Annotated in this window: 58 protein-coding genes, 1 tRNA gene and 1 riboswitch (1 of these 60 only partly in view); of the genes, 41 read left to right on the top strand and 18 right to left on the bottom strand. The window is 50.0% G+C overall.

The features are described 5' to 3' along the window. The 9 genes from ACPLJI_RS03275 to ACPLJI_RS03235 form a co-directional block, all read left to right on the top strand. Nucleotides 1–53, top strand: partial view of a GNAT family N-acetyltransferase gene (locus ACPLJI_RS03275; protein WP_255503692.1) — the 3' portion only. Its footprint begins 433 nt before the window's first position; only the last 53 of its 486 coding nucleotides appear in the window; its start codon lies off the left edge, out of view; the stop codon is at nucleotides 51–53. 128 nt (nucleotides 54–181) lie between these two features. After that, complete coding sequence (locus ACPLJI_RS03270; protein ID WP_147671768.1) at nucleotides 182–1,258, top strand: hypothetical protein; 1,077 nt, start codon at nucleotides 182–184, stop codon at nucleotides 1,256–1,258. A 20-nt stretch (nucleotides 1,259–1,278) separates the two neighbouring features. Further along, a complete protein-coding gene (locus ACPLJI_RS03265) occupies nucleotides 1,279–1,734 on the top strand; it encodes a DUF1890 domain-containing protein (protein ID WP_147671769.1) in 456 nt (151 codons plus the stop codon). Further along, on the top strand, nucleotides 1,734–2,039 hold the full coding sequence (locus ACPLJI_RS03260; protein WP_424730328.1) for a DUF1894 domain-containing protein: 306 nt from the start codon (nucleotides 1,734–1,736) through the stop codon (nucleotides 2,037–2,039). Before ACPLJI_RS03265 ends, ACPLJI_RS03260 begins: the two co-directional genes overlap by 1 nt. Beyond that, nucleotides 2,020–2,979, top strand: coding sequence for a methionine synthase (locus ACPLJI_RS03255; protein ID WP_424730329.1), 960 nt, complete (start codon nucleotides 2,020–2,022; stop codon nucleotides 2,977–2,979). The genes ACPLJI_RS03260 and ACPLJI_RS03255 overlap by 20 nt, the downstream gene beginning before the upstream one ends. A gap of 11 nt (nucleotides 2,980–2,990) precedes the next feature. Next, on the top strand, nucleotides 2,991–3,662 hold the full coding sequence (locus ACPLJI_RS03250; protein WP_424730330.1) for a thymidylate synthase: 672 nt from the start codon (nucleotides 2,991–2,993) through the stop codon (nucleotides 3,660–3,662). Beyond that, the gene (gene mch / locus ACPLJI_RS03245) at nucleotides 3,655–4,617 is read left to right on the top strand and encodes a methenyltetrahydromethanopterin cyclohydrolase (RefSeq protein WP_424730331.1); all 963 of its coding nucleotides are present in this window, start codon (nucleotides 3,655–3,657) and stop codon (nucleotides 4,615–4,617) included. Before ACPLJI_RS03250 ends, mch begins: the two co-directional genes overlap by 8 nt. Before the next feature lie 32 nt (nucleotides 4,618–4,649). Further along, a complete protein-coding gene (locus ACPLJI_RS03240; RefSeq protein WP_424730332.1) occupies nucleotides 4,650–5,780 on the top strand; it encodes a DUF362 domain-containing protein in 1,131 nt (376 codons plus the stop codon). A 66-nt stretch (nucleotides 5,781–5,846) separates the two neighbouring features. Then, a complete protein-coding gene (locus ACPLJI_RS03235) occupies nucleotides 5,847–6,260 on the top strand; it encodes a secondary thiamine-phosphate synthase enzyme YjbQ (RefSeq protein WP_424730333.1) in 414 nt (137 codons plus the stop codon). 167 nt (nucleotides 6,261–6,427) lie between these two features. On the opposite strand, the gene pheT is transcribed toward ACPLJI_RS03235, so the two are convergent. Further along, nucleotides 6,428–8,083, bottom strand: a complete 1,656-nt coding sequence (pheT, locus tag ACPLJI_RS03230) for a phenylalanine--tRNA ligase subunit beta (RefSeq protein WP_424730334.1) — start codon at nucleotides 8,081–8,083, stop codon at nucleotides 6,428–6,430. 123 nt (nucleotides 8,084–8,206) lie between these two features. Here pheT and ACPLJI_RS03225 point away from each other — a divergent pair, with 123 nt between their 5' ends. Beyond that, nucleotides 8,207–9,100, top strand: a complete 894-nt coding sequence (locus tag ACPLJI_RS03225; RefSeq protein ID WP_424730335.1) for a hypothetical protein — start codon at nucleotides 8,207–8,209, stop codon at nucleotides 9,098–9,100. Nucleotides 9,101–9,127: 27 nt separating this feature from the next. On the opposite strand, the gene ACPLJI_RS03220 is transcribed toward ACPLJI_RS03225, so the two are convergent. Continuing rightward, on the bottom strand, nucleotides 9,128–9,487 hold the full coding sequence (locus ACPLJI_RS03220; RefSeq protein WP_374891605.1) for a hypothetical protein: 360 nt from the start codon (nucleotides 9,485–9,487) through the stop codon (nucleotides 9,128–9,130). A gap of 141 nt (nucleotides 9,488–9,628) precedes the next feature. Here ACPLJI_RS03220 and ACPLJI_RS03215 point away from each other — a divergent pair, with 141 nt between their 5' ends. The 4 genes from ACPLJI_RS03215 (at nucleotide 9,629) to ACPLJI_RS03200 (ending at nucleotide 14,750) form a co-directional block, all read left to right on the top strand. After that, a complete protein-coding gene (locus ACPLJI_RS03215; RefSeq protein WP_424730336.1) occupies nucleotides 9,629–12,259 on the top strand; it encodes a valine--tRNA ligase in 2,631 nt (876 codons plus the stop codon). A 20-nt stretch (nucleotides 12,260–12,279) separates the two neighbouring features. After that, complete coding sequence (gene aroA, locus ACPLJI_RS03210) at nucleotides 12,280–13,545, top strand: 3-phosphoshikimate 1-carboxyvinyltransferase (protein WP_424730337.1); 1,266 nt, start codon at nucleotides 12,280–12,282, stop codon at nucleotides 13,543–13,545. An 82-nt stretch (nucleotides 13,546–13,627) separates the two neighbouring features. Next, entirely contained in the window at nucleotides 13,628–14,083 is a 456-nt protein-coding gene (locus tag ACPLJI_RS03205; RefSeq protein ID WP_013295975.1) for a GTP-binding protein, read from the top strand. Nucleotides 14,084–14,126: 43 nt separating this feature from the next. Next, entirely contained in the window at nucleotides 14,127–14,750 is a 624-nt protein-coding gene (locus ACPLJI_RS03200) for an endonuclease III domain-containing protein (RefSeq protein WP_424730370.1), read from the top strand. A 159-nt stretch (nucleotides 14,751–14,909) separates the two neighbouring features. Here the strand turns inward: ACPLJI_RS03200 and ACPLJI_RS03195 are convergent, their stop codons facing one another. Further along, the gene (locus ACPLJI_RS03195; protein ID WP_374891602.1) at nucleotides 14,910–17,087 is read right to left on the bottom strand and encodes an OB-fold nucleic acid binding domain-containing protein; all 2,178 of its coding nucleotides are present in this window, start codon (nucleotides 17,085–17,087) and stop codon (nucleotides 14,910–14,912) included. 106 nt (nucleotides 17,088–17,193) lie between these two features. Here ACPLJI_RS03195 and ACPLJI_RS03190 point away from each other — a divergent pair, with 106 nt between their 5' ends. The 4 genes from ACPLJI_RS03190 (at nucleotide 17,194) to ACPLJI_RS03175 (ending at nucleotide 20,556) form a co-directional block, all read left to right on the top strand. After that, nucleotides 17,194–17,520 carry a hypothetical protein gene (locus tag ACPLJI_RS03190; RefSeq protein ID WP_424741130.1) on the top strand — a complete coding sequence of 109 codons (327 nt, stop codon included), beginning with the start codon at nucleotides 17,194–17,196 and terminating at the stop codon, nucleotides 17,518–17,520. Nucleotides 17,521–17,533: 13 nt separating this feature from the next. Beyond that, on the top strand, nucleotides 17,534–17,956 hold the full coding sequence (locus ACPLJI_RS03185; RefSeq protein ID WP_424730339.1) for a prenyltransferase/squalene oxidase repeat-containing protein: 423 nt from the start codon (nucleotides 17,534–17,536) through the stop codon (nucleotides 17,954–17,956). Between the two features lie 104 nt (nucleotides 17,957–18,060). After that, nucleotides 18,061–19,218, top strand: coding sequence for an MFS transporter (locus ACPLJI_RS03180; protein ID WP_424730341.1), 1,158 nt, complete (start codon nucleotides 18,061–18,063; stop codon nucleotides 19,216–19,218). Between the two features lie 37 nt (nucleotides 19,219–19,255). Then, nucleotides 19,256–19,318: riboswitch (Fluoride riboswitch) on the top strand. A 38-nt stretch (nucleotides 19,319–19,356) separates the two neighbouring features. Continuing rightward, entirely contained in the window at nucleotides 19,357–20,556 is a 1,200-nt protein-coding gene (locus tag ACPLJI_RS03175; RefSeq protein ID WP_424730343.1) for a cation:proton antiporter, read from the top strand. A 97-nt stretch (nucleotides 20,557–20,653) separates the two neighbouring features. Here ACPLJI_RS03175 and ACPLJI_RS03170 read toward each other — a convergent pair whose 3' ends face one another. The 6 genes from ACPLJI_RS03170 to ACPLJI_RS03145 all read right to left on the bottom strand — a co-directional run bounded on the left by ACPLJI_RS03170 (nucleotide 20,654) and on the right by ACPLJI_RS03145 (nucleotide 26,852). Continuing rightward, nucleotides 20,654–21,124 (bottom strand): hypothetical protein, encoded by a 471-nt coding sequence (locus tag ACPLJI_RS03170; RefSeq protein ID WP_424741129.1) that lies wholly within the window; start codon nucleotides 21,122–21,124, stop codon nucleotides 20,654–20,656. Nucleotides 21,125–21,345: 221 nt separating this feature from the next. After that, nucleotides 21,346–21,705, bottom strand: a complete 360-nt coding sequence (locus ACPLJI_RS03165) for a VOC family protein (protein WP_424741128.1) — start codon at nucleotides 21,703–21,705, stop codon at nucleotides 21,346–21,348. A gap of 123 nt (nucleotides 21,706–21,828) precedes the next feature. Beyond that, complete coding sequence (locus tag ACPLJI_RS03160; RefSeq protein WP_424730346.1) at nucleotides 21,829–22,203, bottom strand: desulfoferrodoxin; 375 nt, start codon at nucleotides 22,201–22,203, stop codon at nucleotides 21,829–21,831. 12 nt (nucleotides 22,204–22,215) lie between these two features. Further along, the gene (gene rbr, locus ACPLJI_RS03155) at nucleotides 22,216–22,800 is read right to left on the bottom strand and encodes a rubrerythrin (protein ID WP_424730347.1); all 585 of its coding nucleotides are present in this window, start codon (nucleotides 22,798–22,800) and stop codon (nucleotides 22,216–22,218) included. Between the two features lie 73 nt (nucleotides 22,801–22,873). Then, nucleotides 22,874–24,817, bottom strand: coding sequence for a heavy metal translocating P-type ATPase (locus ACPLJI_RS03150; protein ID WP_424730348.1), 1,944 nt, complete (start codon nucleotides 24,815–24,817; stop codon nucleotides 22,874–22,876). A gap of 1 nt (nucleotide 24,818) precedes the next feature. After that, nucleotides 24,819–26,852, bottom strand: coding sequence for a thioredoxin domain-containing protein (locus ACPLJI_RS03145; RefSeq protein ID WP_424730349.1), 2,034 nt, complete (start codon nucleotides 26,850–26,852; stop codon nucleotides 24,819–24,821). Between the two features lie 133 nt (nucleotides 26,853–26,985). On the opposite strand from ACPLJI_RS03145, the gene ACPLJI_RS03140 reads away from it, so the two are divergent. From ACPLJI_RS03140 to ACPLJI_RS03130, 3 genes are all read left to right on the top strand, one after another. After that, nucleotides 26,986–27,915, top strand: coding sequence for a DUF2121 family protein (locus ACPLJI_RS03140; protein WP_424730350.1), 930 nt, complete (start codon nucleotides 26,986–26,988; stop codon nucleotides 27,913–27,915). Between the two features lie 94 nt (nucleotides 27,916–28,009). After that, complete coding sequence (locus ACPLJI_RS03135) at nucleotides 28,010–28,777, top strand: MBL fold metallo-hydrolase (RefSeq protein WP_424741127.1); 768 nt, start codon at nucleotides 28,010–28,012, stop codon at nucleotides 28,775–28,777. 90 nt (nucleotides 28,778–28,867) lie between these two features. Then, nucleotides 28,868–28,940, top strand: a tRNA-Thr gene (locus ACPLJI_RS03130). On the opposite strand, the gene ACPLJI_RS03125 is transcribed toward ACPLJI_RS03130, so the two are convergent. From ACPLJI_RS03125 to ACPLJI_RS03115, 3 genes are read right to left on the bottom strand one after another with little or no spacing between them, the layout of a single operon-like run. Continuing rightward, nucleotides 28,922–30,139 (bottom strand): threonine/serine ThrE exporter family protein, encoded by a 1,218-nt coding sequence (locus ACPLJI_RS03125; RefSeq protein ID WP_424730351.1) that lies wholly within the window; start codon nucleotides 30,137–30,139, stop codon nucleotides 28,922–28,924. The genes ACPLJI_RS03130 and ACPLJI_RS03125 overlap by 19 nt on opposite strands. Further along, nucleotides 30,129–31,241: a chorismate synthase gene (gene aroC / locus ACPLJI_RS03120; RefSeq protein WP_424730352.1), complete on the bottom strand. Its 1,113-nt coding sequence runs from the start codon at nucleotides 31,239–31,241 to the stop codon at nucleotides 30,129–30,131. The genes ACPLJI_RS03125 and aroC overlap by 11 nt, the downstream gene beginning before the upstream one ends. 34 nt (nucleotides 31,242–31,275) lie before the next feature. After that, on the bottom strand, nucleotides 31,276–31,938 hold the full coding sequence (locus ACPLJI_RS03115; RefSeq protein ID WP_374891597.1) for a TIGR00266 family protein: 663 nt from the start codon (nucleotides 31,936–31,938) through the stop codon (nucleotides 31,276–31,278). Between the two features lie 247 nt (nucleotides 31,939–32,185). Between ACPLJI_RS03115 and ACPLJI_RS03110 the strand changes: the two genes are divergently transcribed. The 5 genes from ACPLJI_RS03110 (at nucleotide 32,186) to ACPLJI_RS03090 (ending at nucleotide 37,249) form a co-directional block, all read left to right on the top strand. Next, nucleotides 32,186–32,872 carry an endonuclease III domain-containing protein gene (locus tag ACPLJI_RS03110; RefSeq protein WP_424730353.1) on the top strand — a complete coding sequence of 229 codons (687 nt, stop codon included), beginning with the start codon at nucleotides 32,186–32,188 and terminating at the stop codon, nucleotides 32,870–32,872. Beyond that, complete coding sequence (locus ACPLJI_RS03105) at nucleotides 32,865–33,683, top strand: 4Fe-4S binding protein (RefSeq protein WP_424730354.1); 819 nt, start codon at nucleotides 32,865–32,867, stop codon at nucleotides 33,681–33,683. Before ACPLJI_RS03110 ends, ACPLJI_RS03105 begins: the two co-directional genes overlap by 8 nt. A 117-nt stretch (nucleotides 33,684–33,800) precedes the next feature. Beyond that, nucleotides 33,801–34,769: a porphobilinogen synthase gene (gene hemB / locus ACPLJI_RS03100; RefSeq protein WP_424730355.1), complete on the top strand. Its 969-nt coding sequence runs from the start codon at nucleotides 33,801–33,803 to the stop codon at nucleotides 34,767–34,769. Continuing rightward, complete coding sequence (locus ACPLJI_RS03095) at nucleotides 34,769–35,683, top strand: triphosphoribosyl-dephospho-CoA synthase (protein ID WP_424730356.1); 915 nt, start codon at nucleotides 34,769–34,771, stop codon at nucleotides 35,681–35,683. The genes hemB and ACPLJI_RS03095 overlap by 1 nt, the downstream gene beginning before the upstream one ends. A 33-nt stretch (nucleotides 35,684–35,716) precedes the next feature. Continuing rightward, entirely contained in the window at nucleotides 35,717–37,249 is a 1,533-nt protein-coding gene (locus ACPLJI_RS03090) for a phenylalanine--tRNA ligase subunit alpha (protein WP_424730357.1), read from the top strand. A 32-nt stretch (nucleotides 37,250–37,281) separates the two neighbouring features. Here ACPLJI_RS03090 and ACPLJI_RS03085 read toward each other — a convergent pair whose 3' ends face one another. Beyond that, the gene (locus ACPLJI_RS03085) at nucleotides 37,282–37,758 is read right to left on the bottom strand and encodes a hypothetical protein (RefSeq protein ID WP_013295952.1); all 477 of its coding nucleotides are present in this window, start codon (nucleotides 37,756–37,758) and stop codon (nucleotides 37,282–37,284) included. Nucleotides 37,759–37,892: 134 nt separating this feature from the next. Then, nucleotides 37,893–38,297: a CBS domain-containing protein gene (locus ACPLJI_RS03080; RefSeq protein ID WP_013295951.1), complete on the bottom strand. Its 405-nt coding sequence runs from the start codon at nucleotides 38,295–38,297 to the stop codon at nucleotides 37,893–37,895. Between the two features lie 284 nt (nucleotides 38,298–38,581). On the opposite strand from ACPLJI_RS03080, the gene nikR reads away from it, so the two are divergent. The 9 genes from nikR to ACPLJI_RS03035 all read left to right on the top strand — a co-directional run bounded on the left by nikR (nucleotide 38,582) and on the right by ACPLJI_RS03035 (nucleotide 46,244). After that, complete coding sequence (nikR, locus tag ACPLJI_RS03075; RefSeq protein WP_013295950.1) at nucleotides 38,582–39,004, top strand: nickel-responsive transcriptional regulator NikR; 423 nt, start codon at nucleotides 38,582–38,584, stop codon at nucleotides 39,002–39,004. Between the two features lie 11 nt (nucleotides 39,005–39,015). Further along, nucleotides 39,016–39,765, top strand: coding sequence for a methyltransferase domain-containing protein (locus ACPLJI_RS03070; RefSeq protein ID WP_424730358.1), 750 nt, complete (start codon nucleotides 39,016–39,018; stop codon nucleotides 39,763–39,765). Then, entirely contained in the window at nucleotides 39,731–40,267 is a 537-nt protein-coding gene (gene hycI, locus ACPLJI_RS03065) for a hydrogenase maturation peptidase HycI (RefSeq protein WP_424730359.1), read from the top strand. Before ACPLJI_RS03070 ends, hycI begins: the two co-directional genes overlap by 35 nt. 80 nt (nucleotides 40,268–40,347) lie before the next feature. Continuing rightward, nucleotides 40,348–41,424, top strand: a complete 1,077-nt coding sequence (locus ACPLJI_RS03060) for an ATP-grasp domain-containing protein (protein WP_424730360.1) — start codon at nucleotides 40,348–40,350, stop codon at nucleotides 41,422–41,424. Beyond that, nucleotides 41,421–42,479 (top strand): glycosyltransferase family 4 protein, encoded by a 1,059-nt coding sequence (locus ACPLJI_RS03055; protein ID WP_424730361.1) that lies wholly within the window; start codon nucleotides 41,421–41,423, stop codon nucleotides 42,477–42,479. Before ACPLJI_RS03060 ends, ACPLJI_RS03055 begins: the two co-directional genes overlap by 4 nt. Before the next feature lie 78 nt (nucleotides 42,480–42,557). Continuing rightward, the gene (locus ACPLJI_RS03050) at nucleotides 42,558–43,967 is read left to right on the top strand and encodes a Mur ligase family protein (protein WP_424730362.1); all 1,410 of its coding nucleotides are present in this window, start codon (nucleotides 42,558–42,560) and stop codon (nucleotides 43,965–43,967) included. Nucleotides 43,968–44,171: 204 nt separating this feature from the next. After that, nucleotides 44,172–44,609, top strand: a complete 438-nt coding sequence (locus tag ACPLJI_RS03045) for a hypothetical protein (RefSeq protein ID WP_013295944.1) — start codon at nucleotides 44,172–44,174, stop codon at nucleotides 44,607–44,609. A gap of 75 nt (nucleotides 44,610–44,684) precedes the next feature. Next, nucleotides 44,685–45,869 carry a hypothetical protein gene (locus ACPLJI_RS03040; protein ID WP_424730371.1) on the top strand — a complete coding sequence of 395 codons (1,185 nt, stop codon included), beginning with the start codon at nucleotides 44,685–44,687 and terminating at the stop codon, nucleotides 45,867–45,869. Nucleotides 45,870–45,890: 21 nt separating this feature from the next. Beyond that, the gene (locus tag ACPLJI_RS03035) at nucleotides 45,891–46,244 is read left to right on the top strand and encodes a DUF356 domain-containing protein (RefSeq protein ID WP_424730363.1); all 354 of its coding nucleotides are present in this window, start codon (nucleotides 45,891–45,893) and stop codon (nucleotides 46,242–46,244) included. Between the two features lie 27 nt (nucleotides 46,245–46,271). Here the strand turns inward: ACPLJI_RS03035 and ACPLJI_RS03030 are convergent, their stop codons facing one another. Beyond that, nucleotides 46,272–46,745, bottom strand: a complete 474-nt coding sequence (locus ACPLJI_RS03030) for a multiprotein bridging factor aMBF1 (RefSeq protein ID WP_424730364.1) — start codon at nucleotides 46,743–46,745, stop codon at nucleotides 46,272–46,274. A gap of 106 nt (nucleotides 46,746–46,851) precedes the next feature. Between ACPLJI_RS03030 and ACPLJI_RS03025 the strand changes: the two genes are divergently transcribed. Then, the gene (locus ACPLJI_RS03025; protein WP_013295940.1) at nucleotides 46,852–48,084 is read left to right on the top strand and encodes a proteasome-activating nucleotidase; all 1,233 of its coding nucleotides are present in this window, start codon (nucleotides 46,852–46,854) and stop codon (nucleotides 48,082–48,084) included. Nucleotides 48,085–48,234: 150 nt separating this feature from the next. On the opposite strand, the gene ACPLJI_RS03020 is transcribed toward ACPLJI_RS03025, so the two are convergent. Further along, complete coding sequence (locus tag ACPLJI_RS03020) at nucleotides 48,235–48,960, bottom strand: UPF0280 family protein (RefSeq protein ID WP_424730365.1); 726 nt, start codon at nucleotides 48,958–48,960, stop codon at nucleotides 48,235–48,237. Nucleotides 48,961–49,095: 135 nt separating this feature from the next. Between ACPLJI_RS03020 and ACPLJI_RS03015 the strand changes: the two genes are divergently transcribed. From ACPLJI_RS03015 to cgi121, 5 genes are all read left to right on the top strand, one after another. Beyond that, entirely contained in the window at nucleotides 49,096–49,830 is a 735-nt protein-coding gene (locus ACPLJI_RS03015; RefSeq protein WP_424730366.1) for a PH domain-containing protein, read from the top strand. Beyond that, nucleotides 49,823–50,953 carry a geranylgeranyl reductase family protein gene (locus ACPLJI_RS03010; protein WP_424730367.1) on the top strand — a complete coding sequence of 377 codons (1,131 nt, stop codon included), beginning with the start codon at nucleotides 49,823–49,825 and terminating at the stop codon, nucleotides 50,951–50,953. Before ACPLJI_RS03015 ends, ACPLJI_RS03010 begins: the two co-directional genes overlap by 8 nt. Further along, nucleotides 50,944–51,954, top strand: coding sequence for a TIGR01177 family methyltransferase (locus ACPLJI_RS03005; RefSeq protein ID WP_424741126.1), 1,011 nt, complete (start codon nucleotides 50,944–50,946; stop codon nucleotides 51,952–51,954). Before ACPLJI_RS03010 ends, ACPLJI_RS03005 begins: the two co-directional genes overlap by 10 nt. Before the next feature lie 173 nt (nucleotides 51,955–52,127). Next, nucleotides 52,128–53,624, top strand: a complete 1,497-nt coding sequence (locus ACPLJI_RS03000) for a 2-isopropylmalate synthase (protein WP_424730170.1) — start codon at nucleotides 52,128–52,130, stop codon at nucleotides 53,622–53,624. Then, nucleotides 53,625–54,095, top strand: coding sequence for a KEOPS complex subunit Cgi121 (gene cgi121 / locus ACPLJI_RS02995; protein ID WP_424730169.1), 471 nt, complete (start codon nucleotides 53,625–53,627; stop codon nucleotides 54,093–54,095). Nucleotides 54,096–54,126: 31 nt separating this feature from the next. On the opposite strand, the gene ACPLJI_RS02990 is transcribed toward cgi121, so the two are convergent. After that, the gene (locus tag ACPLJI_RS02990; RefSeq protein WP_424730168.1) at nucleotides 54,127–55,116 is read right to left on the bottom strand and encodes a DegT/DnrJ/EryC1/StrS family aminotransferase; all 990 of its coding nucleotides are present in this window, start codon (nucleotides 55,114–55,116) and stop codon (nucleotides 54,127–54,129) included. A 4-nt stretch (nucleotides 55,117–55,120) separates the two neighbouring features. Then, nucleotides 55,121–56,284, bottom strand: a complete 1,164-nt coding sequence (locus ACPLJI_RS02985) for an Nre family DNA repair protein (protein ID WP_424730167.1) — start codon at nucleotides 56,282–56,284, stop codon at nucleotides 55,121–55,123. Nucleotides 56,285–56,985 lie beyond the last annotated feature (701 nt).

The following is a 56,985-nucleotide window of genomic DNA, read 5'->3' as shown; positions in this document are numbered from 1 at the left end:
CAGATTACAATGGTCCCGGTGAAGACATGGTGGTATTCAGAAGGCTGATCTGATGCTGGAAGACCGCAGGGAATACATCACTCTTATCCCAGCATGGTTGCTATGGGTCCGGAAAAACTTTTTAAGATGACCCCCAAATAAGGATGTATCTGATAATCTGATAAATTTCTGGAGGATTAAATTGGCCCTCATAGCACAGAATCACCTTCAGTTCATAGTCGAGGTCGGCATCATAATGTATGCGGCCATGATATTCCTGCTGAACCTGGCACCCCTTTCCCTCAGCATGATACTGTTCCTCTGCCTGGTGCTGGGGATAGGATTCAATATAATATTTGGCCTTGATGTTGTGGCGCTCTTCATGTCCTTCGGGCAGAGTGAATTCACACACCCATTTGGTCCCATAGCACTCCTTGTTACCATATCATCACTTGCAGCCCTTGCAATCATGGAGGAGTCCGGGGTTGATGTAAGGGGACTCAGGGGATTCGTTTATATCCTTATGGCGGGTATCACTGTTTTTGGGGGTCTCATGCACAGATCATTCCTTCTACTATGGCTCCTGGGACTGCTGATAGGTTTTTTCCTCATATCAAAGTCCATGAGGCAGAAGTCCATCATAACAGTTAAGAGGGTTCTGGGTTTTGCTTTCATTGCGGTCGCAGGATTTGGGGGGCTGGAGTTACTCTCAAGGATACTCCAGATGCCTGTTTTAAGCCCCCTTCTCCGTATAGAGAGGCTTGAGACCTTTTCACTTCCAAGCCTCAAACTTGTACTCAAGAACACCACCCTCCTTGGACATAACCCCATGTCATCCTACTGGGGTGAACTCTCAAGCGGATTTGCAGATGGCTACATTTCACTGCCACTCCAGCTTATACTCTTCTTTGGCCTCCCCTTCCCGGTCTTCTACGGCATACTGGTCAACAAGAAGGATGTGATAGATTACATGGTGCCTGGAATATTTGGATGGGCATATGACTTTGGTTACATTACAATGCTCTTCCTTTTAATCTGGTGTGCCGGCATCATCATCATGGGCCTTCGGATGCTCCACATGTACCGTGATATGAGGGAAAATGGCTCAAAAACATACCTTGGAAGGGAGGTCCTCCTCACAGGTGCACTTGCAGCCTTCATGTCCCAGGCCCTCATAGGACTATTCATAATAAACAGGACAATAAACGGGACAGCGCTCATGACATTCATATTTCTCAGCTCACTCATATTCGCCACCATATTCGGGGTGAAGGAATAAGTATTCAGGGAGTGTATAGGATGAAGAAAGCTTTGATGGTACTCGGATGCCCGGAGTCCCCGGTGCAGGTTCCCATAGCAATTTACACATCACACATACTCAGGAAGAAGGGGTTCAGTGTCACCATAACAGCAAATCCCGCTGCAATAAGGCTTGTGCAGGTTGCGGATCCAGAGGGTGTATACACTGGTGAACTCACCGACCTTGACTCCTGCCTCAATGAACTATCTGAAGGGGACTATGAATTCCTTGTAGGCTTTGTACCCAATGATGCTGCTGCTGCATACCTTGCAACCTTTGCAGGGATACTTAATACAGAAACACTGGCAGTTGTATTTGAAAGAGATGCAGATACCCTTGAAAAACTGGTTGATGCGGTGATGGAAGGTACAGAAGCCGGCATAATAGCCGCAAGGGCACACCACAACCCCGCCCCACTGAGGGTGAGGATAGACAGATTCCTGGAGGAGATCTGATGTCATTCTGCATAGAGACCTACCTGCAGCAGTCCGACGACTATGAAATCCACATGACCCGTTCAGGGTTCAGGGAATGCGCAGCCTTCATTGAGAAAAAGGCAAAAATGGTTGTCCATATAAGGCCAGGCGAGAAGATACTGGGTGCAAGGATAATAGGCATACCCCCGGTACCTCTGGGTATAGATAGGGAGCGTTCAACCGTGATGATACCCTACACAAAGCCCTGCTATGGAACAGCTGTCATAGAGATACCCGTCGATGAAGATGAAATAGAGAGAATAATTGAAGTTGCAGAGCACTGACGGTGATAGAGTGATCACAACGGTGGTTGGAAGCTACCCCGCAACCCCCCGGGGACCTGAAACATTAAGGGAGCGAATCTCAAGTTTTATTGGATCCTATGATGCCTGCAGACCTGCCATAGAGACCGCCGTGAGGGACCAGGTAAGGGCGGGGGTTGACATCATCTCAGATGGACAGGTGAGGGGGGACATGGTGGGCCACTTTGCAGAGGCAATGGGTGGCATGACGGTAAAGGATGGAGTATCAATCATATTTTCAAGAATAACAGCTCCCGCAGGGTCTATAGGGTCCGATGACCTCAGATATGCAATGGGAATCCTCAGGAAACTTAAAGATAATGAATCAGGGGGTGTTAAGGGGATAATCACAGGACCATCCACCATGGTGCACGCCTCAAGGATAGAGGGATTCTACAGCCCCCAGAAGAGGGAGAAGGCAATTATGGATATGGCAGATGCCCTTAAAGTCGAGGCGGAACACCTCCAGGATGCAGGGGCAGTCATGATACAGATAGATGAACCATTCCTATCAACGGGTATGGTGGATATGGGGGCAGCAAGAAGGGCTGTTAAACGCATTTCAGGGGCCCTTGATGTTGATGTCTCACTCCATGTCTGCGGTGACATCAGAGGGGTTATTGGGGAACTCCTCACATTTCCCGTTGAGATGCTGGACCTTGAGTTTGCAGGAAGACCATCAAATCTTGAAGTGCTGGCAGATAAATGGAGGGGTGATAAAAAACTGGGATTCGGCTGCGTTGACACATCAACGGAGGCGATTGAGTCCACTGATACCATAAAAGACCTTATTAAAAGGGGTGCTGATATAGTCGGGGAGGATAACCTCTACATAGACCCTGACTGTGGAATGAGGAAACTTCCAAGGGAGGTGGCATTCGCCAAACTCAGAAACATGGTGAAGGCTGCATCAGAGTTTTAGGGGGTTCAAAAATGGCCTATGAGATAAGCGTCGAGGAAATTGCAGAGGGCTGGCTTAAACTGGTTGAGAAGATAATGCGTGATGGAAGAGAGATAAGGGATGAAAGGGGGTCCCTGACAAGGGAGGTCATGAACACGGTTGTGACAATAAAGAACCCCCTCGGCAGGTCAGGCGACTTTTACCACCTCCCGGGCAGATCACTCATCAACATCAGGGTCCCTGAGGGGTACTTCTGGAGTGGAGAGAAACTCTCGAAGTACTCAGAACAGTTCCTCTCAGATGACAGGAAGGGATTCATATACACCTACGGGAACCGTCTGAGGGCACACTTCGGCGTGGACCAGGTGGATAAGTCAGTGGAGAGGCTGAAAAACTGTAAAGAGTCCAGAAGGGCAACCATGATCACATGGGACCCTAAAACGGATACTGGGAGTGATGAGGTTCCATGCATGATCCTCGTGGACTTCAAGGTGAGGGATGGGAGGCTCTTCACCACCGCACTCTGGCGCAGCCACGACATCTACGGCGCATGGTTCCCCAACGCCGTTGGCCTGGCCTACCTTGCAGATCACGTTGCATCAGAGGTGGGGGTTGATGTTGGACATATAACCATCCACTCCATTAGCGCTCATATATATGAGGTTAACTTCAAAGAAGCAAAAGAGGTGATTGAAAATGGTTAGTGTGAACATTGAGGCAAAGAAAATAGTCGACCGGATGATCGAAGGCGCAGATGACCTTAAAATAAGCGTTGATAAACTTGAAAATGGCTCAACAGTCATAGACTGTGGTGTTAACGTTGATGGTAGCATAAAGGCGGGTGAACTCTACACCGCGGTGTGCCTCGGAGGCCTTGCAGATGTGGGCATATCAATACCCGGTGATCTATCAGAGAGGTTCGCCCTTCCATCAGTCAAGATAAAGACAGACTTCCCGGCAATCTCAACACTGGGCGCCCAGAAGGCAGGCTGGTCAGTCAGTGTCGGTGACTTCTTTGCACTTGGTTCAGGACCTGCAAGGGCACTGGCACTTAAACCGGCAGAGACCTATGAGGAGATAGGCTACCAGGACGCGGCTGACATTGCAGTGCTCACCCTTGAAGCAGATAAACTCCCCGCGGAGGACGTCACAGACAGGATTGCAGAGGACTGTGATGTTTCACCTGAGAACGTTTACGTACTCGTGGCCCCAACCTCATCCCTTGTTGGTTCAATACAGATCTCAGGCCGTGTGGTGGAGAACGGTACCTACAAGATGCTTGAGGCACTCCACTTTGATGTTAACAAGGTCAAATACGCCGCAGGTATCGCCCCAATAGCCCCAGTGGACCCTGACAGCCTGAAGGCAATGGGTAAAACCAATGACGCAGTCCTCTTTGGAGGCAGAACCTACTACTACATAAAATCAGAGGAGGGTGATGACCTGAAATCCCTTGCAGAGAAACTGCCATCATCAGCCTCTGAGGGCTACGGTAAACCATTCTACGACGTCTTCAAGGAGGCGGACTACGACTTCTACAAGATAGACAAGGGAATGTTCGCACCAGCAGAGGTCGTCATAAATGACCTGAGAACCGGTGATGTCTTCAGGGCAGGGTTCGTCAATGAAGAACTCCTGATGAAGTCCTTTGGACTTTAATTTCTTTCTTAACTTTTTTGGAGCAGCAGTTCATGCCATCGGTATCAGTAACTCGTTGCCAGTCCTATGACCCTGAGGAGGTCAGGGATGGTGTTAGAGAGTGCCTGGATCACCTTGGGGGTGTTAAAAAATTCGCATCGCCCGGTGACAGGGTCCTTCTAAAACCCAACATGCTAATGGCAGCCCCTCCTGACAGACACGTCACAACACATCCTGCGGTTATCGAGGCGGTTGCAGAGCTCTTCATAGACACTGGAGCAGAGGTAAAGGTTGGGGACAGTCCAGGCGGATCCTTCAGGAATATAGAGAGTTTCTGGAGGGCCACAGGGATACTTGACGTGGCAGAGAGGCTTGATATTGAACTCATAAACTTTGAGGCGGCAGGGTCCTACATAATGGGAGGGGAGGGCTACCCCATCTCAAGGCCAGTTGTGGATAGCGACACCGTTGTAAACCTCCCGAAGCTCAAGACCCACTCCATGACCATCTTCACATGTGCTGTCAAGAACATGTATGGTGCTGTACCAGGTTTCAGGAAGGCGGATTATCACAGGGAACACCCGAGGCCATCTGAGTTCGCTGAGAAACTCCTTGAGATCTACCTGCTTACGGATCCTGCACTCACCCTGGTGGATGGGGTGGTGGGGATGGAGGGCAATGGTCCCTCGGGAGGTGATCCAAGACACCTTGGGCTTTTCCTGGCATCGGAGGATGCGCTGGCACTTGACATTTACATACCTCTGCTCCTGGGTATGGACCCCTTCAGGTTACCTGTGAATGAGGCTGCACGGAGGAGGAACCTTGCGCCTGAACCCTCAGATATAGAAATTCTGGGATTGGAATCTGAATCTGTGGATGATTTCAGGTGGCCCTCCAACATATACTACACCCTTGATCTTCTTCCATCGGGTCTTGCACGGGCACTCATGAAACTCTGGTGGTCAAGGCCGGCCATAGACCCTGAAAGGTGCAGGAACTGTAATGTATGTGTTGAAAGCTGTCCTGCCGATGCCCTGAGGTCCGGGGCGCTGGTACCGGAGTTTGACTACTCAAGCTGCATCAACTGCCTCTGTTGCATGGAGGTGTGCCCACACAGGGCTTTCTACCAGGATAAAAGCCTCCTCTACAGGCTTACCAGTCTGTTCTCAGGTGTGCTCAAATAGTTTTTTCTGTGAGTGCATGGCCAAAACTTTTATTTTTATAGGACCATAACTAAAACCGGTGTTTCCATGGAATTCTATACAGAGGAGATTCCACTCAGGACCTCCATGCGGGTTGAACTCATTGATATAACCTCCATGGTTTCAGGGGTCCTCGAGTCATCCGGGATAAATGAAGGGATACTGAACGTCTTTTCAAGGCATTCCACATCGGCGATATTCATAAATGAAAATGAGACGCGGCTTCTGGGAGACATAGAGTCAATGCTCACAGCTATGGTGCCTTCAGGCGGGTCATATGGCCATAATGTAATAGATAACAATGCTGATTCCCACCTGAGGGCCGTGCTCCTGGGTGGGAGTCAGACCATCCCGGTGGTGAATGGGAAGATGGACCTGGGTACATGGCAGAGCATATTCTTTGCTGAACTTGACGGACCAAGAAACAGGAGGCTAAGGGTTTCGGTTGCTGGTAGGTCCTGAGGGTTGGTTATTAGGGGTTTCAGGGTTTTGGTTGCTGGTAGGTCCTGAGGGTTGGTTGTTAGGGTTTTCAGGGTCCCGGTGTAAACCCTTAACCCGCTTATTTATTTTTCCTTCTTGAGGATCACGAAACAGCAATGATGGGATTCGGCCAGGGGAGCTCATAAAATTCACTTTTCCTCAAATTCAATTTCAAGGGCAATTACAGGGTACTCCAGGTTGAAGTTTGTCACAACCTCAGGGTGAACCTCACCGAAGAACCCTCTTATTCCTGATGACTCCCCCTCAGATTCAATGGACGCACACCTCCCCCTTATGAATGATGGGTGGTCGAGGGGTTCCACCCTGAACTCATATCCAAGGTTCTCAACCACTGCAGCCGCAATTGACTTGATCTCGGTGAAACCCGCGCTTGAGTGGGTGACTGCACATGCAAGCTTCTTCACGGTACGCGTACGGGTCTCGGCTTCAGGGTCAATGTATACCACATCGCCAACCTCAAATATTCTCTGGGGGAGGTCCTCATGCCTGTTATCCTCAAGGAATTCAAGGAGAGCATTCAGAAGGCTCTTGCGGATCATTGTCCGATCCTGTGAAATCGGCTGGGCAACCTGCACCCTCTCATCCTCCTGGAGCCTCATCCTCCGGTAGTGGCTTTCCTCACTCGTCAGCATGAGGCTCATCACCTCCTGGAACCCCAGACCAACCATAACCTCCCTTATGAATTTATCGGCCCTGTTCCAGTTATCCTCCTCTGCAATGGTTGCAACCTCAGGGATAAGGGGTTCGATCCTCCCTATGCAGTACTGGGTTGCTATGTTCTCAACAAGGTCAACCTCGTGGAGAATGTCCACCCTGTAGGCCGGGATAACCGCAAGGACCTCATCATGGGAGACGATGGATGCATCCATACGGGCCCTCATGAGGAGCCCTTTAATCTCAGCAGCGTCAAATTCAATGCCTGTTATGCGTGAAGCTGTTGATACAGAGACAATCATCTCCTTCGGTGTAAGGTCCGGGAGCCTTAACTCAGATTCAGGGCACCTTACCTTCACGGACCTTATAACACCACCAGACTCTGCAAAGGAGGTGCATATGATATTCAGGGCCTGGTTAACGGCCCTCTCATCGGTGCCTGTAACATCAACGAGTACCCTCTCTGTGTCAGGAGTTAACTTGGTGAGTTCCCCGTTTATTATGGGTGGAAGGGAGAGTACATCCCCATTCTTATCGGTTATGAGGGGATACCTTTCATGGTTCCTCAGGAGATGTGCATAGGCCACTCCCTTGGGGTGCTCCTCCAGTATCTCCCTGGGTGTCATTTCACATACGCTCTCAAGGGGGGTGAAGCTGACACCATCAGGTTCAACTGCACTGTAGACGAAGGGCGGCTCAACACGGTCAAGGTCATGTATACCAATGGCCACCTTCCTCCGGTCCCTTCCGATAACCCAATGCAGGTCCTCCTGGAACTCCATCACCTGTTTAAGCTTCTTATCTGTGAATCTCACATTTTCAATGACAGCCATTCCAAGGTGGGGCCTCACACCGAGGACAGACTCATCAACGGTCACCTCAATGTCTGATTCAGGAACATCATAACGGGGCATGCCTGTTTCAATGCCCAGAAATCCCCTGAGACTCCTTGCAACACCCTCAACCGAGAGGAGGTCAGGGCGGTTCGGGAAGAATTCAACCTTAATACCCTCATCGTCAAAGTCCTCAATGTCACTTCCCATCATCGGCAGAACTTCAATGAGCCTTTCCCTATCAATGTCAATGCCCAGTTCCTTCAGGTCATCGTAATCCAACGTTATAACAGGCATGGTGATCTCTCCGGTAAATGTGATGGTTCAAATTATCATGGGTATCCAATAAATAATTAACCCGCCCCTATCACAACATTCATATATTCCAGGAAACAGATAAATAGAAAGGGGGTGTTACTGTTGAGGCACATTTTTTGCTGTATTTTCTTTGTAATCGCGATTCTCACGGGTGCGGCATCAGCTGCAGCTACGGATCAGACGTCCGCAGATAATGGCTGGAGTACCTGGGGGTCATCAGGGGTCCATACCCATGAGGCTGACTCTGAATGCTGCTCGGTGGTGGTTAATGTTAATGAGAGTGATGCGGTCTTCGCATACAGGCGGGATTCCACCTACGCCGCCACCCTCAGGATTCAGAAGACGGTCTGGAACGGCAGGGAAACCCTGAAGGAATACAAGACCGTCAACGGATACTTCTTCCACACCATAATCTCAGAGGGTGGCTGGATGATGGGGGCCGGAGGACCCGATATAGTCTGGATAAACCGGGCCCTTGAGTCCATAGGGGGAGACATCATCCGGCGTGGCAACGTGACATCCTATGATATGAGGAGGGCCCACAGCCTCGTGAGGAAACTCGGCCTCGGCCACTTTGTTATAAGGGGCCCGGGGGGTCAGGCAGGGGTTTCGATTTACAGGAGAGGCTACTCAAGGCTCTCGGTATTCAGACTGAGGAGCGGGGAGTACATAAGTGTGCCCAACAGTCCCTCGTATTACAGGAGAGGCTACTATTCCCGCTGGAGTGCAGATCCCCTTAAGGCAGCGGTTTATGCTGCCGGGACGGACCGCTGGGGATACAACAGGCGAAACATACTTCTCTATGAGACCCTGAGCATGAAGAACTCCACACTTCTGAGGGTGCACGCAACCTTCGATGGAGGCAGGCTCCTTGGAAGAAACCGGGGAAGGCCCGATAACATAATATTCCTTGGAAAATATTTTTCTGCATCATCACTCCCACGGATACCCACCACAAAATTCCTGGGGTCTCTGACACTGGGGAGAACCAGATAATATATTTAAAGGGAAAAATGAAACCTTCTAGAGGGCAGAGAAGACCATTATGAAGAAAACTGATTCCACAGTGAAGTGGAGGGCCCTGTGATACAGCCACCCATGGTCTATCCCGCTCAACTGATGATAGAGATCCACAACAAGGTGTATGAGGGCTGCAAGGAACCCTATCTTAAATGAGAGGAACACCGCGGACAGCACTATGAAGTGGAAGAGGGCCTCCAGACCCTCATGGACCAGCCAAAGCTGTATACTGGATGATACGGTCTCCTTGATGATCCCGGCAAGAAGTATGTAGAAATCAAAGAAGACATTCCACAGTATCCTCGTGTGTATCTCATCACTTATTGCAAGGAAGAGTGCTATGTAGAACCAGATCAACTCCATTGGCATTCACCATATGAGAACTTGCTCTCCTTTTATTTCTCCACAAAGTTAGAGTATTCAAACATCTTTATAAAGATTGGGTAGTGAATATTATCATATAACTTTCCAGCACTTCACAGCTTCTATCAGGGAGAGAATAAGATGACCGATAACCAGATCCCAAAGGATTACAACCATAAAAACGAGGTTAAATGGCAGAAAAAATGGCAGGAAGATGACATATACCGCTTCATAGGGTCAGGAACAAAGCCCAGCTACATCATAGACACACCACCACCATACCCCACAGGATCCATACACATGGGCCACGTACTCAACTGGGTTTACATGGACATAATAGCAAGGTTCAGGAGAATGAGGGGATTCGATGTCCTCTTCCCCCAGGGCTGGGACTGTCACGGTCTTCCAACAGAGGTCAAGGTTGAGGAGACCCACAACATAAAGAAGAGTGATGTGTCCCGTGAGGAATTCAGACGGCTCTGTGTGGAACTCACACAGGAAAACATAAGGATGATGAAGGAGCAGATGCAGCGCCTCGGCTTCAGCCAGGACTGGAGCCACGAATTCGTGACCATGACTCCAGAGTACATGAGGAGAACCCAGCTCTCATTCCTGCGCATGTACGAGGAGGGCCTCATATACCAGGGCGTGCACCCGGTCAACTGGTGCCCCAGGTGTGAGACTGCGATAGCCTTTGCAGAGGTCGAATACGTTGAGAACGAGACGAACCTCAACTATGTGAGGTTTCCTGTTGAGGATGGTGAGGACATAGAGATAGCCACAACAAGGCCGGAGCTCATGGCAGCCTGCGTGGCGGTGGCTGTGCACCCCGATGATGAGAGGTTCAGTGAATTTGAGGGTAAAGAGATAGAGGTACCCCTCTTCGGCCAGAGGGTTAAACTGATAAAGGACCCTGATGTTGACCCTGAATTCGGTACCGGTGCTGTTATGATATGTACCTTCGGGGATAAGACAGACGTTACCTGGGTCAACCGCCATAACCTAGACGTTATAGAGGCGATAGATGAAAGGGGATACATGACCGAAGCCGCGGGTAAATATAAGGGTCTTACCATAAGGGAGTGCAAGGAACAGATAGTTGAGGACCTTGAAAGGGAGGGATTCCTCCTGAGAAAGGAGCCGGTGAAGCAGAACGTGGGTACCTGCTGGAGGTGCAAGACACCTATAGAGATCCTGGTCAAGAAGCAGTGGTTTGTCGCGGTAAAGAAACTCATACCTGATGTTAGAAGGGCCGCTGAGGAAATGGAATGGGTACCCGAACACATGAAGACGAGGCTCCTCAACTGGACAGGATCCATGGACTGGGACTGGTGCATATCAAGGCAGAGGATATTCGCAACACCCATACCCGTGTGGTACTGCAGGGAATGTGGAAGGGTTCACGTTGCAGAGGAGGATATGCTGCCGGTTGACCCAACAAGGGACGATCCAGGCATAAAATGTGAATGCGGAAGCACAGAATTCATTGGCGAGGAGGACGTCCTTGACACCTGGATGGACAGCTCAATATCCCCGCTCTCGGTTGCAGGATGGCCAGATGAATCCTACAGGGACCTCTTCCCAGCAAATCTGAGACCACAGGGACACGACATAATCCGTACCTGGGCATTCTACACGATACTGAGATGCATGGCACTCACCGGTGAGAAACCCTTCAGTGAGATAGTGATAAACGGGATGGTGTTCGGGGAGGACGGACACAAGATGAGCAAGTCCCGGGGGAATGTTATAGCACCGGAGGAGGTCCTTGAGGACTACGGGGCCGATGCACTGAGGCTCTGGGCCGCAGGGAGCGTGCCCGGTTCAGACGTTCCATTTGCCTGGAAGGACGTGAAGTACGGCTACAAGTTCCTGAGGAAATTCTGGAATGCATTCAGATTCATAAGCATCCACCTGGGAGATGAGGGGGAGGCGGAATTCAGGCCTCTTGATCGCTGGATACTCTCCAGGCTCATGAACCTGGTGAGGGACGTTACAGAGAGCCTGGAGGAGTACAACTTCGCCGCGGCGGTGGGGAGGATCCAGAAGTTCGTCTGGCATGACTTCTGTGATGAGTACATAGAGGCCGTTAAGTACCGCCTGTACTCAGAAGCGGATGATGCCTCAAGGACGGCAGCCCGGACCACCCTCAGGATGGTCCTTGAGACATGCATCAGGCTCCTTGCCCCGGTGACACCCCACTTCACAGAGGAGGTTCACCAGCACATAGGTGAGGGATCAATACATGTGAAAGGCTGGCCAGAGTACCGGCCTGAACTGGTTGACCCGGAAATCGAGAGGATGGGTGACCTTGCAGTTGAGGTTATAGGTGAAATCAGGAGGTTCAAGTCATCATCAAAGATGCCCCTCAACGCACCCCTCCGATCAGCCACCATATACACTGATGAGGATTCAGCGGCAATGATAGAACCATTCCTCGAGGACATAGCAGGGACGATGAATATATCTGAGGTGAACCTTGAGACGGGTGAACCTGAAATAACCGAGAGGGTCGTGGAACTTGAACCGAGAATGGACAGGATAGGACCCGAGTTCAGGGGAGACGCACCTGCCATAATCTCACATCTCCAGGGATCTGACCCCCAGGATGTCTACGATGAACTTCAGGAAAATGGGGAAATAGAAGTCGCGGGAAAAAGACTCACAGCTGAACACATCACCTTCAAGAAGGAGGTTGTGGGAACAGCAGGTGAAAGGGTCGATGTGCTCAACATGGATGAACCTGAGATCATAATAGAAATAGTGCGCTGATCCCCTCTCGAGGTGTTTCAATGGAACTTAAAGTTGAGGTGTCATCTGAACTTTCAGGGACGGTCAAGGCGCCCCCATCCAAGAGTTACACCCACAGGGCAGTCATAGTGGCGGCGCTTGCAGATGGCATATCAGAGATCAGGGACCCCCTTGTGGCGGAGGACACCCTCTCCTCGGTGGGGGCATGCCGGGCATTCGGGGTTGAAATAGAGGGCAGTGAGGAATGGTCCGTCACCGGAAGCGGGGGTGAACTTGAAACACCCGAAGATGTTGTATACCTTGGAAACTCAGGGACAACGCTGCGCATCATGACCTCGGTGGCAGGCCTTGCAGAGAATTACACCGTACTCACCGGTGATGAGTCCCTCAGATCAAGACCCATGCAGCCCCTCCTTGATGCCCTCAGACCACTCGGTGTTGAGGCAGTATCCTCAAGGATGAACGGTCTCCCACCTGTTATAATAAGGGGAGGGTTCAGGGGCGGCGAGACATCAATAGATGGGAGTCTCAGTTCACAGTTCATATCATCAATCCTCATGGCAGCACCCCTCTCAGAGGGCGTTAACCTCAGGGTTGAGGGGGATTTCATATCAAGACCCTATGTTGACATGACCCTTGATGTGATGGAGAAATTCTCTGTCCAGGTGGAATACTCTGATGGTGTATTCTCTGTTGAACCATCCAGCTACAGGGGAAGGAAGTACACGGTTGAGGGTGACTACTCCTCTGCATCCTACCTTGCAGGTGCAGCTGCGGTTGCAGGCGGCAGTGTCAGAATCGAGAATCTATTCAGGGATTCCAGGCAGGGCGACCGTATAATACTTGATATAATCAGGGAGATGGGGGCCGATGTTGTGGTGGGAGATGACCATGTGGTTGTATCATCCACCGGGGAACTTTCAGGTGTCAGGGTGGACCTCCATGACGCCCCGGACCTCCTCCCCACGGTTGCTGTCCTGGGGGCCCTTGCAGATGGGCGAACCGAGATAAGGGGAGTTGAACATGCAAGGTACAAGGAAACAGACAGGATAAGGACCTGCGCCACTGAACTTGGAAGACTGGGAGTGGATGTTAAGGAGCTGAAGGATGGTATGGTCATTGAGGGTGGTGTGAGGGGTGGTGTGGTCTCATCCCATGGCGACCACAGACTTGCAATGGCATTCACCCTCATAGGTCTGAGGGAGGGTATAACGGTAATGGATGGTGAGGTCTTCAGTGTTTCGTTCCCTGATTTTCCAGAGAGGATGAGGTCAATTGGGTGCAGGATAGACCTCCCGCAGCATTAAATATATAAAATATGGTACATAAAATAGGGACACAGCATTCAGACATTATACTTAACTATAAATTGAGTGTGAGTTGATTATAATGAAAAATAAGGAGACAAAGGTTGTAATCTTCGGGGATTATGATACCGGTAAAACAACCACCCTTGAGCAGCTCTGTGATAAGATAACAAAGGTTGAGTACAAGGGCACAACACTGGCACTGGATTATGGTAACTGCATTGTTAACGGTGAGAAGATACACCTCTTTGCAACACCTGGCCATGAGAGGTTCAAGTTCATGCTTGAGATCATATCCAATGGCCTTGATGCGGCCATAATAGTGGTGGATAATTCAAGGGGAGTAACCCTGGCTGAGAAGGAGATAATGGCAGAGCTTGAGGAGAAGAACATCCCATACGTTGTGTTCTCAAATAAACAGGACCTTGATGATTCTGAACTTGAGATTGACAGGGACGTGGATGTTCTGCCCACCATTGCAACCGAGGGTGAAGGGCTGATGGACGGTCTTCAGCTTCTGCTCCAGAAACTTAACTGATTCCTTTTTTCCGGTGGTACCCATCAGGGATATTGACAGGATAATGGAGGGTCTTAGGAGCCTCTACTCCCTGAGAGTCTTTGAGGACAGGGATCCTTACCGTGTCCTCATAAGGACCATACTCTCCCAGAGGACCAGGGACGAGAACACCGATGAGGCAACCGCCAGACTGTTCTCTGAGTACCCCTCCATGGAAGACGTTGCATATGCACCGGTTGAGAAACTGGAGCAGCTTGTAAGGAAGGCAGGCTTCTATCACGTCAAGGCACGGAGGATCAGGGAGGTTTCGCGGATCATCCTTGAGGAATACGGGGGCAGGGTCCCTGATGACATTGATGAACTCCTTAAACTCCCGGGTGTTGGGAGGAAGACCGCAAACTGTGTGCTTGTATATGCGTTCAATAAGCCAGCGGTCCCTGTTGATACACATGTCCACAGGATATCAAACAGAATAGGTCTCGTGAACACCAGGACACCTGAGGAGACAGAGAGGGCCCTTATGGAGGTCATACCGAGGAAATACTGGATAGAACTCAATGACCTCATGGTCCAGTTCGGACAGGACATCTGCCGGCCGGTGGGTCCGAGGCATGAGGAGTGTCCCATTGCAGATGAATGTGAATACTATAAGAGCCTTATGGATGAAAGGGAAAACCCTGATGTTTAGGATTTAAAATCATTCTTATAGCATTCACGAAGAAAATAATGGTGAAATCGGGATTTAAACTTCCGGTTCCAAAATTAAGGTTTGATGCTGGTTTTTGATGTGAGTTTGCTTTTTCAGAGGATTATGGGAAAGTCTATAATTTTTAAAATTAATTTAATTTTATTCCCTGAGGGATGCCACCTTCTCTGCAAAGGCCGATAGAACCTTCTTTGAAAGGCCCTCAATGTACTTGAGTGACCCTGCGCATTCATGTCCGCCCCCATCGATCACTGCCTCGGGAATCTCCTCTGCCAGTTCCCAGACTATCTCGTTGAGGTTGAACCCGAATTTCTCATTCACAGCATCGGTTGCCCTTATAACCCCGAAGTCCGGTCCATAGGCAAGGGTGATTATCGGTGTCTCCTCGCCGTGCTTCTGGACCATGTAGTCATGGACGAAGCCACAGGTCTTGCCGGGGGCAGGGAACGTGAATCTGTGTGAGTACTTCTCAACGTCAAGGACATTGAAGAGTATACCATTGGGGAGCCGCGTGGATTTGAGGTTGGGTATCGCGGCCCTGAGCTGGGTATCAACCTTCCTCTCGTATTCCCTGTAGAGGGCGTCCACCAGTTTTTTGTGCTTATCAAGATTTCCAAGGCCAAGGATGGTGTCTATTATACCCCTTCCATTCATGAATCGGAGGTAGAACGCCTCAAAGTCAACACAGGCGGCTATTTTTTCAAGCTCCTCCCGTTCATAGCCTCGCTCCCCTGCGAGTTCAATGTAACATTCGGCTTCAGGGGAGTTTGCATGGTCCCCCACAGCAGCAATACCTGGAAGGTGGAGGATCCTCTCGGTGATCTCAGGATTTATCATCTTGGCTATCTCAACTGACAGGGCCCCTGCGGTTATCTGGGAGTCCCCACCCACCAGGTAGGGGTTCACGTGCACGTCAACGTATTCATCAACCTCCACCCTTCCATCAGTGACCTCACCTGGGTAGTGGTGGTCCACGACAACTATTTCGATGTCATAGATCTTTGCCTTCATGAGGGCGAGTATGTCCTCCTCTGTTGACCCGTTGTCAAGGAGCACAAGGAGGGGGAGTTTCTGTCCGTGCCTTTCCAGGTCCTCAAGTGCATAGGAGAGGTCCTTCACCACGTCCTCCAGTTCATAGAACGGGGCCTTACTTGGGGCCCTCTTGAAGTAGTGCCACTCTGCATCTGTGCTTGGATTAAGTTCCCTCAGCAGGGGCACGACGGCCTTTTCTATGGCCACACCTGCACATATACCATCGGCGTCTGCATGGTGCCTTACCAGTATGGATCTTCCATCGTATATGGCCCTTCTTATGGCCTTGGCTGCTTCAATGAGTTTCGGCCTCAGTTTTTCAAGGGTTTCGCTTTCTATGAGCAGGTCCTTCCTTTCCGGTTCGGCTCTTCTGTCAATTGCCTCATCGATGAGTCTCCTTGCCTCAGCGGCATCCTTTCCTATGAGGCGTTCAATGGACTCTGATTCTATCTGTATCTTACCTGTGTGCTGGTTGACCTCACCTATAACCTCAACTATGTGTCCCATCTGGATGTGGGGGTAGACCCTTATGCCTGGCTCATCGAAGGCCGCTGCCCAGGTTGTCCCTGTCTCATCTGAGATTGTGAATATTGTTGGTCCTGAGGTCTGCTGTATCTGTATGACCTCACCCACTATCCTTACTGTTTTACCAAGACTCTTGGTGTCTATATCAGCTATCCTTGTCCTCGGGAGGTCCTTTTTTAATTTTATGATCTCGTATGGTCCCTTTATACTGGCGGGTATCATGTCAACCTCGCCCTTGTAGGGCTTTACATGGGATACCCTGACGAATATTTCGTCACCGATTCTGTGGTCAGGGAAGAGGCCCCTCATGAGTCCCCAGACATGGCTGTTGAGGCTCACGAAGACACCATATTTTTCTATCCTCGTTATCTTTCCACGGTATACGCTTCCAACCTCAAGGTCGTCGATGGTGCATGCCGGGTGGAGGACGTATACGTGTTCCTTCTTCTGGCAGTCAGGGCAGTACTCGTCCCTGCCACTTATCCTCTTTCCACATGAGGGGCATATGTTCACCTCACCCTTTCCTCCACAGTTGGGGCAGGGTTCCCTCACCTCGACCTCACCCTTTCCCCTGCATACCTCGCAGGGCACATCATGGGCCTCCTCAAGGTCGAACCTCTGCCTTGCAGTGTTTGATACACCCTTGAAGTGGTCCTTAATATCCTCCGTTGATTGGTAGCCTGTCCCATGGCATGCGCTGCATATTTTGTAACTTTTAACACGGTAACCCTTACCCTTACATTCACTACATGACTGGATCATGGTATTCCTCATAGAAACGATTTATTTAATGATAAATAACGGGAACTTATTATATAATGGCGGCGTTCATTATTTATATTTGATTGTTGTGGAGCCGGGGGATAAGATGTCAGGGACGTCACCCATAGTTGAGGGAATCATTAACTTTTTTGACATGAGGAGACACCCATCAGGGGGTTACACACTTTATGAGGGGCTTCCTGACTCTAAAAATACGTATTACGCCATAAAGTCCCTGGAGGTCATTGATTCTCTCCCTGATGATGTTGCGAGAACCCTTGACTGGCTTGAGGAGCTTCACTCGAGGGGTAGCTTCGCTGCCCAGGGACTTTTCTACAGGTGCAGTTTGCTGGCTGATTATGGCAGGGAATTCAGGGTAAAGGATAGATTTCTCGATCTTCTAAGAAGGTCCTACAGAAAAATCAAAGCTTGAAATAACGTATTACATGGATTCGGTTCTCCGCCTCCATGGTGAATACCTTGAGGGGGTCCCTGAATGGGTTCTTTCGCTTCAGAACGATGACGGCGGTTTTGGAAGGCACGGTTCAGACATCATAAACACCCATTTTGCGGTTGAGATACTGGAGGCCCATGGTGTGAATTTCAGCAGGAAGGAGGTGCTTGAATTTGCTGATTCCTGCTGGGGTGAGGGGGGCTGGAACTTCACGCCCCTGTCCCATCCGCCATACATTGAGACGGTTTACGCAGGTTTCAGGGTCAACGAGATCCTCAGGGGAATGAAACATGATGTGGGAGACTTTATATTGAAATTGAGAAACCCTGATGGGGGATTCAGGAGGTCACTGTATATGGGCATATCTGAACCTGAGTACACCTATAGGGCGGTTTACATTCTGTTCAGGGGTTAAGGTGATGATTATCTCTAAACTGGAAATTCATTCCTCTGCCGGGATTTTACAGGCAGTTAAATTCGTAAGGGGGAGGGAGACTCATTTTTCTATGGGGGTTTACCATGAATAGGGCGGCTAAGTTCATAATCATACTCGGAATTGTGAGCCTATTTGCAGACATGACCTATGAGGGTGCCAGGGGAATAACAGGGCCATTCATGGCCTTTCTCGGCGCCAGCGCATTCATGGTTGGATTTGCGGCAGGGTTCGGTGAACTTTCAGGGTACATTATAAGGTTCCTTTCAGGGTACATCTCAGATAGAACAGGGAGGTACTGGTTCATAACATTTGCCGGCTACCTGATCAACCTTATAGCTGTGCCTCTCCTTGCATTTGCAGGTAACTGGCAGGCGGCGGTTCTCCTGATAATAATGGAGAGGGTGGGTAAGGGCCTCAGAACACCACCCCGGGATGCTATTTTATCATATGCATCCTCAGGTATGGGTCATGGTACTGGATTCGGGATACATGAGGCCCTTGACCAGATTGGGGCTGTTGCAGCACCCCTCATAGTTTTCATTGTTCTGGCACTTGGCGGAGGCTTCAGGGAGGGGTTCCTGATCCTTGCAGTTCCGGCGGTCATGGCGCTCTCAGTTTTAACTGCAGGTTACCTCCTCTTTCCACGTCCAGGTGAACTTGAAACCTCAACAGGAATTGATTACTCATCATTCAGAGGTTCCTACTGGATTTACATGCTCGCTGTATGTTTCATAGCCCTCGGATACGCTGATTTTCCACTTGTGGGTTACCACCTTGGAGTGAGTGGGGTTATGGGACCCTCAATGATTCCTGTCCTGTATTCCCTTGCCATGCTCACAGATGCCGTCTCAGCTCTCATCTTTGGAAGGTACTTTGACAGGTATGGTTTCAGGGTCATGGCCCTTGCGGTGTTCATCTCCATGCTCTATGCCCCCCTTGCCTTCCTTGGCGGCTCAGTGGCGGCAGTTACTGGGGCGGCACTCTGGGGTGTGGGTATGGGTGCACAGGAGTCTGTTATGAGGGCAGCAGTTTCAAGGTTTTCTCCACCAGAGAGGAGGGGCTCAGCCTACGGGACGTTCAACATGGTTTTTGGAGTCGCCTGGTTTTCGGGAAGCCTCCTTATGGGCTACCTCTACGGTTTGTGGATACCTGCGGTTGTCCTGTTTTCAATTATAACCCAGTCAGCTGCCATAGCTGTAATAGCTGGTGTTGAACGGAGGAGAGGAAGGTTCCTTAGATGAAAGCAACCGGAAAATTTATATAAATCAACCTGAAGTTCAGTATATAGGTGATGGAGTCCACCTTTAAACGCTTTTTCTGGCTGATGACTCCTGCAGAAAAAATGTAGGAGGAGCTATCCTCCAGATGGAGGTATCAATTTGGAGTATGTTGCATTCAGCGTAGCTGTTATTATCTTACTTGGTCTTCTGTTCAGCAGGGTATTCAACCGCATCGGGATACCGGGAATCCTGGGGATGCTTGTACTGGGCATTCTGATAGGTCCCCATGGACTGAACCTTATATCAAAAAGTATAATGGACGTTTCACCCGACCTCAGGGTCATAGCACTCATAATAATCCTCCTGAGGGCTGGTTTTGGTATAAACCTCGAAAGCCTAAGAAAGGTGGGCATGACCGCAGTTAAGATGAGTTTCATACCCGATGTCGTTGAGGGTTTCGCTGTGATGTTCGCAGCCCACTACATACTGGGCCTTTCACTCATAGAGGCGGGTATCCTTGGTTTTGTTATAGCCGCGGTTTCACCTGCAGTTATAGTCCCACAGATGCTCTCCTTCATTGAGAGGAGGATGGGGACAGCCAAGGGTATACCCACCATTATACTGACAGGAGCCTCTGTGGATGACGTTGTTTCAATAACCCTCTTCTCGGCGTTCCTGGGAATGTATCAGGGCCAGCAGGTTAACTTCCTTGTGGAGGTCCTGGGGGTCCCGATATCAATACTGACAGGTATGGTTGCGGGCCTTGCCCTTGGTCTTGCCCTTGTGTATCTCTTCAGGAAATTTGAGATAAGAAGCACTGAGAAGACACTCATCATACTGGGCGCGGCAATACTCCTTAAGAATGCAGGGGATATACTCAGTGCATATGTCCCGATAGCTGCACTGGTTGGTGTGATGGTAACAGGGCTTGTTATACTTGAGAGGATGCCTGAAACAGGACTCAAGCTCTCTGAGAAATTCAACAAGGTATGGATCTTTGCAGAGATACTGCTCTTTGTGCTTGTGGGGGCAGCGGTTGACGTTAAACTCATATTCCAGGTGGGACTCCTGGGACTGGCAGTGATACTCCTTGGTCTTGCAGCAAGGAGTATGGGTGTGCTCCTGGCACTCAGAGGCTCCAACCTTAATTTGAGGGAAAGGGTATTCTGTATAGCAGCTTACATACCAAAGGCTACTGTGCAGGCAGCTGTGGGTGCCATACCCCTTGCCGCGGGGGTTGAGGCGGGTCAAACAATACTTGCAATGGCGGTACTTGCCATACTCTTCACGGCACCCATTGGGTCAGTGGCTGTCAGAATCACAGGCGAAAGGTTCCTGGAAGTTGAAGGGGCCCCATAGGGGACCTGAACCTTTCAGGATTTTTAGATAAGGGGTGTGTACTGTAAGTTTAACTGGACCTTTCAGGATTTTTAGATAAGGGGTGTGTACTGTAAGTTTAACTGAACCTTTCGGGATTTTTATTTACAATTTCCTGTCTTTTTCTTTCGAATTCCTTTGCACTCAGCATGTAACCATTTGCAAGTTCTATATTTGAGTTCCCGCTCTCAGTGTCTTTCAGTGTGAACATCTGTATGGCATTCTTAAGCTGTTGGGTGGCGTTGAGTTTTGCCTCCAGCTCAGATACCAGGAGTTCGATGTAGTTGACCACTATGGGGTCACCTGTGTCCTTAGCATGATTCAGGGCCTCGGATGCAAGGGTCCTGGCGGAACTATACTCACTCTCTGCAAGTTCGCACTTTGAAAGCGCATCGTCCAGTTTGAAGCTGTTTGCTGCAAGTGCTGATTCATTGAAATAAGCATCACCCTTCTTTATATGATCATTTATCTGGGGGGCAAGCTGGTTGATGCTGCTGTTCCCTGAAGTTATGCAGCCACTCACACTTACGGTAAGAAGAAGGAGTGCCATAAGATAGATCCTCTTCATGGAGGGGATTTTATAATTTGAAAAATAAAAGTTTTGGGTTTGGGTAAAGGTTTTGGGTTTGGGTAAAGGTTTTGGGTTTGGGTAGTTTATCTGTAGGGGTTATGTGAGGTTTTTTGTGATTGTGGGGTTGGGTTATCCTGAGCATGGTTTATGGAGCCAGAATTTTCACCGGTCATGGAACCGGATGATCTGTAAATTGAGGTTCAGTTCCCATCCGTGTGCTGAATCAGGGCTATCCTCACCCCATTGGGGTCCTCTATGAATGCAAGTTTTCCCACAGTTATGGGTGTTGGATCCATTACAACCCTTGCCCCCCGGGATCTCAGCTCCTGCAGTGTGACTTCAAGGTCATCGACGTCCATTCCAACCGAGAATAAACCCTCTTTGTTGACGGGATTCCTTATGAGTTCCACCATGGTTTCCCCATCACCCCGGAGGATGGTTATCTCACCATGATCTCCAAGGTCATAGTGGCTATCCACCTCAAAACCCATGACATCCCTGTAAAAGCGGACGGATTCATCCATATCTTTAACTATCATGGTTATATACTTAATTTTCATAAAATAAAGCCTCCTTCCATAAAAACTCTCCAGAGCATCCATACCTACTGATACGTACCAGAGCACTCTCTAATTAGAGCAACTAAAAGTTCATTCTATGAAAATAAAAGGTTGATTGAACCATCAGTACCAGAGTCCATGGATATTGCAGTAGGCCCTCACCATGAACTCTGAGTCAGGGTCAACAGGGAATTCAGCCTCTGGCCTGTCACCTGGCCTGAGATCCCTCCTGTGGACCTCTGTCCCTGCTATGACCTCTACCCACTGTATGTGATGGTTCTCCTCCATTGGGTGGGGTACCTCACCAATTTTAACCCTGATTCCATCACCGCTCCTCTCAACGACGGGCAAGTGTTTCTCTGGCCCAACATCTGTTCTTCTTGCAACGAGGAGCTCCATTGGCTGGTTGCAGCATACCAGCTGACCCGCGCCAGGGTTGAGTACCTCCACGATGTTCCCGCAGACGTTGCACCTGAATATCTGGTTCCTCTCTGTCATATGGCTTCCCTTCTAGTACTCCTCACATTTCACCTGGAAGTACCTGGTGGGATGGTCACATGATGGACACTTCTCTGGTGGCTCTGTACCCTCATGGACGTAGCCACACTTCCTGCAGACCCAGGCCACAGGTTCATCCTTCCTGTAAACCTTGCCTGTTTCAACAAGTTTAAGCAGCTTCCTGTAACGTTCCTCGTGGTGCTTCTCCGCTTCTCCTATCGCCCTGAGTCTCTTGGCAATCTCAGGGTACCCCTCCTCCTCTGCAACATCGGCAAATTCAGGGTACATTTCGCTGTTCTCGTAGTGCTCACCTGCAATGGCGGCTATCAGGTTCTCATCGGTACTTCCGAGGATGAGGGGGGCCTCTGCGTCCACAACGATGGACTCGGGTTCATCCCCTGCCTCCTTCCTGAGTTCATTTATGAGGCGGAAGAGCCACTTGGCGTGTTCCCTCTCATTCTCGGCGGTGGTCAGGAATATCTCGGATATCTGCTCGAATCCTTCCTTCTTTGCAATTTTCGCATAGAAGGTGTATCTGTTCCTCGCCTGGCTTTCACCAATGAAGGCCTTTGTAAGGTTCTCCAGGGTCCTTTTCATTTTTTTTCACCCATCCAATATATGCAACCAACTCATATTAAATCCTTTCATTTTATGTTCTCTGCCTGTGAACTTAACCGCCATGACCCCTGAAACTGAATGTCTTGGCATTGAGGGCCACTATGACAGTACTTACAGACATGAGTATGGCCCCCATGGCGGGTGTCAGGATGAGGCCCTGGCCATACAGCACCCCGGCTGCAAGAGGGAGGGCTATGACGTTGTAACCAGTGGCCCAGATCAGGTTCTCCTTCATCTTGCTGTAGGTGGCCGATGCAAGGTCCATGAGGTCAACAACATCAAGGGGGTTGCTCCTCACAAGCACCACATCGGCACTTTCAATCGCCACATCGGTCCCGGCCCCTATGGCTATGCCGATATCTGCCTGTGCAAGGGCCGGGGCATCGTTTACACCATCCCCCACCACTGCAACCCTGAGCCCGTCATCCTGCAGTCCCCTTATGACCTCATATTTCTCCTGGGGGATGAGCTGTGCCTGGTATTCATCAATGCCAAGTTCGGAGGCAACCCAGCCGGCGACCCTCTGGCTGTCACCGGTTAACATCATGCACCTTATACCGCGGGATCTGAGTATCCTGATGGCATCCCTGGCCTCGGGGCGTATGACATCTGCAAGGGCAATGCAGCCCTTGAGTTCATCGTTCACAGTTACAAAGACCGTGGTTTTAGGCTGATCCATGAGTTCATCAACCCTGGGGTCCTTAACCATGAGTCCGAGTTCCTCTGTGTAACTGTAGCTGAGTACCTTCACCCTTGAGCCGTTCACATGCCCCATAACACCCCTTCCACCTATCGCTGCAAAGTTCTCCACAGGGAGCACCTCATCCACGGCCTCAACTATGCCCCTGGCTATGGGGTGACTGGAGGCTGACTCAACGGCTGCAGCATAGGATAGTATCTCCCCCTCATCCATTTCAGGGTCAAAGGATATGACATCGGTTATCCCGAGTTCACCCACCGTCAGTGTTCCTGTCTTGTCAAAAACAACAACATCAGGGTTCATGGCGTTCTCGAAGGCTTCCCGGTTCCTTATGAGTATGCCCCTCCCTGCTGAGATTGCGGTGGAGACAGCTATCACAAGGGGTATTGCAAGTCCCAGGGCATGGGGGCAGGCTGTTACCATGACCGTCACTGACCTTTCAAGTGAGAAGAATGCTCCCATACCAAGGCCGTACCATGCTGTGAATGTGAGGACCCCACCGGTAAGGGCAACAACTGTTAACCAGAATGCTGCCCTGTCTGCCAGCACCTGAGTCCTTGTCCTCCCCTCCTGGGCCATCCCCACAAGCCGGATTATCTGGGAAATGAATGATTCCTCACCAACGCGCTCCACCTCCACAGTGAGGGGGCCTCCGGTGTTTATGGAACCCCCAATAACCCGGTCACCAGGGAACTTTCTGACGGGAACCGACTCCCCGGTGAGCAGCGCCTCATTCACATGGGATTCCCCCTTTATCACGGTTCCATCCGTGGGTATCTTCTCTGCTGACCTCACAAGCACGATGTCGCCTGGTTTGAGGGTGGCCACATCAACATCTTCAACCTTTCCATCCACCAGGAGGTGGGCCTTCTTGGGGATGAGCCTTGCAAGCCTCTCAACTGCCCCGGAGGCGCTCCTGACAGATCTCATCTCGATCCAGTGCCCGAGGAGCATGACGTCAATTAGGGTTACAAGTTCAACAAAGAACACCATACCCCCAGGGCCGGCCGGTACCCCGAGGCTGTAGATGTAGGCCACGGTTATGGCCACGGCGATGAGGGTCATCATACCGGGGGTTCTGGATGAAATCTCCCTCACGGATCCCCTCAGGAAGGGGTAGCCCCCGTAGAAGAATATGATGGATGATATGATCAGAACAACCAGTTCACTACCCTCAAAGCTTACCAGAACAGTCCCTGTTGGCAGTTCACCAAGCAGGATAACAGGGATGGTGAGGAGGAGGCATACAATGAATCTCCTCCTGTATTCCATTTCATGGTGTCTGTGCATCTCCATCCTAGATCACCCCCAGGTGTTCCATGACTTCCACCGGATCATTCACCGGGGGGTAGCATCTGCTGCCATCACAGAGGTAATAGGCGCAGCCCTCAGATGGAGCTCTCTTATCCCTGAGGTGTGAAGGTGCAATGGGCCAGTCACGGGGCATGACGGTGATGGTAAAATCAGGTATCAGCCTTTTCCTGAGCTCCACGGGTATAACAGGTTTCCCGCTGCAGACGACAGTGAGGGACCTGCCTCCACTTATGGCCCACTCTGCATGGGATAGGAGGAATGTATGGGCTGCCGGCGCAGATTCAACATCACCGGCAAAGGCCCTCATCACGCCCCTGGCAGATTCTGCTAGCTCATCATCCTCAAGGATGCCCCCCAGCCTGAGGAGGTTCAGCATATGAACAGAGTTTCCTGAGGGGATGGCACCATCAGCAGCATCCCTGGGTCTTAATATTAGCCTGGGGTCATCGGTTGAATAGAATCCACCATCAGGGGCACCGAATTTATTCTCAAGGGATTCTGAGAGTTCAAGGGCCATCTCAACGTAATCCTTCCTGAAGGTCGCGTCATACATCTCAAGGAGGCCCCAGATGAGAAATGCGTAGTCATCGAGTTTCCCGTCTATTCCAGCATCACCGTCACGATAGCGGTGAAGAAGCTCACCATCCATGTTCAGGTTGCCCATGATGAATTTGAGGCACCTCTCTGCAGCGTCCAGGGCCTCATCACTGTCGAGGATCCTCCCACACGCTGCAAGAGCCCCCACCATAAGTCCGTTCCAGTCCGTTAATATCTTATCATCCAGGGCGGGGGCCGGTCGCTCCATCCTCATCTCAAGGAGGACACCCCTTGCATTTTCTATGATCTCATTTAACTCAGCCAGGGTGAGGTTGAACTCCTCTGCAACCCTTCCGGGGGAGCCGATGTGGAGTATGTTCTCACCCCTCACGTCACCTGCAAAGTTTCCATCCTCAAGCACGTTGAAATAGCGCATCACAACATCCGCATCATCCCCCAGGGCCCTGCGTATCTCAGAGGCCCTCCAGAGGTAGTATTTACCCTCAACTCCCTCACTCTCGGCATCCTCCGCTGAATAGAAACCCCCCTCTGGGGACTGGAGATTTCCAAGAACGTATTCAACCATCTCAAGGGATGTCTTTTTGTAGAGATCATCACCGGTAACCTGGAAGGCCTCCAGGTAGGCTTTCAGTATCAGCGCCTGATCATAGAGCATCTTCTCGAAGTGGGGCACAGTCCAGGTGGGTTCAACCGCGTATCTGTGGAATCCGTAACCCAGCTGGTCATATATGCCCCCGTACCTCATCCTCCTCAGGGTGAGGTTAACCATCCCGAGGGCATCATCGTCCCTTCGCCTCAGATGATACCTCAGGAGGAAGTAGATGTTGTGGGGGGTCGGGAACTTCTGGTAGGATCCAAAGCCGCCGTTCCTGGCATCGAAGTTCCTCCTTAGATACTCATATGCAGCATCCACGGTTCCGGGATTGAGTCTGGATGATTCTTTCACAGATTTTTTAAGGGCACTGACAACCTCCCTGGCGGTTTTTACTATTCCATCAGGGTCGTTCTTCCAGAGCAGAACCACCCTTTCGAGGATTGTCCTGAGGCCAGGTACACCACCCCTGTCATCGGGCGGGAAGTAGGTTCCTGCAAAGAAGGGTTCCCCCTCAGGTGTCATGATGATTGTGAGTGGCCAGCCACCTGTCCCGGTCATCATCTGGCAGACCCTCATGTATATGGCGTCGATGTCAGGGCGCTCCTCCCTGTCCACCTTCACAGCAACAAAGTTTTCATTGAGTATTCCCGCGATTTCAGGGTCCTCAAAGGATTCCCGTGCCATCACATGGCACCAGTGACATGTTGAGTAACCTATGGATAGAAATATGGGTTTTTCTTCCTCCCGTGCCAGCTGAAAAGCCTCATCCCCCCATGGATACCAGTTAACAGGGTTGTGGGCATGCTGAAGCAGGTAGGGACTCTTCTCATTTATCAGAGAATTGGTGAATTCTTTACCTTTCATTTACTCCCCCTCAATATCAATTATGTTGATCCGGCTTTATTAATATTAATAGATGGGCTGCTGCCAGGGCGAGGGGTCATTCGAATCATTTATTATTTCCCCCACCAGATATGGTACCTGTTGGTGATCCACAATGAGTCTCATCATAACATACATAAGTACCAGGGGATGCGTGATAGCAGGAGACAAACGCAGAATAGCCTACTTTGGCGATAAAGCAAAGAGGGAAAAGCTTGAAGAGGAACTCTACAGTGGAAAGATAAAGAGCGACGATGAACTTCACAGGAGGGCCTCGGAGCTTGGTGTCAGTATAAAGGTCACAGATGACACAGCCAAGGTGAGAAGCCTGGGGGATGTGGTTGTTGGTGAGATAAGCCAGAAAACACCATTCGAGACAAAGAGGAGAAGGATATACGCAACAACAGGCGCCTATCAGATAATAGATCTCACAGGCTCAAGGATAACCAGCATGGAGAAGGGTGAAAATGCGATAATCGTCTTCGGGAATAAGGTGGCAAAGGAACTGACAAACAAGTTCCTTAAGAAGAGGTGGAAGACAAAGACAACCCTTAAGGAGGTTGAAAACCTTTTCAGGGAACTCATGGATTACGTTTCATCCAGAACACCCTCGGTTGGAAGTAAATATGATATCTTCATGAAGAGCCCCCCACTGGATAAGAGGAGCGCACACAGGCTTCTCAGCGATACGATAGTGAGGGACGTCCGGCTCCTCCAGAAGTGGAGGGCTAAACTTAAACAGGAGATGCTTGATCGCAGAGAGGAGATGAAACTGGCATCCAGGATACTCACAGAGGGGGAGGTTGGCCGTATAATCAGTCAGGACGGCAGCCACGTTGAGGTAAAACTTTCAGATGGCGTTGAGGCCTACGACACCCGATGGAAGCGTGTTGCAGGTCCCGGTGAGAATGTTCTCATGAGGCTCTCAGATGATGTTGCGGTGTCTGCAGGTGAGAGGGTTGCTGTTAGGAACGAGAACCTCTGTGTGGATGGCAGGGACATAAAACTTGAGTGCGATGTCATAATCTGCCGTACTGAGGAATAGGGCTTTAAGAAATTCATCGGGGGAATATTTATTATGATCTCCCACCATTACATGGATAGGTGATATGAAATGAGGCTAACATTTCTGGGGAGTGGTGGCGGACGATTTCGCCACCATAACACAGAAGAGGATGACCGGCGGACTGAGAATTGATGGAATCGGCGGAATGAACATCCATGTGGATCCCGGACCTGGTGCCCTTGTGAGGTCCTACCAGTTTGATGCCGACCCCAGAAAACTGGATGCGGTCATGGTCTCACATTCACATACAGACCATTACACCGACGCCGAGGTACTTATCGAGGCAATGACAAGGGGAATGACCCGCCAGAACGGGACCGTTGTGGGTAGTGTGAGTGTCATAGATGGCTACAGGGACTGGGGCCCCTGCATATCAGATTACCATAAGGGCAAATCACGCTGCATAACACTCTCACCAGGTGATACTGTAGAGATTGGTGAAATTGAGGTGACGGGTACAGGGACCGTCCATGGAGACCCCACAGGGGTGGGATTCAAACTCAGGGCCGGTGACGTTACAGTATCCTACACATCGGATACAGAATACTTTGATGGGCTCTCAGGGTACCACAGGGATGCTGATTTGCTCATAGCAAGCGTCATAAGACCGGGTAATGACCATATAAGGGGTCACATGTGCACCGATGACTTCATAAAACTCGTTGAGGAGGTTGAACCGGGACTTGCGGTGATGAACCACCTTGGAATGAAGATGATACTCAATGACCCTGAAATGGAGGCATTCAGGGTTCAGGAGGCCACAGGGATCCGTACACTGGCAGCAAGGGATGGGATGAAAATTGAACTGGATGAGAGCGGCATTTTTAACATGATCCGCTGATTTAATTACCTGAGATGGTGCTGAGGAGAAGATGATCTATCACCTGAGCACCAAAATTTTATATAATAAAAATGCATTAATCCCTGATATGCCCCGGTAGCTTAGGTGGGAGAGCGCGGGATTCGTAATCCCGAGGTCGCGGGTTCAATCCCCGCCCGGGGCTCTTATTTTCTCATGGAATGGTTCGGTTAGAAGCGCTCCAACCAGGAGTCCGAGGGCTATGGCGATCACCGTCATTGAAAAGAGCGTTATCTCTGCAATGGATGTCAGGTAATTCTTTCCAAGGAGATTGGCAAGTCCTATGAACCCTATGGACCCCGGTGCAAGGAACCAGAAGGCAGGGTAGAGCGTGACAAAGTGCGGGGTTTTACCGGCCATCTCAATGGCCCTTGCCACCAGTGTCATGGAGAGGGCGCCAAGAAAGGCCCCGAGAAGCCCACCCCCCATGGTGTTTCCAAGCTGCTGACCAACCAGTGCCGTGTAGAGTACAAGGAGTATCCATGGAAAATCACTCCGGTAGACGGAGAGGAAGAGGTATATGCCAACGGCAAATAGGAATGCCCCCAGATATGGGCTGTAACTTATGGCTGATATTTTTATAGCTGCAAATTCCTCCTGCGGGAACCTGTTGAGCTGCATACCCATCAGGACACCAAAAAGGAGGAGGAGAAGAACCATGCAGCCGTATATTACCCTGCTTGACCCCGATACAAGTTCACCACTTGCAAGTTCATATATGCCTGTTGTGAGGGTAACCCCCGGGATGAAGTAGATGAGTGGTGGTACAATGAGGGTCAGGTTACCTGTGACGGCCCCTGCTCTTATCAGAAAGAATGCAACACCTGAAACCGTGAAGGAGGCGAGGACAGGCATTATTAGGGAGAGCCTCCTGTTACCGTAACCCAGGACTATCAGCGCACCTGATATAAGGCTTAGAAATGAGGAATAGACCACAAGGTTCAGATCTGGCTGTATCAGAAAGGCTATCCCCACTGAGAGGAGTAGATACCCAAGGAACATCCCGTAGCGCCCGAACCTGTGGGGGCCACCCACTATTTCCCTGAGTTCATCCAGTGCGCCGCTGATTTCGGTCCTGCCTGACCTGACATCGTCAATGAGCCTGTAAATCTTTGTAACCTGATGAAGAGGCATCACACCAGGTGACTGGGCTGCAAGGCTCATCCTTGATGTCTCCCCGGCAGCCTTGATTATCAGCATGGTTGGGAGGACCGAAACCTCAACCTCCACATTCTGTGACTCTGCAACGCCTCTTAAAATTCGTTCAGTCTCGGAAACAGAGTTCCCTGAGGCTATAAGTGCTCTGCTGAGCTCCTCAAGGAATTCCACCAGTTTATCCGTCATTTTTCTGCCTGTTTATATCTGTGGGGTGGATGAAGCCTGACCTTATCATGTGGTCGGCAAGGACCATAGCAACTGCGGCCTCTGCAACCGGCACAACCCTCGGGCATATGCAGGGATCATGCCTTCCATGGATCTCAATCCAGGTCTCCTCCATCCGCTCAAGGTCAACACTTCTCTGTGGCAGCGATATTGATGGTGTGGGCTTCACAGCTATCCTTGCAGTTATGGGCATGCCGCTGGATATACCCCCGAGTATGCCCCCCGAGGTGTTGGTTGTTGTCCTGATTTCACCTCCAGAGATGTAGAACTCGTCGTTTATTTCACTGGCATGGTGCCCTGCAACCTCAAATCCCATTCCGATCTCCACACCCTTCACAGCCCCTATACCCATGAGTGCAGCTGCAAGGTCAGCGTCAAGTTTACTGAAGACAGGTTCCCCGACCCCGGCGGGCACCCCCAGTGCCACAACCTCGACAACTCCGCCAACAGAGTCCCCTCTTTCCTTAGCCTCAAGAATGGCTTCCTCCATCAATCTGGCAGCAGCTGGATCAGCGCATCTAACGGGGTTTCTCTCTGCGTACTTCTCTATGAGTTTCAGGTTAACCCTGTCTGCCCTGATATCACCCACCTGCACTACGTGTGCCTTCACCCTGATACCATGGATTCCGATGAGTTTCTTTGCAACCGCCCCGCCAATCACGTGTCCAATGGTTACCCTTCCACTTCCACGGCCACCTCCACGGTGGTCATAGTGGCCGAACCTGGCCCTCCAGGTGTAATCCCCATGGCCGGGTCTCGGCACAGATTTGAGGTTACTGTAACTTGCAGAGTCAATATCACGGTTCCTGACAATTCCGGCTATTGGGGTACCATCTGTTTTACCCTCGAATACCCCTGAAAGTATCTCAACCCTGTCCCTTTCACCCCGGGGTGTGGTTAAACTGCTCGTACCAGGCCTTCTCCTGTCGAGTTCCCTCTGAATGTCCTCTTCACTCAGTTCAAGGCCTGCAGGGCAGCCATCGATAACCGCCCCGAGTGCAGGCCCGTGGCTGGACCCGAAGGTTGTAACCCTGAATACCTCGCCGGTGCTGTTTCCAGCCATTGAATCACCACCATGGAGTCATGAATTCGTCAATCTAATCCCTTGAGGGGAGCCTGGGTATTAACCATCCAACAAAGCTATCAACACTTCTTGTCTGCATGTAAAGGGTTCCTGTACCTTCAAATTCCGCTACAAGTCCCTCTCCACTTAGAAATGTGCTTTTAAGTCCTCCAATCTTTCGCACATTGAAGTCAAGGCCCTCTGTGAAGGCTACGATGTGGCCAGTGTCCACCACGAACCTCTCATTCACAAGTTCCCTGTGGTATATTGCCCCGAAACTTGAGAGGAATATGGGTCCGGAGGCCCTCACTTTAAGCAGGAAGAGGCCCTCACCTCCGAAGAATGTTTTGAAACCCCCAAATTTGGTATCTATCTCCACATCCTCTGAAGCCGCCATGAATGAGCCGCTCTGAGCATAGAGTGTTTCATGGGTTTCAATGACCTCAACATCTCCTGGATATGATGGTGCAAGCTGTATCTCACCCATTCCCTGTGACCGGAAGGTGTTGAGGAAGATACTTTCCCCTCCAAGCATGGATCTCTTAACAGCCCCCAGAAGACCCCCTGTTTCGGTCTGGATCTCTATGTTGGAGCTCATACTCACCATTGCACCGGCCTCTGCCTTTATGGCTTCACCGCTTGCAAGCTGGATATTCGCCATACTGTAACTTGGTCTGTTTATGATTTCATATTTCATGCACTTATCTGTGTAGCTTTTAATTAATAAACTGATCAGCTGAAGCCGATGTGTGCAGATTTTCCAGAGAATTTGTGAACTGACTTAGCTGAGGCCGGTGTGTTTGTGGATCTGAAGAATCTGAGGTGTGTGGTGTGTGATGGTGCAGCATTCTATTCCAGTATGGTGAGTCGGCGCGACACCTCCACATGCTATCAGTGCCTGTAACCTAAACCTTTAACTGTGGTCTCCATACTTATCCCTATACATGAAGGTGCTCAGGGATATCTACAGTGTGCTCATGGAACTCTATGGTCCCCAGGGGTGGTGGCCGCTCCTTGATAGGGATACCCTCAAACTCAGGTACCACCCTGGCGACTACACTCCACCATCATCTGAGACCGAAATCTTTGAGGTGATGGCGGGGACAATACTCACCCAGAACACGTCATGGGACTCAGCTGCAGCTGCACTCCGCAACCTCGCATCAATGGGTGCCCTTGACCCTGAGGATATACTTGCAGCTGATGACGATGAACTTGAGGGTGCCATCAGATGTGCCGGTTTCTACAGACAGAAGGCATCATACCTGAGGGGGATTTCAGAGTTCTTCATCTCCCTTGAGGGCACCAGCCCATCCAGGAAGGAGCTCCTGGGGGTAAGGGGTGTTGGATATGAGACCGCGGATTCCATCCTCCTCTATGGATACAGAAAACCTGAATTCGTGGTTGATGCGTACACAAGGAGGATGTTATCCCATACCGGCATTATAGAGGGGGATGAGGGCTATTCGGTGATAAAGGGGATCTTTGAAGAAAACCTTGAACCTGATTTCAGGGTCTTTCAGGAGTACCATGCCCTCATTGTGAGACACGGAAAACTGTATTACAGGGGGCGGGTTCATGGTGAGGGGGATCCTCTCCCAGGGAAACTCTATGGTGATTTGGGTGATTGATTTCACTGATCTGAGTATTGCAATAATAAAAAGAACGTTCCAGAGGAGATTTGAACTTGCAAGGATCACCAAAAGGTCAGATACCTTCAGGAAAATTGTCAGGAGACTGTTCTTTGAGGGGGACGATATACAGGTCATACCCAGGGACGCGTCGGTTGAAGTAAATAGGAGTTTTCAGCCGCCGGAGAGTACCGTGCTGCCATCAGATGTTTTAAGGAGGATGATACTTCGCTCAAAGCACATATTCAGGATGGACTTCTGTATATGCAGGGTGTCATCCGGTTGCAGTGACTATCCCCATGGTCTCGGCTGTCTCTTCCTGGGCCCCGGGGCACTGAGGATATCGGATAAGGTTGGAGGCCTCATATCAAAGGAGGAGGCCCTTGATCACATTGAAAGGTGCAGGGAGGCAGGTCTGGTCCACATAATAGGTAGAAACAGGATAGACTCTGTCTGGCTCAATTCAGGTCCACATGATGAATTACTTTCTATCTGCAACTGCTGTGAATGCTGCTGTCTCTGGAGGATGACACCTTTTCTTTCTGAGGACATAGCGTCCTCCATAACACCAATGGAGGGGGTCACTATGGTAAGGGACCCTGAAAGGTGTGTTCTTTGCGGTCGCTGTGGGGAGGCATGTTTTACAGGTGCCATCAGTGGAGACACAGCACACCATGATACCGGGAGGTGCCTCATATGCGGAAGATGCGCTGAGAGGTGCCCCAGAGGTGCTCTGAAAATAGTTATGGACCCCGATGCTGTTGATGAGGCGGTAAGGAGGGTTGAGGTCCTGGTGGATGTGGAATCGTGATACCAAATGAAGCATTCTTCAGGTCAGTACAGCATCCGGGCGTTATGTTTTTTAGCGGTGAAAATGTAATAAATATCATCCTCTTCAATCTTTTAAGAGTTACCAGTGAGTGATATTATGGAGTTTCCCACAAAAAGGATGCGAAGATTGCGGAAGAGTCCACAGATACGTGAAATTCTCCGAGAAACACGGCTGCACCCATCGGACCTCATCTACCCCATTTTTGTGAGTGAAAAACTTGAAGGGGGTAAACCTGAGCCCATAGATACAATGCCTGGACAGTACAGGTACTCTGTGGATGATGCGGTCTCTGAGGCATCCAGACTTGAGGATGAGGGGCTTTCATCTGTCCTCTTATTTGGCATGCCCTCCACCAAGGATGAGCTTGCCTCATCAGCATATGACCCTGATGGCGCTGTGCAGAGGACCGTGAGGAGGCTGAAGGAGGAGACTGAACTCGTTGTCATGACAGATGTCTGCCTCTGCCAGTACACAACCCACGGCCACTGTGGCATCGTCGTGGAGGGGGAGGTGGTCAATGATGAGACCCTGGATGTCCTTGCAAGGATAGCCCTCTCCCATGCAGAGGCCGGTGCAGATGTGGTTGCCCCCTCAGATATGATGGATGGGCGTGTTGCAGCTATAAGGCGGGCCCTGGATGATTCAGGTTTCAGTGACACGCTGATAATGTCCTATGCCATCAAGTATGCATCTGCATTCTACGCACCATTCCGTGATGCGGTTTCTTCAGCCCCCTCCTTCGGTGACCGCAGATCATATCAGATGGACCCCGCAAATGTCAGCGAGGCCCTCATGGAGGCGGAACTCGACCTTGAGGAGGGCGCCGATATACTGATGGTGAAGCCCGCCCTGGCATACCTGGATGTGATAGGGGCTGTGAAGGAAAGGTTCAGGGTCCCCCTTGCAGCCTACAATGTGAGCGGGGAGTATTCAATGCTCATGGCAGCCATAAACAGCGGTTACCTCACTGAAGAGGCGTTATATGAGTCTATCCTATCAATAAAACGTGCGGGCGCTGACCTTATAATCTCACACTTCGCACCGGAACTTCTGGGGGTGATCTAGTGGATCCCCTCTATGTTTCAAGGATAGCCCAGATAGCATCTGTACTGGAGGTTAGCGGCTATCCGAAACCAGGTAACGTCCACAGAACCCGTGACTTTGATGACATGGTCTATGAGGACTTTCTGGTGAGCGGGATAGTTATAGGGGATACAATGCGCATCGCCGCCAGAAGGGGGACCGAGCTGAGGGATAGCCTGGATCTCTCATCCATTGGACTGGGGGAACTGATACTGAGGGCTGTGGAGGATACCGGGAAATGGGTTTCCACCAACACAAACCTTGGTATAGTCATGCTCCTTGCACCACTCTCTGCAGCTGCAGGGATGGTTGATGAGGGGGATCTGCAGGGGTTAAGAGAACAGGTGAACAGGTTGATACTTCAGACAACACCTGATGATGCTGTTAATCTTTACAGAGCCATTTCTGTTGCGAATCCAGGGGGTATGGGTGAACACGAAAGCCTCGATGTCAATGACCCCGGATCACAGCAGAGGATACTTGATGAGAAAATAACACTCTTTGATACACTGAAGATATCCTCCAAGTGGGACCTCATCGCAAGGGAGCTGACATCAGGAATGCCAGTCACATTCAATGTCGGGTTTCCGGTCTTCAAGGCCACTGTGGGGGAGCATGGAATGAACAGGGCGGTTGTCCAGACATTTCTCACAATACTTGCAAGGTTCCCTGACACCCTCATAGCAAGGAAATATAATGAAAAAATAGCAGAGGAGGTTTCAGAGGAGGCCGCTGAAATTGTTAATAGAGGAGGTGTGCTCACAGAGGCCGGGCTTAAACTTGCTGAAAGGTTTGACAGAAAACTCCACAGCAGCGGTTTAAACCCGGGTACAACAGCGGATCTTACGGCATCATCGATAATGGTGGGTCTTCTTGATTATTATTCAGAAAGATGAAACCCGGATTAAGAAGATTAGGGAGGAATCAATATGGATCCTGACAGAATAATCGATCAGCTTCACATTTACGAAAAAAAGGTCCTGAAGGCATTTGAGGATTCAGATAAACCACTTAAACCAGAGGAGATAGCAGAGTCACAGAAGATGGATATCAAATCCGTGATGAGTGCAGCGGGCGCCCTTGAATCAAGGGGATTTGTGAGGGTCATCAAGGAGGTAGAGGAAGCAGTATCACTCACAGATGACGGGAAATTTTATGCAATTGAGGGTCTTCCAGAGAGGAGGGTCATGGATATTCTCTCCAGGGAGGGGGAACTTGAAATGTCCGAAATCTCCAGAAGGGCGGGTCTTGACAAGGCTGAATCAGGGATAGCAATAGGCTGGCTTGTGAGAAAGGGATGGGCAAGGATAGCCGACGGGAAGGTTTCCGCCATTCAGGAGAGGCCCCCTGAAACTGGAGATGATGAGAAACTCCTTAAAATGCTCCTGGATAAAGGGTCCATAAGGGTCGTGGAACTTCCTGAACACCTGAAGGGGGCCCTTAAGGACCTTGCAGGAAGAAAGGGTATTGTTGATATTAAAAAGGTCAGGAAGCACAGGATTGAACTCACACCTGGGGGCAGGAGACTCCTTGAGAGGGGTGTGGAGATCGCTGAGGAGGCTACCCAGGTCACCCACGAGCACCTGAAGACAGGCTCCTGGAGGAGGCTTCACTACAGGGGCTACAACATTGATGCAGAGTACCCTGTGGTTTACCCGGGTAAGATGCACCCGCTGAGGCGCATAATTGATGAAATAAGGCTCATATTCCTTAAACTGGGGTTTACGGAGTCCAGGGGCCCCCTTCTTGAATCAGCCTTCTGGAACTTTGACTGTCTCTTCCAGCCCCAGGACCACGCTGCAAGGGAGATGCAGGACACTTTCTACGTTAAAAATCCCCCGGTAACTGAACTCCCGGATGAGGATCTTGTGAGGGCTGTGCAGAGTGCCCATGAAACAGGGGGCTCCACTGGATCAGAGGGCTGGCAGTATGAATGGGACAGGGACGTTGCAATGCAGAGCGTACTCAGGACCCACACAACCTGTGTATCCGCCAGGTTCCTGAGGGAGAATGAACCACCCCTCAAGATGTTCTCTGTTGGGAGGGTTTTCAGGAGGGAGACCATAACCTACAAGCATCTGCCAGAGTTCCACCAGGTTGAGGGTATCGTCGCAGGGGAGGATGTTAACTTCAGAAACCTCCTGGGTATACTGAGGGAGTTTTACAGGAAACTGGGATTTGAGGTGAGGTTCAGGCCGGCTTACTTCCCCTACACCTACCTCTCAACAGAATGTGAAATATACCTCCCTGAGAAGAAGAGCTGGATAGAACTTGGAGGGGCAGGTATGTTCAGGCCTGAAGTCCTCGAACCACTTGGTGTTGAGGTCCCTGTGGCTGCCTTTGGTCTGGGTATCGAGAGGCTTGCAATGATAAGATTTGATATAAAGGATATAAGGATGCTCTACCAGAGCGACCTTGGCTGGCTCAGGGGCCTGCCGGTGACGGATGATCTGAAACTTTAGATCTGCAGAGAAAATGATGGTTCAGAAGGTGTTCAGGAATCATGGGGGGCTGAGGGGCGGTAATATTCACCTTGATCCAGCACCACCATCTCTATGAGCTTTTTATTTTCAAGTGAAAGGAGTACGTTGTACATGCGCCTTGTGCTGAGCCTCAGGGGACCATAGAGAAGGTGGCCCTCAAGGAGGTAACGGGGAACCGGTCCTCCGCCTCCGAGTTCCTTAATGGTCCTCAGGGTTTCCTCCTCTATCTGGTTCAGCTCAGCTTCCCTGACTTCGTCCTGATTTTCCATTACCTTCACATCTTCACCAGGGTTCCCGGCAGTTATCCTCCCGTTTTTTCTTGATATGAGTCCCTTTTTCTCAAGGCTTACTACTATGTCATGATACTCGTGTTCAGGGAGGTCAAGGTTCCTCTTAAGCATCTCCTCGGATACAGGGGCGTTGAGATCAAGCTGCATGTACCTTATTTCCCTGTAGACCATGTTCTCCTTTCTGGTTATAATCTTCAAGGGTTACCTCCTCTGTATGGATTATCTCTGATCAGAGGGGGATGGATGTGTGGAGTGTCCACACAATTCTCTGTATGGATTATCTCCGATCATGAAAGGGGGAATCGTGTATTAACCTCTGCTGTACCTCTGAATCAGGAGGGTACCAGTATCTCCGCCGCAACCAGCCGGCAGATATCTGTTTTTGTTATCACACCCACAGGTTTATCGTCATCCATCACAAGGAGGCCTGAAATATCGGCCCTCAGCATGAGGTTGGCGGCGTCCTCTATGTTGTCGTCGGCTGAGATGGTTATAACCTCATCCACCATGATGTTACTCACCTTGAGGTCCCTCTCAGGGTGTTCGCTGTCGGGTTTTATTGATCCGAGGACCCCTATGAGGTCTGTGTAGGATACAACGCCAACAGGTTTACCGTCATCGTCAAGCACAAAGAGTCTTCTGACACCGTGTTTGTACATCTTTTCAAAGGCTTCAAGGGGCCTTGTCTCGGGGCTCACCGTTATTATTTCGGGGTTCATTGCTTCTTTAACTTTCATTGATAATCCCTCAAAAAACTCCACTGGATAATATTATGATGGGGCATCTTTTTATGTTTTGTTGTTCCATTGGCACTGTCCGGTGGCGGGATACCATGCATGCCCCTTGGAGTTGACGCTGCACCGGACCTTCATTCCGATGCCTTTAAATATTCAGGTTAATTATTCATGTAATAACTGATTGTTCCATACAGACAATACTGCATGCCTTAAAAAAAGTTTAAATATGACTTTAGATTAATACTATAATAAATTCATATAAAATTACCTGTGGGGTAATAGCCATGATGAGAATAAGCATGTCTCTACCAAAAAAGCTCCTGAATGAGTTTGATGAAGTTTTAAGGGATCGTGGTTACCAGTCAAGGTCCAAGGGTATAAGGGATGCCCTGAAGGACTACATTGTCAGGTACCAGTGGATGAATGAAATGGAAGGAGAGCGAATCGGTATAATTGCAGTTATCTATGACCACCACTACACCGGGGTCATGGAGGATCTTGCAGATATCCAGCACGACTACCGTGAATACATCAATGCGGTTATGCATGTGCACATGACAGAGAAGCACTGCCTTGAGGTGATCGTTGTCAAGGGTGACGTTTCAAAGATCCGTGAACTCACAGAGAAGATGATGAGACTCAAGGGTGTTGAACACGTAAGGCTCACAAGCACATCAACCGAACAGAAAGTGGAGCATGAACACTAGGCAAGGGTCGGATGAAATTCAGGGTCACAGCGTACCACCAGCACCTCCTGCGGGACCATGAACGCCTTTCAGCATTTTATGAGGCAATAGCCTCCGCTGCCCATGGACTCACATATGATCTTGGCGCTGGAAGCGGCATCCTCTCATTCTTTGCATCAGAATACGCGGATCATGTCATTGCAATTGAAAGGGACCCAAGAATAGCGGCATGTGCATGGGAGAATCTCTCGGGTCTTGAGAATGTCACGGTCGTGAATGAGGATGCCCTGGAGTATGAATTCAAGGAGAGGGCAGATACAATCATCTGCGAAATGCTGGACACTGCACTGATAGATGAGGAGCAGGTCCCGGTTTTGAGGAGGGCCCTCAGATTCCTTAAGGATGGAGGTAACGTCATACCCGCAGCGGTTATAAATGCGGCGGAGCCTGTGATGATTAAGGGTGGAAGCATATCATATGATGAAAACATCAGAGCCCCCTCATCGGGCCCTCTATGTGTCTATGACAGGGTTGATTTCAGGGGGAGGATACCTGAAAAATTCAGAGGAACCCTGAAACTTTTGGCATCAGACTCCTTCAACGCCATAAGGATAACCTCCTTCACAGTCCCCGCAGAGAATATAATCTGTGGCCCAACACCCATGATGAACCCTCCACTCATCCTGCCCCTGGGGGATACCCTTGAAGCTGGCTATTTCAGGGTGAAGCTCTCATACAAAATGGGCGGTGGTCTTGATTCAGTTAAAGCAGAGCTTAAGTGACTTTCTGAAGGGCTGCAGCAGGCTCCTTATACTTACAGTTGGAAATGAAATGAGGTCCGACGATGGATTCGGACCATACCTTGCATCAGTAATATCCGGGGATGTGATGGAAAGGGGCCATCTACTCATAAATGCAGGCACCGTCCCTGAAAATTTCACAGGAGTGATACGGTCAGAGAAGCCCAGCCACATAATCATAGTCGACGCGGTGGAGATGGGTAAAGAGCCAGGGACCATCATGCTGATTGATAGGGATAGAATATCAGATTACAGCATATCCACCCATGCCATGCCCCTTTCATTCCTGGTGAGGTACCTTGAGGAGCAGGGCGACTGCAGGATAACCCTGATAGGGGTTCAGCCAGAAAACCTTGAGTTTGGAATGGAACTATCTGAAGGGGTCAGGGGGGCTGCATATGAACTCAGAGATTTACTCCTCTTGGCAATCGATGAGGTATGCTGCGGGAAGACCCCCTATTTTAAACAAGATCCGGGCTCATAACCTCCCCCGTTAAGGGGTATTAAATTATTTATAATAGCTTCCCAAACAGTAAATCAGTTCTTGATTCTTTAAGTGATAACATGAGAATCCTATTCATTGGCTCAAGGCTGTTCAATGACGTTGCAGACTATGCCTCATCAAGGGGAATTACCACCATACTCTCAGAGTCAAACCCTGAGGCACCCAACCTTGAACTCGCAGACTCATGCTTCATAGTGCCCCGTGGCATGGAGGCACCAATGGAAATTGCACTGAGGGAGGATGTTGACGCGGTTGTACCCCTCATAGGTGTCGACGGTCCCCTGAGGGACGTTGCCAGGCTTAAGATGGAACTTGAGGAGAGTTATGGGATTCCAGTGGTTGCCTCTGGCGAAAGGGCGGCGGAGGTCTCCACAGATAAACTCAAAACCAAGGAGTTCTTCACTGAAAACGCTATAAACACACCGGCCTATGGTCTGATAGGGACTGCAGATGAAGTAAAGGGGTTTCCCACGGTCCTTAAGCAGAGGGAAGGACAGGGAGGCTCAAATATAAAGGTTGCATCTTCAGGTGCTGATGTGGAGGAATACCTCAGCTCCCATGACTCCGCAATCATGGAGAAATACATACAGGGAGTTGAGATCTCAGTGGAGGTCCTCCGCTGGGATGGGAAAACCTTCCCCCTTGTGGCTGTGGACAAGGGCCCCACAAGTATGGATGGACTGCACCCCCTGGGAAAGGTGAAGAGGGCCCCTGCAGTCATTGAGGGTTTCAATGGAGATGAGGCCCTTAAAATGGCCTCCAGAATAACTGAACTCCTTGGAGCTGAGGGGAACACGGATGTTGACATGATACTCTCCGATGACGGTATCCTTTATGCCATAGAGGTTAACACAAGGCCCAGTGGGACAAGGTACATCTCTGAGGCCGCCACAGGTATAAATCCAATGCACAGCCTTGTGGACATGGCAACCGGGGACTGGAATCCCCATAAACTTAAAAGGGAGGATTACAATGCGGTGGAGATACCTCTGGGCAATCCGGGGAATATTGAATCCCTAATGCCTGATGGGGTAAATTGGCTGCTGCACGGGCCTCAGAATCATGTGAGGCTCACAGCAGGGGCTGCGAATAGGGAGAAGCTTGATCTGATCATGAAGAGACTCAGGGTGATATGATGGAGATTGGGTTAACAGCATTCATTGTAAGTGCGGCTGCTTCAGCGGCTTTCACACTCTTTATAAGGAACGTTCTGAGAAGTGCAGGTATCGGGGACAGGCCAATAGTTACAGAGCACAGCCACAAGGCAGGTACACCCACAATGGGGGGCCTTGGCATGCTCCTCGCAGTGCTTCTTGTGACCATTATCTACCGCAACAACCCCTACCTTGTCCTCACAGCACTCATAATCCTCACAGCAGCCATTGTGGGACTCCTGGATGACCTCATTGGGCTTAAGGTCAGGGAGGTCCAGAGGATAATCAGGAACGTATCTGAAAGTCCCCTTGAGGTGGGGCAGCTGGTGCTGAAGCCAGGGGAAGAGGCAAGGGCAGCCACAGATAAGGCAAAAAGGGATGTTGAGGAGCTACTGGAGAGTGGTCTTGTTGAGGTGGTGGGTGAGGCACCCATAAAGAGCGAGGTGAGTGAGGGTGAGAAGATACTTGCCCAGCTCATGATAGGGGTGTTCCTGGTTCTTGGAGGATCATTCACCAAACTTGGAGGATTCAATCTGGGTATTGCAGCGGCACCCATTGTTATCGGGGGGATGGTGGGTGCGATCAACGCCGTCAACCTGATAGATGGTATGGATGGGATGGCCTCGGGGATAATGCTCATAGCCTCCCTATCCTGTGCACTGTTCCTGGGATTATCTGCAGCCGCTCTTCCGTTCCTGGTTCTTGCAGGAATCTCTGCAGGCTTTCTTGTATTCAACAGGCACCCAGCCAGCATATTCATGGGGGACACAGGTTCATTTGCCCTGGGGGCAGGCTATGCAACCGCGGTGATGCTCACAGATACGGTTTACTTCGGTGTTCTTGCCATAGCTGTACCTGTGGTCTCAGTTATAATCAGCCTCCTTCATCGTGCAGGGGTCATCAGACTGCCGGTGGAGCCACTGCACCACACACTCCACTACCGTGGAATGTCTGAAAGGATGATCGTGCTACTATACTGGCTGATAACCGCAGCGGTCTGCGGACTTGGACTCTACCTCAGTGGGTTCACGTTCTGATGGTGTATGGGGTGGACATTGTGGAACTCTCAAGATTGCTGTCCCCCTCATCAGAAATCTCAGAGGATGGTGGATAGGATGGACATTGAGGAAATCGCAGGAAGGATTTCAGGAAAACTTCTGGGAAATGGCGGGGAGTTCAGGGGTAAATTCACAACCCTGGGGGCTGCAGAGGAAGGTGACATTGTTATAAGGCACTGGATTGACGATATGGGGATCCAGATTGCCTCAGAAAGGGGTGTTGCAGCCATAATAACCCAGGATTTGAGGTCCGATGCCTCAAAGGTTCTTGATGTCCCCATCATCCTTGTGGATCGTATTGAAATCGCAAATGCCCTTGCACTATCATGGACGATAAACAGGTTTGCATCTTCCTCCAGGAGGATAGCTGTAACGGGTACCAACGGGAAATCAACCACCACCCACATGATCAACCACATCATAACCACAGCCGGCAGGTCATCCTACACCAATACAGATTCAAGGTCCGAGTTCAACACCCTCATCGACCCTGTGGTCGCGCAGCATATAGCAGAGGCCGCCAGCAGGGAGCAGCTGGAATTCATGGTCATCGAGGTTTCAGAGGTTCAGGGCTGGCTTGGAAGGGTTATGAGGGACCACGCCCAACTCATGACCTCAGCAATACAGCCAGAGATGGTTGTCATAACCAACGTTGCTATGGACCACATAGGACTGGTTGAATCGGTGGATGACGTCTTCAGGGAGGTTTCAGGAGCCCTCAGGGCGATCGATTCAGGGGTTGCTGTACTGAACTCTGATGATGAGAGGGTCAGGGCAATGGCAGATATCAACCCCCTCCTCAGGACGGTCTTCTATGGATCCCATGGACCTGTGAGGTACACTGGGAATGGGATCCACTGCGGAGATGATCTTATAATTCAGACAGATGAACTCCCATTCACAGGTGAACACTTCATACAGAACACCCTTGCAGCGATCACAGCAGCACTGGAACTGGGATTCTCATATGAGGATGTGAGGAGGGGTGTTGAAACTTACAGGCCACTTAAAAGGAGATTCACCCATCTCATGGATAATCCCAGGGTCATCGATGACTTCGCCCACAACCCAGACGGCATAAGGGCAACGGTCAGAAGCGCAGCCTGTGACCTCGAGGGGAGACTGTGGGTCGTGAATGCCATCAGGGGATCCAGGGGAGAGGACATCAACATCATGAATGCGGAGGCCCTGGCAGAGTCCCTGAAGGACCTTGATGTGGAGCTCATAGTAACATCAAGCAGCGACCTTGTTGATGAGCAGAACAGGGTACTTGAAAACGAGAGGAGGGTCTTCCTGCATGTCCTGGATGAGAACGGGATAGGGTATACCCATATTGAAAATCTGAGGGACGCACTCAGAAGAGTCCTGGAAAATGCAGAACCCTCTGACACGGTTCTCCTCCTTGGTGCCCAGGGAATGGACCCTGCAGCGGATTTTATAGGAGATTTAACCCGTAAAAGCTCCTGAATTAACTTTTTAGGGGCGCTGGATATTTTGTCAGCATCTCAATCAGCACCATCTCCTGCTGCTCAATCTTTATAAACCCTGACATGGCTGCCTTGCAGTTTGTACTTGATGGTGGTTACTCGCCGCTGCTCAATCTTTATAAACCTTGAGCCAAGAATTAATATTTAGTAACTGTAAGAAACTGCAGTTTAAAGGTGAAGTGTAATGCTCATAAAGATCAGAAGGGACACGCTTGTGATACTCCTCCTGGCATTCATACTCATCCTGTCGGGGCGCGTGATGACATACCTTGCCTATGCCTCATCGATGGAGGATGAGGGGGGAGTTCCAATATCTGGTGTCATAGTGAAGGGTAACGATATAGTCCCACTCTCATCCATAAAGACCAACGTGTATGCTGCCGGATTCAGACCGGGGAGCTACATAAAGGGGGATATACTCGTAACGTCCAAGAGGAAGGTTCCGCTGAGCGAGGCAATAGAAAACGCGGAGAAATTTGTTAAAAGAACAACAATTCCAGGTACACGTGTCACGCCAATAGCGGCTGCAGATGTGAAGGTGGACACCAGAACGGGTATAGTGACTGTCAATGTCATTGAGGACTTTTCAACAGTTAAAATCACCAACAGAACAGGAGGGTAACCGGTGCATAAAATTTCAAGGCTAATCGCCCTTATATTCATATTCAACCTTCTCATAGGTCCTGTATCCGCCACGATGAACGTCATCGTAATCACGGACCCCACCGGCGCAGATCCCAACGGCGCAGCAGCAGGGAGTATGTCATTTGCACAGAACATGTTCCAGTCCACATTTCTCATGTCCAAGGAGAAACGATTCGCTGTACTCTCAGGGGGTGAAGGTGCGTCCATACCAAGGCTCATGGCGATAATGGATGTTATAAACCGCCTTGAGAATGGGGCCACAGCTGCGGAGGCCGCATCAGCAGCCAACAGTTACCCGGGGATCAGGGTAATGTGTGGAGGCCCGGGTATAGGTGCGGCGGTTGGCGGATCCTTCGATGCCTATGTGGTTATCGTGGAGGATGATGGTACAATAACGGTGACACCATACTCAGGCGGGCTTGCTGTCCTCCCACCAGGGAAGAAGGGTGCAATAATACACCTCAGGAACACACATGGTAACCCCAAGTATGGTACCGCAACAAGGGTGCGCCAGGAGACAGCGGTGAACATAGGTAAGATGATAAGGGATGGTTACCCAGCCACCTACATAGTTGGGAAGGTCTTCGAGGAGGTGGCAAAGGACGCCGGTGAAAAATACGGTGGTGGTGCAGTGAACCTCGATTCAGGGGTATCCACAGGGGACATGTTCACCCCTGAGAACCTCAATGAGACGGGTTATCCAATGGATGAGCCCTACGTCAAGGTATGCGATGAGTGCGGATGGAGCATAGGTTACCCTGCAGCCGAAAGCTATCAGGTCTGCCCGATTGATGGAAGTAAACTCAGGGTGATCTATGCATACGAAGCCCTTAAGGACGCCATAACAGTGACCAACGGCTCTGTTTCAGTTTCAGTGTACGGAACAGAGGAGGCGGGTGTTGTGCAGACCACTCAGGAGATTGTGAGGGCCTCAGTCAGAAAGAATGGTTACAGTGAAGAGGCCATAGCAAGATCCATAAACAGGGCAATAAAGAACGGCTTCCTTGTGGGCGTGAACTACGTTGAACCCAAGGATATAAATGTTAAACCAAGTTCAAGGGCGGTTGGTGTCTACTACACACCACTACCAGACGATCGGACAGCACCACCAATGGAGCTGCCTGTAAGTTCAAATCTCCTGGATCTCCTGGGCAACATACAGACCGCCCTGGGCTTTGTGATGGTACTCCTGGTACTCTTCAGGAGCAGCCTGATAAGTTCATTCAGAAGGGGTTAAATCCATTAAAAAGTGGTTAATGTGTCTCTAATAATATTAAGGGCTGATAGCAGAGATAAGATCCTGAATGCCCTTGCGGATCTTGAAAGACATGCTGGCCTGAGGGTAAGGGGCAGGCCCCGAATAATGAAACATGAAATTGCAGATAAAATGGCAGCATCCATACTTGGAGGTAATCTCAGGACCAGATCCAAGGTTGCAGCCGCAGTTGAGGTTGAGGAGGGTGATACAGAGACCATAATGGCTGTGAGGAGGATACACCCACCGGCCCACATAATTGTTGTGAGCAGCGAATATGATGAATATGAGGACCTCAGGGAAATGTTCGGCACTCTGAAGGTCCTCAAGGGTTATTATTCATATAAAAAGAGGTGAGTGTCCACAGGGGGAATCAGAAAGGATTCAACCCCTTTTTATTCTTGCTATATCACCTATGGTTGCTCCGCGGAACCCTCCAACCTCAATCCTTTCCTCTTCACCGGCCTCGAATTTCTCCAGGATCTTTATTTTAAGGAGCTTCTCGAGTTTCCTTGCAAGTTTGATGTCGGGTTCCATTCTCTCAGATTCAATCCTGTTTATGACTGAGACCTTCTCATTGATTCTCTCTGCGAGATCCTCCCTTGACCATCCCCGGGACTCTCTCTCAGCCCTTATGATCTCACCGTAACCCTCAACAACCTCATATAGGGTTTCCATTGGCCTCCTTGACCTCTTGGGGGCTCTCCTGACACCCGCCTTGGTGGGTCTTGGTTTGGAAGGTTCCCTGATGATTTTACCGAACTTAGAGCATTCTCTGCATACATCCATCACTGAACTGTCGATTTTGGTCTTCACAGGTTTTCCAACAATCTTTTTGCCGCAAATCTCGCATCTCATGAAGATCCCTTTTTATTTTATACTAGTTTTATCCCACCCCAATATTTAAATATTACTAGAAACAAGATAGTATACAACAAAATTTAAATAGGAGTGTTCTAAAATCATGGAAAATAACTCCCAGAATGTATTAAAAAAGATTGAGGACCTCAAAAAAGAAATTAGAATGCTTAAAGAGGAGAATTCAAAGACAAAAAGGAATCTGATGTGGAAGATCAGAAAGCTTGAGAAGGATAAACTTTTAATTGAAAATGAGAAGACAAGGCTTGACAGGGAGGTTAAATCTCTCCGTGGTGAGATTGAAAGATTCAGAACCCCTCCACTGGTCATAGCCACCATCACAGAGGTTCTTGATGATCACAGGGTCGCAGTTAAGAGCAGCACAGGCCCTCACTTCGTAATAAACTATTCAAGATTCATTGATAAGAAGCAGCTGGAGCCAGGTGCCAGGGTTGCACTCAACCAGCAGACATTCAGCATAGTGGATGTGCTTCCATCAGAGAAGGACCCCGTGGTAACGGGTATGGAAGTTGAAGAAAAACCGGACGTCTCCTACGAGCAGATAGGTGGCCTCGAGGAACAGGTACGTGAGGTCAAGGAGACAGTGGAATTACCACTTAAAAAACCTGAACTATTTGAGAAGATAGGTATAGAACCACCAAAGGGTGTACTGCTCTACGGACCCCCGGGTACAGGTAAAACACTCCTTGCAAAGGCCGTTGCACATGAAACCAACGCCACCTTCATAAAGATAGTTGCATCAGAGTTCGTCAGAAAGTACATAGGCGAAGGTGCAAGGCTGGTGAGGGGAGTCTTTGAGCTGGCCAAGGAGAAGGCCCCCAGCATAATATTCATAGATGAAATTGACGCTGTGGCAGCCAAGAGACTTAAGAGTTCAACAAGCGGGGACAGGGAGGTTCAGAGGACACTGATGCAGCTCCTTGCAGAGCTTGATGGCTTTGAATCCAGGGGTAATGTTGGTATAGTCGCTGCAACCAACAGGCCTGACATCCTGGATCCTGCACTTCTCCGCCCTGGAAGATTTGACAGGTTCATTGAGGTTCCACTGCCAAATGAGGACGGCAGGAGGGAGATCCTCAAGATACACACATCTGGAATGGCCCTTGCAGAGGAAGTTGACATTGAACTCCTTGCAAGGATCACAGACGGTGCATCCGGCGCGGACCTCAAGGCGATATGTACAGAGGCAGGTATGTTCGCCATAAGGGAGGAACGTGATGAGGTCACAATGAATGACTTCATGGACGCCGTTGATAAGATAATGGGTGTTGAGAAGGAAGAGGAATACAAGCAGGAAACCGGCGTGATGTTCGGCTAAACACACCGCAGCCTGTGATGAACCCTATGAGCTCTGAATAGGTGATGAATGATGGGCGATCTGAGGCTGTAATCCTATTATTTTTTTCTGAGATTAAGTGATTATCAACTGGATTTCTTCCAGAGTAAGGCTTAGTTTTAGGATGTTCAGTTAGACTTCCTCCCAGAGGTCTGAAAGCACGGCTTTTCTATCGGTCATTACGAGTTTCGGTATCTTCCCCACCGTGCCTGCATGCTCACCCACCACAATCATAACCCCTCTGAAGTGCTCACGAAAGTCATCAGCCCTCTCAAGCGCGCTCTCAACCGCGGATCTATCATCGGGGCCATCCGCACTGTTGGCTATTGAGGTTGCAAGGGCATCTGCGGTGCTGGCCTCAGATGCGAATACCGTCACAGAGTCGGCCCTGCCAAAGCTTATGGAGTGACCCACTGTACCAGAGGACGTGCATATACCCCTGGGGGCACCTGGCTTCAGGAGAAAACCCACGGTCCCTGAAAGTGGTGATGAACCGGCATAAAGTCCCACGGTAACCTTACGGTTGTTCACGAGGGCGATGTCCCCGCCATTGTCCACTATACTGCACCTGGAGCCTAGGCCCATGAGGTGCATGAGGGATAGCTGGGCTATTGTTCCCGCCACAGCAGCCATTGGTCCCACATCAGCCTTCCCTGATGCACGGGACATCATCCTCACTATAAGGGGCCCCTCACTCACATGGATGGGTTCAAGGGATGTTAAAAACTCGTGATTTCTCTGTATATGACCTATGAGTTTCATTCTCTCCCCCAAAATGAAACCAGCAACTCCATGGTCCTCGATATCGGTTCTGAGCCTTATATGGGTTTCCCCGATGTTTATATTCTCCGCTGTCATTTAATCAGTGCCCCTCTTCTATGCTCAATTCCTGAAGTTCTTTTCTGAACCAACCATTAGATATAAAAACACATGCAAACAATTATGTACAGTGAAGTTAACTCCTTTTAATCTATGTAAGTTCACTGTGATAACATGTTTGGCAGGGAGAGGTTATATCCAGGTGAAAGGGTTCTATATGAAACACGGCCAAGGTTCATCCTCAACTCAAAGTCATCCATCATAAAAATCCTGTTCCTTGCACTCATCATATACATCTTCCCGGCGGCGGTTAAATTTGCAGGGGACCTTGATAACCTTCTCATTATGAGGTACGGGTTCACGGTTGCAGATAAGGTTGTCTGGATTTTAACTGCTGCTTTTATCCTGCTGGTGCTCAGTGTGCTCTGGGATGTGATCTCATGGAGGAGCAGGCGCTACATAATCACCGACCACAGGGTTATAGTTGAGAGTGGAGTTTTAAGGAAGAGGAGGTTCTACATGAACCACAGCAAGATAGTGGACATATCCTTCTCACAGGGTATCATGGAGAGGCTCCTGGACTCTGCGGATATAGAGATCCACGGCGGCCATGAGGATACCCACATAATCCTTGAGGATGCCCCATTCCCGGCCAGGATCGAGTACCACATTAACCGCTTCACAGAACACCGATCAGTTGATGAGGCAGAGGAGATACTCAGGGAACTATCATCAGAAAGACAGAAAGGGCGGGGATTCGCAGACCCCAAGTTCTGGGAGGATACAGATGAATTTGATGAAAACACTCCTGAAGAATCCCCTCATGAAATGGGAAGCAGTGAAGAGTCAGTAATGGAGAGGCATTCACGGAAATTCAGGAGGTCCAGAGAGGAGGGTGAGAATGACTGAATACGATGTCATCATCATGGGAGCCGGGCCGGCGGGTTCAACGATTGCAAGGCTCACTGCCAGCAGGGGATTCAGGGTGGGCGTCCTTGACAGGAAAAAAATACTGGGTGTTCCCCTCCAGTGTGCAGGACTCATATCCCATAGGATAACCGAGGCAAATGTACTCCCGGACAACTTAATACTGAACAGTGTAAGGGGTGCGGTGCTGCATTCACCATCAGGCATAAAACTCAGGGTTTCCAGGAAGAGGCCCGAGGCACATGTGATTGACAGGGCAGCCTATGACCAGTACCTTGCAGACCTTGCATGCGAAGCAGGTGCTGAGCTGAGAACAGGAACAGCCGTTAGGGACTTCAGTGAGGCCACAGGCGAGGTTGAGGTAAATGGAAGAACTCTTAGGGCCAGTGTGCTTGTGGATGCAAGGGGTCAGGTCGCTATCCGCAACAAGTACCCGGCAAGGCAGTTCCTTGTGAGGTTCAGGGACCAGGAAATGGACACAGACTTTGTTGACCTCAGGGTCGACTCACGCCTCTCACCAGGTTTCCTCTGGAGAATACCCCTTGATGAGAAAACAGCCCGTGTGGGTGCATTCGGACACCATAAAAATCTCAAGGATCTTATTAAGGGATTCATTTCAGATCTCAGCACAGATTTCAGGATCATGGAGAGCTACCATGGATTCATACCGGAACCAGACCCTGATATGGAACTTGTAGGGGGAAGGTGCATCAGGATAGGTGATGCCGCAGGACAGGTTAAACCCACAACCGGCGGAGGCATAGTTCTTGCATCCAGGGCTGCCCACGTGGCGGCAGAGGTCATCCAGATGGCCCTCGAGGATGACATGGGGCTACTTGAGAACTACCCGGAAGCCTGCAGGAAGCTCTACATGGCTGAGATGAAAAACCAGATGAGGGTGCAGAGGACCTTCAGGATACTATCCGATGAGGACCTCGACCATATCTTCCTCAAGATGAAGGAGTACGGTGCTGAGGAGATAATATCGAGGTACGGGGACATGGACATACAGACACCGCTCATAATGGAATTCCTTAAGAGTGGCCTCCTCTTCAGGATAATACCATCCATCCTCTCAAGGAAGGTGGCCAGCATATGGAAATAATGGTTATACTCTCACAGGAACACCCTGAACTCCCCTCTGCTGAACTCAAATCTGTTCTGAGGTCAGAGGGTATAGAATTCAGTTTGGTTGAGGATGGAAGGGGATATGTGCTTCTGGATGCCCCCACCTCTGCATGGAAAATCCTTAAGGGGAGGCTTGCATACGCCCATGAAATCTGCCGGGTCGCCGGATATTCCACCACCGGTGAGATTCAAGGGACTGCAGAGAAAATTGACTGGAAGAGTCATATTAAGGGTAGCTTTGCGGTGAGGATAAAAAAGCTCAGGGGCGAGGTTGATGCAAGGGAACTTGAGAGAGACCTTGGGGCCATCATAAAAAATAAGACAGGAGCAAGGGTTGATCTTGAGAATCCCTGGACCCTTGTAAGGCCGGTACTCATTGACGACAGATTCATCCTCACACTGCGCCTTGCAGAGATAAGTAAGGATCACTTCAACAAGGCCAGACCACACAGAAGACCATTCTTCTATCCGGGCTCGATGAGTCCGAAACTTGCAAGGTGTATGGTGAACCTCGCAGGTGTGAGGTCCAGTGACAGACTCCTAGACCCATTCTGTGGTACAGGGGGGATACTCATAGAGGCAGGCCTCATGGGTGTGAGGGTGATGGGTGCGGATATAGACTGGAGGATGGTTGAGGGCACACGGAAAAACCTTCAGCACTATGGTATAACTGATTTTGAGGTTATAAGATCCGATGCCAGGGATCTGAGGCTTGAGGGAGGGGTGGATGCAATAGTGACAGACCCTCCATATGGAATATCAGCATCAACTGCAGGTGAGAGGAGCGAGAAACTCTACAGGGAGTTCTTGAACTCAGCATACTCAAATCTTAAAGAGGATGGTGTGATATGCATGGCAGCACCCCACTACATTGACCTTGAGGGACTCATCGATGATAGGTTCACAGTAAGAGAAAAATACTCCATGAGGATGCACAGGAGCCTCACAAGGATTATAAGAGTTATTGAAACCGTGTAACGGTATCAACGCATTTTACGAAGTGAACAGGTACGGTTTGGCGCCCTCCACCGCAGAGGACTGAATACTTAACCATAGTCATCCTTTGCACAGAACTGAACACTTAACCTATATAAGTGTCGGAACTAAAATCTAAAATAACTATTTTCTGAGCACCTGAAAGAGGGATTAATTTGCAGGTTAGAGTACTTGACACCACACTGAGGGATGGAGAACAGACACCAGGGGTTTCCCTTACCCCGGAGGAGAAACTCAGAATAGCACTAAAAATCGATGATCTGGGCGCTGACATCATCGAGGCCGGCTCAGCAATCACATCAGAGGGTGAAAGGGAAGGTATCAGGAGAATCACATCAGAGGGTCTGAACGCTGAGATCTGCAGCTTTTCAAGGGCTGTCAGGGATGACATAGACGCCGCGCTCTCATGTGAAGTTGACAGTGTGCACCTGGTTGTGCCCACCTCTGACCTGCACCTTGAACACAAGCTAAGAAAAACAAGGGAGGAGGTCCTTGAACAGGCGGTGGACTGCACAGAGTACGCAGTTGACCATGGCCTCCTGGTTGAACTCTCAGCAGAGGACTCAACACGTAGCGACATGGAATTCCTCAGGAGGGTATTCACTGAGGGTATAGCTGCAGGGGCAGAGAGGATATGCGCCTGTGACACCGTGGGGATGCTCACACCTGAACGCTCCTATGAATTCTACGGTGAACTCTCAGAACTTGGGGTCCCGCTGAGTGTCCACTGCCACAACGACTTTGGACTGGCAGTTGCAAACTCCCTCGCCGGTTTAAGGGCAGGAGCATCCGAGGTCCACGCAACCATCAATGGCATAGGTGAACGTGCAGGTAACGCAGCCCTTGAGGAGGTTGTGGTTGCACTCAAATCACTCTATGATGTTGATACAAACATCAACATCGAGATGCTCTATGAGACCTCCAGAATGGTCGCAAGGATGACCGGGGTATACCTGCAGCCAAACAAGGCAATAGTCGGTGAAAACGCATTCGCCCATGAATCGGGGATACATGCAGATGGAGTCCTCAAGAAGGCGGAAACCTATGAACCAATAACACCTGAGATGGTTGGCCACAGGAGAAGGTTCGTCATGGGCAAACACATAGGGACCCATGCCCTCAGACAGAGGCTTGATGAGCTTGGAATGAAGGTCGATGAGGATAAGCTGATGAAGATATTCAGGAGGGTCAAGGCACTGGGGGATATGGGTAAATGTGTCACCGACGTGGACCTCCAGGCCATAGCAGAGGATGTTCTCGGGGTCATGGAGAACAAGGTTGTGGACCTTGAGGAGGTCACCATAGTCTCAGGTAACCGGGTGACACCCACAGCATCGGTCAAACTTAGGGTGGATGGTAATGAGGTCCTTGAGGCAGGTATAGGGGTTGGTCCGGTGGATGCTGCCATAGTTGCCATAAAGAAGAGCCTTGAGGACTTTGCAGATATCACCCTTGAGGAGTACCATGTGGACGCCATAACAGGGGGTACAGATGCCCTCATCGATGTTGTTATAAAGCTGAGGCACGGTGACAGGATAATAAGTGCCAGGAGCACCCAGCCTGACATCATCATGGCCAGTGTGGAGGCCTTCCTCAGCGGTGTTAACAGGCTGCTGGCAAATGAGGCAGCTCAGAATCAGAAGGGTGGTTAGGTGAATATAGATATCAGGGGATACCGTGGAACCATTGAAGACCTGGATGAACTCCTGAATGAGATAAGAGGGTTCCCATGCACACTCCAGCTTGTTGATGCCAGGGCCGTTGCAGGGAGTGACCATGCACTCCATGGTGCACTCCACGCCCTCAGGGCCTTTGAGAGGGGTCAGAATATTTCCAGCGACCCTGGAATTGAGATATGCCTACGTATTGCAGGTACCAGGCAGATAAGCCGGGCCCTTGAACTTTTAGGTGTCAGGAAGGGTGAAATGGAGATCTGCGCGATCCTTGTGGACTGCGAGACTGATGTCCAGGAATTCCTTGATTCCCGGTTCCAGAGGGATGACAGGATCCTTGAACCAGATGAGGATTATCTCAGAAGCCTCTATGGTCTTGGGGAGGAGGTAAAAACAGTTGGAGTTGAGAATGCACTCATGGAGAGGACGACGATGCTCCAGGTTTTATAGTTTATGATGGGGATTTGAGGATACTCCACCTTCATATAACAGAGGAGATGATCTCCGCCATCCTCTCAAGGTTCTCATGGGTGAGGCATCCCACATCCAGGTTCTTAACCTCCACTGCAACTGCACTCTCAAGTATCCTGTCAGGTGAGGGGCATGCTGTGAATATGCTCCTGCCATCTGCTGTTATAAGTTTTCTCAGAGTTTTAACATCCTCCCTGGGGGTGCTGGATGGGATTATAACATTTATACCTCTTTTTTCAGGGTGGAATGCCCCCTCAAGTTTTTCTTTGAGGTAACTGCATGCCCTGAGGGTCTCTGTGAGGTTCCTCCTGGCAGCATCCAGTTCAGCGGCAACGGCAGCCCTCACATATGGATCTGCCTTGAGGGCGGATAGTAGCATGTCCTGCTGCACAAACTCTGGAATGGAGGTTGAGATGAACCCGCCACCACCCGCGTTAACGGTTTTTGGAGAGCCAGTGGATGCGATTATAATGTGACTTTTTTTACCATTGCATAGCCTTTCAAGGGGATCAGAGACGCTCCCGGATGCGTCCTCAACCAGGATTGCATCATGGGATCTGCAGATATCTGAGAGTTCTGCGATGGGTTGCTCCGCTGTATAACCGGCGAAGCTTGTGACAAAAACTGCCCTGGCCCCTGTATCTTCAAGACGTGATTCCAGGACTTCAGGGTCAATGATTCCCATCTCTGTCTTGACCGTGAAAACCTCCCTGCCAAGGATCTCAGGTATCCTCTTAAAGCCCCGCCATCCGCCCTGGTCAGGCACGAGGATGGGACCATCGAGCCGGGATACAGTGAGGAGGATTGCGGCATTCCCGCTGCTGAGGAGTCTTGCGTATCTGTGTCCTGTGATCCTCCTGATTTTCTTTTCAGGGTCTGGTATTTCCCTGTAGAGTGCGGCTTTGCAGATGGCTCTTTTTGTTTCAGGTGATGGTTCTCTGAATCTGAGTCTAAGGGGTTCAAGATCCTCCATCATCTCTGCTGGGGTTTCTGAATTCATGATATCACCTGAAGAAGGAGTCCAGGGTTGTCTGCCTTGAAGAACTGATGTCCCGCAGCAGGTTACTCCTCCTTCTGAATGCATCAAGTCCAAGTTTAAGTTTGCTGTCCATGAATTCAAGGGCCTCTTTAAGGCCGTTGAACTCATGTGGCCTTACATTCATGGCGTTTTTAACGTTCTCCCTGACGTTGAAGACACCCAGGGGCACATAGCCCGGGTAGGCCTCCCTGAGTATGATTGCACCTGCCTGTTTCTCTTCCCTGTCAAGGGCCTCAAGGACAGCCATCCTGGCGCTGTAGTAGCAGCCACCAACCCTTGAGTACTCCCTCTTACCCTTCAGTGTTTCATGGTCTGAGAATATCATTGCACGCCCGTCACGCTTTATAAAGGCCTCCATCCATTCATACTGCCACTCTGAGGGTGTGAGGAGTATGAGGTATCTGTTTTTGAGGCTTTCAAATTCATGGACCCTGTAGGTGTCCAGGATATCATATTCAAGAACCCTCCTGTGGAAGTGGTCCGCCAGGGTGCTGTCGCAGGCTGTTATTGACCACCTTGTGGGGACAAGCCTCCTTTTCCTGGCATCACCAAGTGCACCCACCGAGAGGGCCTTCTGGATGGCAGAGAATGGGGTTCCCTTTCTGTGGAGTTCCACTATTGCCTCATCTGCCCTGAGGTCGGTGTCGTAGTGGGCCCTTTCAAGTTCACGGTCCCATTTGACGTTCTCTATCTCAAAGTTTTCAAGGACTGCGCTGGGGCCGTGGGGTGTCTGCTCCTCACTGAAAAACAGGCCTCTTGGTTTTCTCCTGAACTGGGCCTCGCTTTCAATGGCCCCTGATGAGAGGGATATTTCCTGGAGCTTCTCCACGAGATGGTTATCAAGGTCCCTGACTCCCACTAGCTGCTTGCCCCTTATGAGGTTGAGGCGGTAGTCTATGATTTCCTCCTGTGTTTTACTCTCGGGTATCCATCTCTCAGGGGAGTCAAATATCTCGACCTCACCCTGGATGGGTGCTATCATGGGTCCAGCGTAGACCCTGGGGTAGTTCCAGCTCCCTATGAATACCGATGGGGGTGTGGCCCCCTCAAGCTCCTCTCCCACCTCCACGGACCTCATTTTGAGGTCCCTGGTGAGCCTCTTGAGGAAGGCGTACTTTGACCGTATCATTGTTAAAGCTCTGTTTCTGGATATTTATTGTTTTTATGGTACACCTGACCCGTCATCATATCCCATTGGAGGGACTGGGTTTCTGGATATTTATTGTTTTTATGACACCTCACTGAAACTTATTCTTTATATCAAGAAAATTCGCATTGTGCTTTTTGACATCTGCTGTACTTCGTTAAAGATAATGAGTATTTCCCTGTTTTTGTTTTTTCTTCTGATCTCATGTACAATATCGTTTATAGTATATTTTTGTATAGGTGTTTTTCACGGTTTCACCAAAATATCTTTTTACCCTGTGTTTTCCTTCCTACTTCATACTTCTCCATTGCATATTGTAGGAACACCTAAGAATGGGGGAGCAGGAAAAATTCTGTATTCCCTTAGAAGAATCATTATGTAAAGAAATGAGGTTTCTCTTTGCCCATCTGGGGGGATGGTAAGTGCCTATTTTTTCCTGTTTAAGCTTGTAATGATGGGATTCATGCTCTCGTCTTAAACCCCACCTTTTATATTTTTCGCCCCTAAAAGAGATAGTAATCTTTTTATACTATAATGTATTATCATATTATGGTGGTGGCTGTGAGGAGGTTGTTGTTTTTTCTGGCGATCCTGTCCTTTTTCTGCCTTCCGGGCAGTTCTTCAGCTGTGAGTTTATCCTATAATGAGATTTGTGACGCTTCAAAGCTGATCGGAAACTACAC

Origin of the sequence: Methanothermobacter sp., assembly GCF_049720995.1 — an archaeon.
GTDB lineage: Archaea > Methanobacteriota > Methanobacteria > Methanobacteriales > Methanothermobacteraceae > Methanothermobacter.
Note: the sequence above shows the minus strand (reverse complement) of the source record. Positions and strands in the feature narration are given on the sequence as shown.

Excerpts from the sequence above, each read along its gene's own strand:
- aroC (WP_424730352.1), bottom strand. The coding sequence starts at position 31,241 with ATGGCTGGAAACAGCACCGGCGAGGTATTCAGGGTTACAACCTTCGGG.
- ACPLJI_RS03110 (WP_424730353.1), top strand. The coding sequence starts at position 32,186 with ATGAAGGTGCTCAGGGATATCTACAGTGTGCTCATGGAACTCTATGGT.
- ACPLJI_RS03215 (WP_424730336.1), top strand. The coding sequence starts at position 9,629 with ATGACCGATAACCAGATCCCAAAGGATTACAACCATAAAAACGAGGTT.
- ACPLJI_RS03115 (WP_374891597.1), bottom strand. The coding sequence starts at position 31,938 with ATGAAATATGAAATCATAAACAGACCAAGTTACAGTATGGCGAATATC.
- ACPLJI_RS03205 (WP_013295975.1), top strand. The coding sequence starts at position 13,628 with ATGAAAAATAAGGAGACAAAGGTTGTAATCTTCGGGGATTATGATACC.
- ACPLJI_RS03015 (WP_424730366.1), top strand. The coding sequence starts at position 49,096 with ATGTTTGGCAGGGAGAGGTTATATCCAGGTGAAAGGGTTCTATATGAA.
- ACPLJI_RS03020 (WP_424730365.1), bottom strand. The coding sequence starts at position 48,960 with ATGACAGCGGAGAATATAAACATCGGGGAAACCCATATAAGGCTCAGA.
- ACPLJI_RS03125 (WP_424730351.1), bottom strand. The coding sequence starts at position 30,139 with ATGACGGATAAACTGGTGGAATTCCTTGAGGAGCTCAGCAGAGCACTT.
- ACPLJI_RS03060 (WP_424730360.1), top strand. The coding sequence starts at position 40,348 with ATGAGAATCCTATTCATTGGCTCAAGGCTGTTCAATGACGTTGCAGAC.
- ACPLJI_RS03170 (WP_424741129.1), bottom strand. The coding sequence starts at position 21,124 with ATGGCACTCCTTCTTCTTACCGTAAGTGTGAGTGGCTGCATAACTTCA.
- hemB (WP_424730355.1), top strand. The coding sequence starts at position 33,801 with ATGGAGTTTCCCACAAAAAGGATGCGAAGATTGCGGAAGAGTCCACAG.
- ACPLJI_RS03140 (WP_424730350.1), top strand. The coding sequence starts at position 26,986 with ATGAGTCTCATCATAACATACATAAGTACCAGGGGATGCGTGATAGCA.
- ACPLJI_RS03260 (WP_424730328.1), top strand. The coding sequence starts at position 1,734 with ATGTCATTCTGCATAGAGACCTACCTGCAGCAGTCCGACGACTATGAA.
- ACPLJI_RS03250 (WP_424730330.1), top strand. The coding sequence starts at position 2,991 with ATGGCCTATGAGATAAGCGTCGAGGAAATTGCAGAGGGCTGGCTTAAA.
- ACPLJI_RS03150 (WP_424730348.1), bottom strand. The coding sequence starts at position 24,817 with ATGGAGATGCACAGACACCATGAAATGGAATACAGGAGGAGATTCATT.
- ACPLJI_RS03050 (WP_424730362.1), top strand. The coding sequence starts at position 42,558 with ATGGACATTGAGGAAATCGCAGGAAGGATTTCAGGAAAACTTCTGGGA.
- ACPLJI_RS03045 (WP_013295944.1), top strand. The coding sequence starts at position 44,172 with ATGCTCATAAAGATCAGAAGGGACACGCTTGTGATACTCCTCCTGGCA.
- ACPLJI_RS03190 (WP_424741130.1), top strand. The coding sequence starts at position 17,194 with ATGTCAGGGACGTCACCCATAGTTGAGGGAATCATTAACTTTTTTGAC.
- ACPLJI_RS03070 (WP_424730358.1), top strand. The coding sequence starts at position 39,016 with ATGAAATTCAGGGTCACAGCGTACCACCAGCACCTCCTGCGGGACCAT.
- ACPLJI_RS03010 (WP_424730367.1), top strand. The coding sequence starts at position 49,823 with ATGACTGAATACGATGTCATCATCATGGGAGCCGGGCCGGCGGGTTCA.
- ACPLJI_RS03240 (WP_424730332.1), top strand. The coding sequence starts at position 4,650 with ATGCCATCGGTATCAGTAACTCGTTGCCAGTCCTATGACCCTGAGGAG.
- ACPLJI_RS03145 (WP_424730349.1), bottom strand. The coding sequence starts at position 26,852 with ATGAAAGGTAAAGAATTCACCAATTCTCTGATAAATGAGAAGAGTCCC.
- ACPLJI_RS03265 (WP_147671769.1), top strand. The coding sequence starts at position 1,279 with ATGAAGAAAGCTTTGATGGTACTCGGATGCCCGGAGTCCCCGGTGCAG.
- ACPLJI_RS03080 (WP_013295951.1), bottom strand. The coding sequence starts at position 38,297 with ATGAAAGTTAAAGAAGCAATGAACCCCGAAATAATAACGGTGAGCCCC.
- mch (WP_424730331.1), top strand. The coding sequence starts at position 3,655 with ATGGTTAGTGTGAACATTGAGGCAAAGAAAATAGTCGACCGGATGATC.
- ACPLJI_RS03235 (WP_424730333.1), top strand. The coding sequence starts at position 5,847 with ATGGAATTCTATACAGAGGAGATTCCACTCAGGACCTCCATGCGGGTT.
- ACPLJI_RS03160 (WP_424730346.1), bottom strand. The coding sequence starts at position 22,203 with ATGACAGAGAGGAACCAGATATTCAGGTGCAACGTCTGCGGGAACATC.
- ACPLJI_RS03200 (WP_424730370.1), top strand. The coding sequence starts at position 14,127 with ATGGAGGGTCTTAGGAGCCTCTACTCCCTGAGAGTCTTTGAGGACAGG.
- ACPLJI_RS02990 (WP_424730168.1), bottom strand. The coding sequence starts at position 55,116 with ATGAATTCAGAAACCCCAGCAGAGATGATGGAGGATCTTGAACCCCTT.
- ACPLJI_RS03220 (WP_374891605.1), bottom strand. The coding sequence starts at position 9,487 with ATGGAGTTGATCTGGTTCTACATAGCACTCTTCCTTGCAATAAGTGAT.
- ACPLJI_RS03030 (WP_424730364.1), bottom strand. The coding sequence starts at position 46,745 with ATGAGATGCGAGATTTGCGGCAAAAAGATTGTTGGAAAACCTGTGAAG.
- ACPLJI_RS03185 (WP_424730339.1), top strand. The coding sequence starts at position 17,534 with ATGGATTCGGTTCTCCGCCTCCATGGTGAATACCTTGAGGGGGTCCCT.
- rbr (WP_424730347.1), bottom strand. The coding sequence starts at position 22,800 with ATGAAAAGGACCCTGGAGAACCTTACAAAGGCCTTCATTGGTGAAAGC.
- ACPLJI_RS03195 (WP_374891602.1), bottom strand. The coding sequence starts at position 17,087 with ATGATCCAGTCATGTAGTGAATGTAAGGGTAAGGGTTACCGTGTTAAA.
- ACPLJI_RS03025 (WP_013295940.1), top strand. The coding sequence starts at position 46,852 with ATGGAAAATAACTCCCAGAATGTATTAAAAAAGATTGAGGACCTCAAA.
- ACPLJI_RS03040 (WP_424730371.1), top strand. The coding sequence starts at position 44,685 with ATGAACGTCATCGTAATCACGGACCCCACCGGCGCAGATCCCAACGGC.
- nikR (WP_013295950.1), top strand. The coding sequence starts at position 38,582 with ATGATGAGAATAAGCATGTCTCTACCAAAAAAGCTCCTGAATGAGTTT.
- ACPLJI_RS03165 (WP_424741128.1), bottom strand. The coding sequence starts at position 21,705 with ATGAAAATTAAGTATATAACCATGATAGTTAAAGATATGGATGAATCC.
- aroA (WP_424730337.1), top strand. The coding sequence starts at position 12,280 with ATGGAACTTAAAGTTGAGGTGTCATCTGAACTTTCAGGGACGGTCAAG.
- ACPLJI_RS03090 (WP_424730357.1), top strand. The coding sequence starts at position 35,717 with ATGGATCCTGACAGAATAATCGATCAGCTTCACATTTACGAAAAAAAG.
- ACPLJI_RS02985 (WP_424730167.1), bottom strand. The coding sequence starts at position 56,284 with ATGATACGGTCAAAGTACGCCTTCCTCAAGAGGCTCACCAGGGACCTC.
- ACPLJI_RS03180 (WP_424730341.1), top strand. The coding sequence starts at position 18,061 with ATGAATAGGGCGGCTAAGTTCATAATCATACTCGGAATTGTGAGCCTA.
- ACPLJI_RS03005 (WP_424741126.1), top strand. The coding sequence starts at position 50,944 with ATGGAAATAATGGTTATACTCTCACAGGAACACCCTGAACTCCCCTCT.
- pheT (WP_424730334.1), bottom strand. The coding sequence starts at position 8,083 with ATGCCTGTTATAACGTTGGATTACGATGACCTGAAGGAACTGGGCATT.
- ACPLJI_RS03055 (WP_424730361.1), top strand. The coding sequence starts at position 41,421 with ATGATGGAGATTGGGTTAACAGCATTCATTGTAAGTGCGGCTGCTTCA.